This is a genomic window from Candidatus Uabimicrobium amorphum (genome assembly GCF_009002475.1).
Classification (GTDB): domain Bacteria; phylum Planctomycetota; class Uabimicrobiia; order Uabimicrobiales; family Uabimicrobiaceae; genus Uabimicrobium; species Uabimicrobium amorphum.
In genome coordinates this window covers 5222501-5280171 of record NZ_AP019860.1, presented here as the reverse complement: position 1 = coordinate 5280171, position 57671 = coordinate 5222501, and the positions used below count along the sequence as shown (strand labels likewise).

Here is a 57671-nt window from a genome sequence, read left to right as displayed (position 1 = left end):
TCAAAGTGCAAAATGGAAAGAACTCGCTTCCATAAACTCTGACGACCATAATTTGGCATTTTAAGATTAATTTTAGTCCCGTCTTTCTTATTTAATACTCAGCCCTTTTATTTTTTAGGGACCTCTTATGTCAAAAAAAATAACGGTTTTGCCTTACGAAAAAGGACTGTTGTACAAAAAAGGACGCTTTATCAAACTGCTTGACAGTGGCCACTATACGATCTATCCATGGCAGTCTTCACATATTGATAAAATGGATACGCGCGAGCATACTTGTGTAACGGAAAAAAAAGAGTACTTAACAACAAATCGTTGCAGTGTTGCCCTTGTTTTCGTCATTCGTTATAAAGTGATTGATCCGGTTTGCGCCGCGCATACTGTAGAAAATTACCACCAACAAATCATACAAGATCTCCAATTTGCCACTCAAAAGTACATTCGCGCACAAACACTGGAGAGTATTTTTAACAAGACAAACGAACTTCTAACAAACATAGAAGAAGAGGTGATTGTTGCGGCCAAAGAATACGGTATTTGCGTTCGTACATTGCAAATAGACGAAATAACTTCCCCACGTGTTTCGTCGGAAGCTATTGATATATGGGAATACGAAAAGGGATTGTTATTTTGCCAAGGAAAATTCGAAAAAATCCTTGATAGCGGACGTTATACTCTGCACTCCTGGCAACACAGTACAATTATAAAAGTCGATACCCGCGAAACGACAAAAAATATACAAGTAAAAAATATCTACACAAAAAACGATATTAAAGTCAACATTGCACTACGAATACACTATAAAGTGACGGAGCCACAAAAAATTTGTACGGTGAAAGATTATGATTCACAAATTTTTCAGGACATTAGCGAACTACTAGAACAAGACATCCGCAACCATACTATTGAAGAGGCGCTCCACGAAAATACTATCGCGCAAAAATTACAAAAAGAAGTCATAAAAACAAAACAATACGGCATCGAAATTACGTCTATAAAAATAGAAAGTATTCGTGTTCCCCATAAGGAAGATCAGGTCATTGATATCTGGGAGTACGAAAAAGGCCTGTTATACCGCGAGGGAAAATTTGAAGAAATTATCAACTGTGGTCGCTATGTGATACGTTCTTGGGAGCCTGTACACATTGTGAAGCTAGATCTTCGCGAGTCCAGCCAAACAATCCAAGGGCAAGAAATATTGACCAAAGACAAAATAGGCATTCGCATCACTTTGGTAGCGCAGTATAAAATTATCGACCCCATTGCCGCAGTTCATAATGTTGAAAACTACCAACAGCAATTGTACCAGGACCTACAACTAACTTTACGCGAAAACATCACTGGACGCCTAGTCGAAGAGATATTGGAAGACCGCGACGCACTTTCGCAACAACTACTCGAAGAGGTGGCACCACGAGGTGAAAAATACGGGATTTTGGTACAACGTATTGGTATTAAAGACATTATTCTTCCCGGAGTGGTACGCAATGTTTTCTTGCAAGAAGTAGAAGCCGACCGCCGTGGACGCGCCGATCGGATTGCAGCACGATATGCAATATCGGTAGCACGCAGCAAAGCCAACGCCGCAAAAATTTTACAAGAAAACCCCAACGTCATGCGCCTAAAAGAGTTGGAGACTCTAGCAGAGTTGGCATCAAAGGAAGGTAATTTAATCATTATACCTGGACTCAATAATCTATATTCTTCAGGTACTTCCGGAGCAAGTGATGGTAAAGTATAGTTGGCAAAAAATTCTTCGCGATATACTTCCTCAAAAAAATATCATGGCAGCAAATACAGATGACACCAACCTGGAAATGTTGTCTAGTATTTTCGCGATACGTATTGACATTTTACAGGAAGTATCACGGTCGATACACCGCCACTATACTACGTTTGAAATTTCCAAAAAAAACGGTGGCACACGCAACATTTATGCCCCAAATCCTACGCTAAAAAAAGTGCAATACGAAATATTTCATTATTTGCAAAATTTTGCCATCCACCCCACGGCAACAGCCTTTATCCCTGGTGGCTCGATCATTGTCAACGCGCGTCAACACCTAAACCAAGAGTTATTTTTAACCGTTGACATTAAAGATTTCTTCACCAATACCTCGACAAAACGCGTACGCAATTTTTTTCGTGATCAAGGCTGGGAGAAACAAAGTTTAGATATGCTTGTATCGCTATGTACCTATCAAGGTGGCTTACCACAAGGGGCACCATCAAGCCCACAATTGAGCAATGTGATCAACATGGAACTAGATGAAGAAATTTACCAAGCGGCCTCAGCATCCAGTGCTACCTATACACGTTATGGAGATGACATTACATTTTCTTGGTCGACAAGTTGTATGGATAGTGGTCTAAAAAATAAGGTAACACAGATACTCACAAATTTTGGATATGAGATTTCCCCGCAAAAAGGCTGGCAATTGTTTTGTGCAGAGCAACAGCCAGAAATTGTTGGTGTAGTGATGGGAAGTGATGGAAAACTACGTGTTCCCCAAAGAATTCATGAAAAACTCGACAAGCTTCACCAGAAAAATAACCCAGACTTACAGGGACAAATTCGTGGTTATGAAAATTATATCAAAGGGGTAGAGTCTGCAAGTGTGAGTATTGCCTAAGTATAGATATTCTCTGGTATTTGGTGCCCCCACATCGGCTTCGCCGATTACTCCCCCTGACAGCCCAAGCCCATTGACTTAAGCGTAAGTATATAGTATAAAATAATTTAAAACAGTAAAAGAAGAGATTATGAAAAAAAAGAGTAATAGATAAAAGTAAAGAACTATTAGAGTCAGAGCGTTTCAAAAAAATGCATCGTAAAAACGAAAAAGACTTTACAAGAGAAAGAAAACTACCTTTTTCAAGATTAATGGTATTCATGATACGTAAAAGCATAAAATCAATACAAAATAGGCTAAACGAATTCGTAAAAGACTTGCTTACAAATTTTACAACGGTAACCTCAGGAGCATATACAAAAGCAAGGAAAAAGCTGAATTATACAGCCTTTATAGAGTTAAATAAGCAAGCAGTAGTTGAAACATTGTATGAAGATGAAGACTACAGAAAATACAAAGGTTTTCGTCTATGTGCAATAGACGGATCAAAAGTAAGACTTCCAAATGAAAAAGAGATAGAAGAACATTTTGGCACAATAAGATATAAAAATAAAAACATAAGTGTAGAAGGATCACACGCATTTGCAACAGTGTCAGTACTTTATGATCTACTAAACGAAATCGCAATTGATAGCGAAATAGGACACTGTAAAAAAGATGAAGAGCTATTTGCTTACAAACACTTTCAACATGCAAATGAAAATGATCTCATTCTCTTCGACAGAGGTTATTGTTCATATACCCTGTTAGCACATTTATGTAAAAAAGGTATCAATTTTGTAGTTAGATGTCCTGTTAATTCTTTCTATCAAGCAAACAAAATGTTTAAGCAGAAAATTGAGAGCTGTATTACAACTATTGAACCTCCTGACGATAAAAAGAAATTAGTTAATGACCAGTCTCTACCATCGAAAATTTCTGTACGTTTTGTTCGTGTTATGCTTGATACAGGTGATGTTGAAGTCCTTGTTTCTTCCTTAGTGGATGAACAATTGTACCCCACTGATGATTTTAAAGAGCTTTATTGGTTTAGATGGGGTATAGAAACTTTCTTTGATCGCATTAAAAACCGTCTTGACCTTGAGAATTTCACTGGCAAAACTACTCTATCTGTTCAACAAGATTTCTATGCTACTATTTACATTAGTGGTCTTGAATCTATTCTTATTGAAGATGCTCAAGATATTCTTGATCAGAAAACTTCTAGCAATAAGTATCCTCAGCAGGTCAATAAATCCGTTTCTTTTAATACCATTAAAAACTACGCTCTTGATTTACTTTTTGAAAATGACTCTGATTTACTTTTTGAAAAACTTACTCAACTTTTTCTTTCTTCTCCTACTTGCATTCGAAAAGATCGCCCTCGACCCCGAGTTAAATCTCCTCGAAAACAAGTTAATTACTATAAAAGAAAACGAAAACCTACTTACTAGATTTTCTTAAGTCAATGGGCTTGCCCTGACAGCCCTGTGGGGGCATCGCATACCAAACGACTAATGTAGCTTACGTGCCACAAAGAAAAATATCACAGTCAAGGCAATCGAGATCATCGGGCCAAGAAACCACCAACGCACTAATCTCTTCTCGCCAAATTTGGCCCTTAAATACTGCTTACCTTCTTCACTATAAACAGACTTTTCATATACGACCAGTTGTTTTACTAAAGACAACTCCGTAATTACTTTCTCAATATCAGGACGATTTTCCGATTTTTTGTTCATACACTTTTTGATCAACTCGATAAGTGCTTTTGGCGTTTCTGGACGTTTACTTTCGATAGGTGGTGGTTCTTCGTTGCAATGTTTGGTGCACAACTCGTACATATTTTTTGTTTGAAATGGCGGTGTACCTGTCACAAGTTGATATAGCGCACATCCCAACGAGTATATATCCGATTTTTTTGACACTTGTCCCCCAGAAGCCTGTTCGGGTGCAATGTATGCAGAAACACCTAAAATACCTGTTGTTGTAGATCCGTGGCTATTTGTCATTGTCGCCGAAGACAAAAATTTCGAAATCCCCAATTCAGTGATCACCGCACGTTTGTTTTCTGGTTCTATCAGTATGTTTTTATCTGTTAAATGCAAATGCGGTACGTTTTGTCGATGGGCAAACTGTAAACCAGTAGAAATTTGTAAACCAATATTAATGATTTCATCCATCGTAGGGGTGTTGTCTTCTAAATACTTACGTAAGTTATACTTTAGATCTGCACATTCAAAGGCACAGTACAAATAATGAGTACTCACCCCAAAATCGAGTAGAATCAAAATATTACGATGCAAAATCTGCGCAACGGTTCTTATCTGTAACAAAAAGTCACGCTGCAATGTTTTGCTGAGTTGCGGATCTTCATTTAGTACTTCCCGAGAAATACGCCATAGAAGAACATCGCGCTCTACAATTTTTTGCCGTGCAATGGAAAAGTCTCCCGTGTCGTTTTGCTTGACCTCTTTTAAAATATCATATGATGCTAAACCATCTTGCTTTTTAGCATCGGATCTTGATCCGCTAAAAGTAAGCACGGTTGCGCCAATGCCTATTTTGTCGTCGTTTTTAAGTTTGGACTTTCCTGCAACTTTTTGCCCGTTCAAGTATGTGCCGTTGTGGCTTCCCATATCCAAAAGATAATAAGCACCTCTCTCAAAAGTCACGCAAGAATGCCGACGCGAGGCACGTAAGTCGCGGAGAACGCAACTTACATCCGATGCACGCCCGATCACATTCTCTTGCCTTTTTAGTTTGTAAACAGTGCCAATATTTTCACCAACAATAACAGTTAAATTTGCCATTTTAGTGCCTCTAATAGTTTTGCAATGTTTTGAGGAAAGGAAGATGTTCATGTAAATTGGGAATGTATTTTTCTCCCCAAAATACTAAAAACACAAACAGCGCTCCACATATTAGGACGAAAAGACTAAACAAAATCGGTTGTACATAAGATGCCTTGCGATTAATGAGTATTTTATCTTTCTCTTTTTCCCCTAACACGCGATCAATTGCATTGTGCAAATCCAATTGACTCTGAAATTTCTTTAATTCGGAAAGAACTTCATTGGCCGTTTGGTAACGATCTTTGGCTTTTCCCGCCATACAACGAAATACTATATCGTTGAGCATTACCGGTATGCGATTATTTATTTCATACATCGGTATAGGACTATTTTTTGCAGGATCTTCACCGTATTTAATGCGCTCGATAATTAAGTTGCGCACATCATTCCCCTGGAAAGGACGCGCTCCTGTAAACATTTCGTACATCATAACCCCAATGCCAAAAACATCGGTATATGTTCCCACTTCTGTAGAACGCGCTTGCTCGGGAGCCATATAATGTGCGCTCCCTAAAATATGCCCTACTTGGGTCATATTTTCATCGTCGACGAGTGACTTTGCGATGCCAAAATCTAAAATCATTGGCGAGAGATCTTCCGTAATCACTACATTGTGCGGTTTTAAATCGCGATGGATAATCCCTTTCGAATGAGCAAGAGCCAATGCATCGCAAAATTGCATCATAATGTCTAGGCGCTGTGAGAAAGACAGATTATTTTTTTTAATCTGCTCCACCATCGACAAACCTTCGACATACTGCATTGTATAATAGTGCATACCATTTTGTTCTCCGATATCAAATATCAATACGATATTCGGATGAATAAGAGAAGATGCTAAGCGCGCTTCGCGCTTAAATCTCTTAATCGTATTTGGACGGGCTTTCATCAGATTGGTAAAAAGTATCTTCAAAGCAACAACGCGATCAATAACGTCTTGCTGTACTTTTAGAACACAACCACTTCCCCCTTGTCCAAGGCGTTTGACAACTTTATATTTGCCAATTCGAGATGGTATATCCATTATTTTGTCCTGTTGTAAGTAGTAAATGAAAGGGCCTTGTAAAAATTATAGATCACAACTATACCAATTTCAAGCAAAACCTACATTACCATAATAGCACCTTTGCCCACTACTTTTTCAATTTCCTGAAACAATTCTGCACTGGGACGCAAGAAGTACTTCTCTGCAACTTCGAGATCGGTAGTAAAGTCTTTCCCCTCCACGTGAATAAATGTTTTGCAATCTCCACGATATTTAGAACAAACTTCAAATAACTTACGTACGTCATCTTCCGTTTTATCCTTTATTTTTAGAGTGATGCGTGTAACAAGACTTTCTAGTCCCTGCTCTATCGGAATCACTTGGTCAATAATAATTTCCGGGTCATCTTTTTGCTCGTTCATTTTTCCGCGAACAAATACCGCTTGGTCTTCTTGTAGATACTCGGAATATTTTTGATAGGTGTCTGGAAAACAAATCATACTGCAACTCGCGGTAAGGTCTTCCAAATGCACTTGCGCCATTTTCCGCCCTTGGTTACGCCCACTTTTTATGGTAATTTCTCGCTTTGCAGAAATCATTCCTCCCAGAAGTGAGGCACCAACGTTTTTTTCTTTGTATAGATAATCAATCGTTTTTCCGCACATCATGGTGATGTAATCTGACCACTTTTGTAGAGGATGCCCAGAGAAATAAAAACCCAAAGTTTGTTTTTCAAACTTGAGTTTTTCTATCTCAGTCCACGCATCCACTTCTGGATATAAGTCGTCCGCATCCGCCACTTCATCGACTTCTTCCGCAGCAAAATCACCAAATAAATCCATCTGGTTACTATTTTTTTGTTTTTGAATATTCGCTCCGAGTTTTAAAATTTCGGGAATACCTGCAAACATTTGACTTCGTGAACGATTAAAGCAATCAAAGGAACCGCTTTTCACCAAAGCCTCCAACGTTTGTTTGTTGGCGACCCGTGTGTCAACATTTTCACACAGATCCACAAGCGACTTAAAAGACCCAATGCCATCACGTGTTTCCATCATCGACTCTACAGCTTTGTCCCCCACACCTTTTATCGCCGAAAGACCAAAGCGAATCTTGTCACCCTCTTCTACGCAAAAATACGAGCGACTTTGATTAATATCCGGAGGCAAAACCTCAATATTCATCGATCCACATTCGCTCATGTAACGAACTATTTTCTCGGTATTTTGGTTTTCGCATGTCATCAGAGCGCACATAAATTCTTTGGGATATAGCGCTTTGAGATACGCGGTTTGATACGTAACTAAAGCATACGCGGCACTGTGAGATTTGTTAAACCCGTATCCAGAGAAGTATTCGATCTGCGAATACACTTCTACGGCCAATTCTTCGGAAATGTCTTGCTGCGCCGCACCTTCAATAAATTTTTCGCGATAAGAATCCATGAGCTCTTTGATCTTTTTCCCCATCGCTTTACGCAGTTTATCCGCTTCAGATAATGAAAATAGCGCCATTTCCTTGGCAATCTCCATCGCCTGTTCCTGGTAGAGAATCATCCCAAAAGTCTCAGAGAGTATTTGTTCGAGAATAGGATGCTTGTACACAGGATGCTCTTCACCGTGCTTACAGCGAATATAGGTGTCCACCATCCCACTTTGTAGCGGACCTGGACGATACAGCGCCACAAGAGCGATGATGTCTTCAAAACGGTCGGGACGCAGTCTTTTTACTAAGTTGCGCATTCCGTCAGATTCCAACTGAAATACCCCACCAGTATCACCACGCATCAAAAGCTCATATGTTTCCTTGTTGTCCAAAGGAATTTTAGAAATATCGATTTCTGTACCTGTATTCGTTTGAATAATTTTCAACGCTTTGTCGATGAGAGTCAGAGTACTCAGTCCCAAAAAGTCCATCTTTAGTAGACCAAGGTTTTCCAAATACTTCATCGAATACTGCGTCGCGATTGTACCATCCGAACTTTTGTACAAGGGACAATATTCGGTTAAATCGGCATCGGCAATAATGACTCCTGCGGCGTGTAAACCTGGCTGACGGTTTAGCCCCTCCAAGTTTTTTGCGATGTCCACAAGCTCGGTGATGGTGCGATCTTCCTTGTATACTTTGCGAAAATCTTCTTCTTCTTTCAACGCCTTGGCAATGGTCATTTTGGGAACAGGAGGAACTTTTTTCGCCACCTTGTCGACTACTGGCAGAGGAATATCCATTGCACGCCCCACATCGCGGATTACCGCGCGCGCCGCCATAGTTCCAAAAGTAATAATCTGTGCGACTTGCTTCTTTCCGTATTTATTCGAGACATACTCAATTACCTCACCGCGACGTTCGGTTTCAAAATCGATATCGATATCGGGCATCTCATTACGCCCTTCGTTTAAGAAGCGCTCAAAGATAAGACGATATTTTAATGGATCGAGATCGGTAATCATAAGAGCGTAGGCAATAATACTCCCTGCGGCAGAACCACGTCCCGGGCCTACGGGAATTTCTTTTTGCCGTGCATAATTAATGAAATCCCATACAATAAGAAAGTAGGAAGCGAATCCCATTTTGCAAATAACATCAAATTCGCGTTCAAAGCGCTCTTTTACTTCTCCTTTGATTTCTCCATAACGCTTGCGCAATCCCTCTTCGCACAACTGACGCAAATACTCTTCGTTAGGTATATTCCCGGGAGTATCAAATTTAGGAAGATGAATTTCACCTAACGGAATATCTAAATCCACTTTCTCCGCGATAAGTAATGTATTGTCTGCTGCGCCAGGAAATTCTTCGGCCTCTTTGCGCATTTGTTGCGGAGACTTCATATAAAACTCTTGTGAGCCAAAGCGAAAACGGTCGGCTTTTTTTACCAAGTTCCCTGTTTGAATACACAACAGTACGTCATGCGGTTTCGCATCTTCCGCACGTAAATAGTGAATGTCATTTGTATAAACAAGGGGAAGCTTAAAGTCTTTGGATATTTTCAATAGTTCATCATTGGCCACATATTGCTCTTTGATTTTATTTTTCTGCAACTCCACATAAAAATCATCGCCAAACAAATCTTGATACCATCCTGTTACTTTACGTGCTTTTTTGATATCCTTCGCCAAAATATTACGACAAATTTCCGATGCTAAACACCCAGAGAAAGCAATAATCCCCTCACTGTGTTGCGCTAAAAGTTCGCGGTCAATACGCGGCTTGTAGTAAAAACCATTCAAATAGGCTTCGGAAGCTAACTTCATTAAATTTTTGTAACCCGTGTAATTTTTTGCGAGAAGTGTTAAGTGAAATGCCCGAGCATTTTCGCGGTTTTTATCAAAACGACTATTCGGAGCTACATAGGCTTCGTAGCCAATAATCGGCTTTATCCCTTCTTTTTTACACGCTTGGAAAAATTCAAGGGCACCAAACATATTACCATGGTCGGTAATACCAATTGCTGGCATACCAAATTCGCGAGCCGCTTTGACTAAATTTGGTATTTTAATTGCTCCATCTAAAAGGCTATAATGTGTGTGTGTATGCAAGTGTACAAATTGATCGCTCATCAATGACTCCCATGTAACTGAGGTTTGAGAAGTTATGACATTTGAAAATGTTTTTGCCTTTGCCACCATTAGTTTTATGGTAGCAGTGTCCCCAGGTGCAAGTTGGGTTTATGTTATTCAGTCAACCATGCATTCTGGTCAACACGGTGGATTTGCTGCCATTTTAGGCAATGCTATTGGTATATTACTCCATGCTGTTTTGGCTTTTTTGGGTCTTGCTATCTTCGTGCAGCTCATTCCACAATTGTTTTTTGCATTAAAATTATGTGGTGCAATATATCTTATCTACATTGGCATAAAAAATATTTTTTACGCGCAAATCCTCTCGCTAAAAAACGGGAAAAAAAATATTCCTTCTAGCGAAATTGTTCGTGACGGGATATTGATGAATCTCCTCAATCCCAAAGTTTCTATCTTAATGATTGCCTTACTACCACAATTTATTGACGTGGCCAATGATCGTTTTGGAGCGCTATATCTAGGCTCTCTACATGCACTAATAGCCAGCATTGTGTTAAGTGGTGTTAGTTTACTCACAAAAAGTATTTTCACCAATGAACGCAACCGCTACTATCTAGTATTTTCGTGGCTTAGTGGCATTGTTTTATGTATTTTCGCCGTGCAACTTTTGCTTTTTGACGTGCGGTAAAACGATCAAAATAATATCCGCCATGTAAAGCGCATGGTCCACTTTAACAAACGCTTTATATCTTCGAGTATTAAGTAAAAAGTCGGTATGATTAACAGTGTAATTACTGTTGCAAAAATAAGGCCAAAGACCAGGGAAATGGCCATGGGAATCAAAAATTGTGCCTGAAAGCTCTTTTCGAGTATGAGAGGAACAAGTCCCAATACAGTCGTTATTGTCGTCAATAAAATAGCGCGTAGTCGACGACGAACACCGATAAGCAGCGCTTCGTGAAGAGAATCCGTTTCTTTACGCGTATCGTTAATGATACTGACCAAAACTAAACTATCGTTCACCACAACTCCAGCAAGGGCAACACAGCCAATCATAGACAACAACGTAAAGGGCATTTGCATAATAAAATGACCCAAAATCGCGCCAATAATAGAATAAGGAATGGCAATCATAATCAAAAGCGGCTGTGAATAGGAGCTAAATAAACTAGCAATAATCGCGTAAATAATCAGTAGCGCTGCTGGAAAACCGACATTCAAAGAGGCAAAGGAATCACTGGTTTGCTTTTTCTGTCCCTCAAAGGAAAAAGTAATTCCGGGAAATTTTTCGCTCACATCGGAGAAATCTTTTTCCAAAGCTGCGGTAAGTGATGACAAGTTGACTTCATCCTCGTCCACTTCGGAAGTGATCGTTGCAACGCGTTGTCCTTCATAGCGCGACAGAGAAGCGTAACCTCGTGACGTCGAAATCTCCGCAACTTCTTCTAGGGGAATGCGCTGCCCAGTGGCCGTGGCTATTTTCAATGCCGATAAATCACTCATACTTTTGCGCTGTTCCTCTGGAAGTAGTACGCGAACAATAATTTCTTCTTTATTCTCTTGTAATTTTTGCGCCTCAAAACCAAAAAGGGCGTGGCGTACCTGTAAAGCGACATCCGACGTTGTTAAACCTAAGGTGTAAGCACTGTCTTTTAAACGCAGACGAATTTCTTGCTTACCGCGTTGTAAGTTGTCATTGACTTCAAGAACCCCTTGTTTTTCTTGAATAATATTTTTCATGTATACTAGCGCTTGGCCAATTTTTTCTAATGACTCACCACTCACACGTATTTCAATGTCTGCTCCTTGTGGACCTCCCGCTTGTTCTTGTAAAAGTAATTTTTTGGCCCCTGGTATCTCCCCAATATTACGTCGAATAACCGCAATCACTTGCGAAGAGCTACGCATTTTATCGCGAACGCGAATATCGGAATCCACTAATTCCACGGTAATCTGCCCAACGGTAGCGGGATCGTTAGGTGTCTTGCGGCCACGGTCAGAAAATGCCGTTCCTATTACCGAAAATGCGCTTTTGACTTCGGGAATCTCCAATGTCACTTTCTCAATTCTCTTGATCATCGCTAAAGTGATTTCCTCGGGCGTCCCCGACGCCATTTCTAGATCAACAGTGAGGGTTTCGGCATCTACTTTTTGCAAAAAGACAAATGGTACCAATTCTCCACGAACCATTCCGATAACAACAAGACAAAAAGCAATACTGGCCGCCACGGTGATGTAACGCCAACGTAGACAGAAATCCACGACACCTGCCACAAAATTCGGCAGTGTGATTTCGAGAAAGATGTTCTTGATTTCTTGGAATTTATGCCAGGAGTTGACGATAAAATTGGAACGTCGCGGCTCTTTCTTTTCATGTGCAAGGTGCGCGGGGAGAATCAAAAAAGATTCCAATAACGATACGGCGAGAGCTGCAATCATCACTTTGGGAAGCACACCGAGAAAAGCACCGATTTCTTTACCAAGAAACAACATGGGAGCAAAGGCAATGATAGAAGTTAACACCGCTGCCACGACAGGTAGGGAAACTTCGTTTGCTCCGCGAATCGCCGCAGCATTGCACTCCAAGTCACCTTTGCGGATACTCGCATAGATATTTTCACTGACAATAATCGCATCGTCCACCACAAGTCCTAGTACCAAAATGAGAGCAAATAGAGACATCAGATTAATGGTGACACCGATTAAAGCCATAAACACAAACGTTCCCAAAAAAGATACGGCCAATCCCAGAACCACCCACAGCGCTGTGGAAATATCCAAAAATATCACTAAGGACAAGAGTACGAGAAAAGATCCCCAAAAGGCACTACGCAACATCAAGTCTAAACGTTGGGTAATAAACCGCGACAATTCATTTGCCGTACCTATCTCTACTGCCCCTGAAAGACGCGTAGGATTTTCTTTGATATATCCCTTTATGATGTCCGCTATTTTTAATGCGTCTTGCTCCGGCGTTTTCATCACCGTAATCATACACGCCGTCTTTCCCGCAAAACGTCCCTTTTCAATTTTATCCTCAAAGCCCTCTTCGACGATGGCAATATCTTTTAAGCGAACAACAGCACCTGTACGGCTGTTACTCAGAATGACAATTTGTTCTAATTCACGCGCTTTTTTACTCTCGGCAATTGTACGTACACCAATATTGCTGTTGGTTCCCTTTAACTGTCCTCCAGGGACATCCAAATTAATTGCCGCCACCTTACGTCCTACATCGGCAAAGGTAAGCCCCAGCTCTTCAAGCTTTTCCGGAAGCACTTGAATGCGAATTTCTTGGTTGCGTATACCCGAAATGAATACTTGAGAAATATCGGGAAAGCTTTGTAAATCGTCTTTAATATCGATGGCGGCACGGCGCAAAGATTTTTCATCCACGTCACCATACACCATCACCGAAATAACGGGGATCGTCGCCTTCAGTTCTGTGATAACGGTATCTTCGGTATCTTGAGGTAACTCTGCTTTAATCTGATCAATTTTAGTGCGCAAATCGTTAAGAACTTTGTCCTTATCTGCGTAGGGATATAGAGTTACCGTAGTAATCGAAACACCTTCGAGTATCGACGAAGAAGTATTTTCAATACTATCCACCGATTTTATTTCGCGCTCTATTTTTATCGTGACTGATTTTTCGACCTCTTCCGGTGTCGCTCCCGGAAAAGGTGTCGTAATAATGAGTTTATCCAAATTAAAGTTCGGAAAAAACTCGCGAATCATTGTAAACCAGAAAAACAGCCCACCAAACAGTATCCCCAACATCAGCAGGTTCACCGCAACTTTATTTGAAACAGAAAACTTAGGTAAATTCATGTTGTTATCTTATCTCTGCTTAGAAGTTTCATAACCGCTAAAAATCCCGACATTAGAACCCTCGGAAATTTCTTCCACATTGGTGATGATAATCTCATCTCCGTTTTTTAAACCGTCGTCCACGATCATGTATTCCGAGGTACTTGCCCGGATACTTAAACGCCTTTTTTCCACTTTGGCCTTGTTTTTGTATTTGGTTAATCTGCGCGCCACAAATACAAAATCGTCAATAACCGCGGTACGCGGAACCACAAATACATTTTCGAATATCAGGCCTTCCACGTAGCATACTGCAAAAATTCCCGAGGGAATAATCATTTGTTGGTAGTCAATTTCGGCGAAAACCTGAAATGTTCGCGTCTGAGTATCCACGTCAGGAAGAATGCGAATCACTTTTCCACGCCAAGTGCGACCGCTGTTTAAAGAGATATCTGTTGTTGCCCCCATCTGTATTTGCCCATACCGCGAAGCCGCCACGGAAATAGCTACCGCAACTTTATCGGTATTCACAATGCGTAGTAACGGTGTGCCCGGTGTAACACGTGTCCCGTAGTTGACATGGACATCGGTAATGTAACCGGAAAAAGGCGTATATATTGTTGTTCTACGCAAATCATTTTTTACTTGCTGTAGCTGTGCTTTGGCTAAGGCAACGTCTGCAAGTACGCGTTCACGACTATTCAGTTGTGATTTATACTGCCAGTCTAAACGCAGTACTTCTTTTTCGCTTTGCGAAGTTTGTAAAACCTGACGATCGAGTTCGCTGGGGGAAATTCCACGCTCTTTAATCAATTTGTTGAGTCTTTTTAACTCACGCTTAGAAGTTTGCCACTCTTTTTTAGCGTTGTTGAGCAAACTTTCTGTACCATAGGTTTCGATTTCTAAAGCCTTGACCGCGGCCTGAGCTTTTTGCAAATTTGCTTGCGCGGAAATAAATTGTTGCCGTAAGTCGCGATCGTCGATCTGCAATAACTTTTGCGGCTTACCTTGCACATTGAACACTTGCCCACGACGCAAACGCGGCGAAATCCAGGTGACAACGCCAGACACTTGGGCAGAAATTGTTGTTTCAAGTATTGGTTCTACCGTGCCATAACCTTTTATCTTTTCGCGATAATTTTCGCGCAACATTTCTTGCACCTTCACAGTGGTAAAGGCTTGTATTTTTTCAACTTTCTCGGGTTCTTTTTTCAACAAAGCAAGTAGATTATTTGCCGTTATCCCCGCGATCAGAAACAACGCGCAAAATACAATGGATATTTTTACTTTGCGGAAGGTGGCCTTATTTTTGTTCATTGATTTATCCTGCTTTGCAAAATTACTTTTAAACATCGTTTTGTTTACTATAACGCGTAAAAGGAGAAAATGCCTATTTTTTTAACAAATGTTTTAGAGCTTCTTGCAAATAATTATGCTGGAAAACATACCCAGCATCCAAGATTTTTTTTGGCGTGGCACGTGTACTAGAGAACATAACCTCTTCACTCATTTCACGGGCAACTATCTTAAAAGGAAAGCGCGGCACAGGAAATATTGTTGGACGAAATAAAGCTTTGCCTAGCGTTTTGGTCAATTCTAGATTGGTCACGGGGTTCGGGGCACAAGCGTTCACCGCACCCGTCACGTTATCGTTTTCGATAATGTAATCCACCATTCCGGCAATGTCGTCAATAGAGATCCAACTCATGTACTGTTTACCATTTCCCAAACGTCCACCGAGGCCTAACTTGAAAGGAAGAAGCATTTTTTGCAGTGGTCCACCGGCAGTACCAAGGACAATACCAATGCGTAATTTTACCACGCGTACCCCTTTTTCTTCGGCAAGCGCCGTTGCTTTTTCCCACTCATCGCATACTTCCGCAAGAAATCCACTGCCCTTGGAAGCCGTTTCATCAACGATTTGGTCTCCACAGTTACCATAGTAACCAATGGCCGATGCATTGATTAACAATTTGGGGGGCTGTGACATTTCATTTATTTTTTGCGCAATAAGTTGTGTACTTTGGCGACGACTTTCCATGATGGCATTTTTCTTTTTTTGCGTCCACATCCCAAGAATGTTTTCTCCAGCAAGATGAACGACAACATCTACGTTTTTCAACGCCTCTTCATCTATTTTTTGTTGATCGGGAACCCATAAAAACTGGTCATCCCCTTTAGGTTGTGAGCGTACTAATCGACGGACCCTGTGGTTGTTCGCGGTGAAATGTTGCCGTAAATGTGAGCCAACAAAGCCGTTAGATCCCGTAAGTAAAATTTCCATGCTTTCTCCTCGAATTCTGTCAACAAGGCACATTTTTGTAAAAAACTCTGGCAAATTGACATACAATTGCTGGATAATATGTGAGTTCGCCAAAAAAAATGAAAAAAAAATGTTAGTTTGTATAAGCTTCTACAAAGCGTTACCTAGAAAACGCGATTAGTTGGCACTTTATTTGAAGCATTTTTCAAAAACATTTTTTTGTAAAAATACGCTTTTATGTAAGCGTTACTATAGTATAGCAAACAACTTTGTACAAACACTTTATTTTAGAATTTAATATTTGTGGAAGGTTCATGAAATGATACAAGCAGAAAACCTTTCGATGCTTTATGGACCAGTAACCGCTCTTGATAAAGCCAATTTTGAAATCAAAAAAGGCGAAGTTATCGGGCTACTCGGTCCCAACGGAGCAGGTAAGTCAACAACATTGAAAATTTTAACATCATATATTTATCCAACCATGGGAACGGCCTATGTTTCGGGGAAAGATGTACGTAAAGACCCTGTTGCCGTTCGCAAAATGATTGGGTATTTACCAGAACAATTGCCCCTGTATATGGATATGGAGGTCTGCGAATACCTAAGATTTGTGGGTAACGCACGTGGATTGTATGGTCTTAATTTACAAAAACGCTTGGATTGGGTCGTGGAAAAATGTGGATTAAAAATGATGTACCGCAAGATAATCCGCGAATTATCCAAAGGATATAAGCAAAGAACTGCATTGGCACAAGCTCTGCTTCACGATCCAGAGATTATAATCCTCGATGAGCCCACTAGTGGTCTAGATCCTCATCAAATTTTAGAAATCCGCGCTCTTATCAATGAGCTAGCACAAGAAAAAACCGTTATTTTTTCCACCCACATATTACAAGAGATTGAGGCAATCACTGATCACATCATTGTCATCAATCGCGGAAAAATCGTGGCAAATGGCACCATTCCCGATATACGCAAACAAGCATTGGCGCATCAGCGCTTGCAACTTGCGGTGGAAAAAGACACTAGCAGCGACGACGTAAAAAAAGCACTGGAAGAAATAGATCATATCGAAAAAGTAGAACATCAGGACCGAAACGACGAAATTGTCTATACTATTGAATCATCAAACGAGAAAAATCCTCTCGCAGACATTTCGAAACTTGTTCGTGAGAAATCATGGAACTTCACAGAGCTTAAACGCCATCCATTGACTCTCGAAGAAGTATTCCTGGCGCTGACTGTGAATGCGAAAGGAGAAAAAGCATGAGAAACATATTTACCGTTTTTCGCCGAGAATTATCTACGTACTTCAATTCTCCTATTGGCTACATCTTCGTATTTGTGTTTGTGGCCCTAAATATTTGGTTATACCAAATTTCATTTTTTTCTGCCCCTTCTGCGAACATGCGCATTATGTTCCAAACCCTACCGTTTATTCTAATTGTCTTTGTTCCGCTTGTCACAATGAGACTTTGGGCGGAAGAACGCAAAGAAAACACCATCGAAATGCTACTCACTTTTCCCATGGAACCGACGCATTTGGTTCTAGGAAAGTATTTTGCAAGTTTGGCGTTTTTTGCCATTTCTCTTGCCGGAACAATAACACTTCCCATTATGCTTGGGGCATTAGGATCTCCTGACTGGGGAATTATATTTTCTTCCTATATCGGAGCACTACTTCTCGGAGCTTTGTTCCTCGCTGTGGGTATTTTCATTTCGGGATTGGTAAAAGACCAGATCGTTGCTGCGGTACTCTCCCTGGGAGCATGCTTCTTCCTATACATTTTTGGACTTGACATGATCATCGCAAGTATTGATGCCATGATTAAGTCTAGTACTGGTATGGAAGTGGAAGTTGGTCAGATATTAAAGAGTTTTCTTACCGTAACAGCACACTATGAACCTTTTGTCAAAGGAATCATTCCAACAGCCTCACTCGTATATTTCTTAGTGTGGACAGTGTTGTTTCTGTTTTTAAACGGTATGTACCTAGAAGGTCGTAGTCGCAAAGGACACAAACTTTCTTTTGCGACCTCTTTTATATTATGTTGCTTTATCGGAGTTTTCTCCAATTACTTACTTGAAGGACTGGCGGTTGGTCGTTTAGACGTCACCGAAGACAAAATACACACAGTTTCTCCTGCGACAGAGAAAATTTTAACTTCTCTAGAAGGTAATGTTGTAGTGAAGTTGTACATAAGTCCAAAAGAAGAACTCCCCATCCAATTAAAAAATCTACAACAACAAGTTGCCGATAAATTAGAAGAGATGCGCATCGTCAGCGGTGGCAAGATGAAATTTTCTGTTGTGCATATGCATACACAACGCCTTGTACAAGATGAAGATGACGAGTCAGAGAAAAAACGTCAGCGCGATGAAGAGTCATTGGAAAGATCCTTGATGAAAAAAGGTGTACAGCCTTTCCAGATTGCGTTGGGAGAAGCGACAAAGCAAAGTACCCAGCTTATTTACTCTTCTATGGGTATTGCCTACATGGACAAAAAGGAAGAATACATTCCACGCGTTGTTCCACAAACTCTTGAAGAGTTGGAATACCAAGTCATGACGATCGTTTATCGCCAAACAAGTGAAAAGGCTACCGTAGCATTGGTCGCCCCAAGGTCCGGTATAGATCCATCGATGATTCCCATTATGCGTCAGATGGGGCAACCTATTCCGCCAAGTGAGTTTGATGTTATCCAACGACTTCTCGACTATGATGGTTACGAAGTAAAGAGAGTGGATCTTACAAAGAGAAGTCCACTTCCAGAAGAATTTGACACAATGGTAGTACTCGCTCCACGTAAACTAAACGAACGTCAAAAATGGGAAATCTCCCGTGCACTTCACAATGGTAAAAATGTACTTCTCGCTGTACAAAACTACGAGTACGACTACCGCTTAAAGGATAGAGAACTAGAAATTACACGTCAGCCATACGATCCACAAGTAAATGAGTGGTTAGGTCAGTATGGAATCAAAGTAGACGAAGAAGTTCTTATGGACTCTAACAACTTTGTATTGACTGTACAACAACAAGCCACACAAGAAAATCCATTTGCAGGAATGTTTGGTTTACAAGTAGACATGCCAACTCATATTATTGTCACGCGTGATTTTATGCAACAGAGCAGTCCTATTACAAACCGTATTGACCAAATTGTTTACCTATGGGGTTCTGCTTTAGAAGTCGAAGACGAAACCATCAAGGAAAATAAGCTAAAATCATCGGTTTTGATGACGACTAGTGATCGAGCATGGAAAGTTCCCAAAACCACCGTCCTAACTCGTGAAAATCGCAATGCTCCCGATCAAGGACTTACCTCATACCCTCTGATGGCTCTTATCGAAGGACAATTTCCTGACGCCAAACAAGAGATGCCAGAGTGGCCCAAAGAACCACAGCGCAACCCCAATCAATTTACACCTCCAGCTCCAGATACACCCGTACGCGATGCAAAACCTGCGGAAGGAAAATTGCTTGTGGTCGGTTGTGCCAAAATGTTTAGTCAGACTTTCTTACAACACAGTCTCGATTTATTCCGCAATGGGGTAGATGTACTAACCACAGGTGGAGAACTGTCAAGTATTCGCAGTAAGAAAATATCCGCACGCGCCATTAGTAAAATTTCCGACAGCGATAAAACGTTCTGGAAAGTGCTAAATTATTTCATAATACCACTTCTCATCGTTATTATTGGTATTTTGCGCTTGCAAGTACGTCGTATTACTCGCGATCAATACACAATGAGTGTTATGTAGTTCCAAATATGCTAGTGGGACTTTTAATGTCCACTAGCATCAAAGCAACTAGCTCATTTTACGACACACATTTGTACAGTTTCAACTGAGTAAAGGGATAAACAATGAATAATAAACTCGTGATGCTATCAACAATCACTGTTGTACTTGCGGTAGGTATTCTAGTTAAAAAAAATATGCAAAGTACACCTAGTGTTATAGAACAAGCTGATGCCAAAAAAGTTTTGGGCGATGACTTTCTAATCTCCGATGTTACCAACATCGTTTTATATGACGGTAGTAAAAGTGACGAAAAGGTCGCAATCAGTCACAAAGATGGTAAGTGGCTTGTTACATCGCAGTATAACGCACCAGCAAACGAAAAAAAGATTTACGAATTCATGGAAATATTCAAGCGTGCCTTTGGCGAACTTCGCTCCAGTAACAAAGATTTCCATGAAAAATACCAAGTCACCGACAAAGGCGCCTTTCATTTAGTCGTAGAACGTGGAGAAAAGAAACAACACTTTCTATTCGGCAAAGGTATTGACCAAGAAAGTTGTTTTTTACGCTTTAGTGATAGCGACAATGTCTATCGTGTAGGTGGAGAATTGCGTTCCAAACTAGACCTTGCAAGAGATAACAACGATATTCGTCAAGACACATGGATAGAGAAAGTTATACTGAAGGTAGATAAAAACAAGGCCACAAGACTGGCCCTAACCTATCCAGACAAACAGTTTGTTCTTAGTAAAGAAGAAGTCAAGACCCAGAAGGACCAAAGAGAAGAACAAGACGAGCAAGAAAAACCAAAGAAGTCAAAGAAAAAAGTATATGCTTGGAAATTGACATCGGGTGGATTCGGTCGCGATTTCAAAGACTCTTACCGAACCAATATGTTTGACGACATTCTTGCGGAGTGCAAAATTTCTGACTGTGTTGATCCGACAAAAAAGAAAGACTACGGTTTAGATCAACCCACTTTTCGTTTGGAAGTATCTTTGGGTGAAACAACAAAGCATGTTATTCTTGGAAGCCACCCCAATCCAGATGGAGAGGGTTATTGTTATTTAGAGAGCAATCCCAATCTAGTTTACAAATTGGAAAAATGGCGTTTCGAAGAAATTTTCAAAAAGGGTAGTGACATATTCGAACTACCAAGCTTAACGATTCAAAAAGATGATATCACACAGATCGACGTCACCACCGCCCAAACAAAAGTGTCCTTAACTAAGGATGGTAATAACTGGAAGGCAGATACACAAGGTAAAGAGCTAGATCAAGACGTTGTGAAAAATCTTGTGCAAACAGTGAGTAAAATAACACCTGAAGACTATACCGACACCACAGACAAAACTGCTCTAGGTTTGGAAGCTCCGAAGAATCAACTACAAGTCACTTTAAAAGACGGAAATAAACACTCTATTTTCTCTGGTGGTAAAGTATCCGCTGTAACGAGTGGCGTGTACATCGGAATAGATGCCAATCAGCCATTTACTGCAATTAGTAAAGACGATCACAATAAACTTTTTCCCAAACGTATCTTTGAAGAAAAAGTAGAGGACAAACCTGCGGAAGAAGCTCCTGCGGACAAACCTGCGGAAGAAGCTCCTGCGGACAAACCTGCGGAAGAAGCTCCTGCGGACAAGCCTGCAGAAGAAACTCCTGCGGACAAACCTGCGGAAGAAACTCCTGCGGACAAGCCTGCAGAAGAAGCTCCTGCGGACAAACCTGCGGAAGACAACAAATAATATCACAAATTTGTCCTACACCAAGTTGTCATCTCCACTTTTGTGGAGATGACGAGCCCTCATTCCCTACACCCTCAAAAAAGTATCTTTTATGAACACACAAAAAATACGGGAAGAAATACGCAAACTCATTCCGATTGTTACTCCTCTTGCTTTAGCACAAATTACTCAAGCCTCCATCAGCGTAGTTGACGCGATTATGGCAGGAAATGTTAGTGCCTTAGACTTAGCAGCTGTTTCCGTTGGTGGTAGTATGTGGTTTATTACGACTCTTTTTATCACCGGAGTTTTAATGTCGGTTACCCCCAGCATTGCTCATTTGCGTGGAGCAAACAATTCCAAAGATATACCACTTGTGGTTCAACAAGGCTTATACTTGGCGATTTTTCTGGGTATTTTTGGCGTTGTTGTACTACAAAATGCCGAACCATTATTACAGTGGGTTAAGGTGGATCCCGTTATTATTCCTCTTGCCGTAAAATATTTGTACGCAATCTCATGGGGGGCACCTCTACTTGCCATTTTTTTTGTTATGCGTAGTTACTGTGAAGGACTCGGCTATACGCGTCCGGTCTTTGTGGCTTCTAGTATAACTCTCGTTGTCAACATTATTGCAAACTACGTCTTGATATATGGAAAGTGGGGATTTCCGCGTTTAGGAGGCGTTGGGTGTGGCTGGGCTTCTACCATCGCAATATTCATCACCGTGATTTTTATGTATCATTACATACACAAGGATGAACATCTCGCCTCTTTTTCGCTATTTGCCAAGTTATACTTACCCAATTTTGCAGAGTTGACGAAGCTTGTGCGTTTGGGTTTTCCTATTGGTGCGGCAATACTCGCCGAAGCGAGTTCTTTTTCCATCGTCGCGATCTTTGTGGCTTCTATTGGCCCGAAAGAGGTAGCCGCACACCAAATATCCATGAACGTCGCGTCCATATTGTTCATGCTACCACTTAGCGTAGGATTAGGAGCTACAATTCGCATTGGACACAATCTAGGAGAAGGTAGTTTCGAAAAAGCGAAAACCACTTGTTTTGCAGGAGTATTGTTAGCGTTTTGTATTGCGTTGGTGAACGCCTGTATTATTTATTTTTTGGCATTTGTCATCGCCAATATGTATACAAATGATCCATTGGTCATCAAATACGCTGTAGATCTCATGTTTTACGCTGCATTATTTCAAGTTTCCGATGCGATTCAGGTGAGTGTCGCATGCTCGTTACGCGGATACAAAGATACGCGAATTCCCATGGTTATGACTTTTTTTTCCTATTGGGGCGTTGCCATCCCCTTAGGTTATTTTCTAGGTTTGTCGATGGAAAATCCTTTAGGAGCAAATGGTTTTTGGATTGGACTTGTGAGTGGATTAAGTGTCGCAGCCATACTTCTCAGTATGCGCTTATACTTTGTGATGCAAAATATTCGTAGACAAAATGATGCGAATTTGGTACAAGCGCATAATACAATTGATAATGACTAAGAACTGTGAAATGTGGGAGTGCGTTATGAAAAAGAAAATTTTACCCATAGTTATGTCGCTAATTTTTTTGGGGCTCGCTGTGGTTGTCGTAAAATATGTGGTGTTAAAAAAGTCTGCTACCGCTAAATGGCACAAAAAAATCACCTCATCGAAGGCAAAAAACAACGCATTTCTCAATCAATATTTGGCGCAGTCTTTTGTCAAACAGCAAGACATACCACAAGAGTTTATAGAGTGTTTTTCTTCTATCTCCCTGGATGTTCGCCAAAATGCCATTATCGTCTTACGAAATTTAGGTAAAGATTTCAACGACCAAAGCACCATAGATGAAATACTATACATTACCTTGGAAGATAGCAGTCAACAAGTACGCCGCGAAACCGCGCTTGCTCTTATGAACAGAGAGAACTTACGTATTGACAAAATAAAGCGCGCATACAATTTGGAAAAAGATCCAGAAATACAGTGTTATCTGGGTGGAATGATTGCACTCTCTTTTGAGACAAACGATATTCACGTTTTAAATGAACATTTGCAAAACAGTAAACCTGAATACATGCGTGTCGTACTCAATAGTTATATAACATACCACCAAAAACGATGGGATTCCATCAGTAGCGATATGTTGGCTGCCTTCGTGGCCGAAGTAGCCCCGACCTTAGAGACTTCGAGTTTAAAGGAAGAAATAGGTCAATTTTTACAAAAAATAACCAAGGTCAACTTACCTGCAGATAAGTACGCATGGTTTTCCTGGGTAACATCGGTACATGAACATGACATCGCCAACTTAGGACAAGAGCAATTACGCGATTTATTTTTTAGCTCGGAAGTGAAAAACGCCAAAAAGTTTCCCATCGCTCAAAAACTAAAAATATATCCCAAAAATATACCTCTTTTTTTAGGAAAAGTACTGCAAAATAATGGACAACTCCACTACATTTTTTCTCAAATCAAAGAGCGCTACTATCACCATTTCGTCACGTTTATTCATCTTCACCATACCAACTCGCGCTACTTGGTAGATTTTCTTTTGGCAAAAAATACAACTTTTAGTAATGACTTCCTCATGGAAAATATGGATTCTCTAGCAGAAGAAGAGCGCAATGTACTACTGAAACAAATACAGGAAAATCCCGATAAATCGAGTTATGAAGTCACCATTTTTGGCGACGGCAAACAAATACAAATTCTCAAAAGTACCAACAATTTATCGAATACAGAGGTGGTAAAGCCTGCGCCCCAAGTTGAAGTAACCCCCAACAAACAAAACGACATTGTACGCAACAAACAAAACGACATTGTACGCAACAAACAAAACGACAAAACAGCAAAAAAGACTGTTGTCGCGACACAACTTCCACCACAACAACTCGTGACATTGACCTCGCAAACCCAAAAAGGAACAGTTAAAGTTCCCATGGTTTATCACTTAAAAGCTCATGCATCTACCGATGTTGCCCAAGTCAAAATTACAGTAGTCATTCCCAAAACAGTGACATATCTGCGTAGCGAACCATTCCCAGAAGTCAACGGACAAAGTTTAACATGGCGATACGATGTTATTCCTCAAGGAGAAAATAAAAATATTCGCGTATGGCTCATGCCAACCGCCGGCGGAAAACAATCGTTTTTTTCTTTTGTCAAAGCCACTCCAGCAAATCGTAGTAGCGTCATCATTGGCGAGCCCCAGCTACAAGCAACCATCAGTGGCCCAAAACATCAAAATATTGCCTCACCTTTTAGCTATCAACTACGTGTAAAAAACACCGGAAACGGTGAAGCACATGAAGTGGTTGCCTCTTTCGCATTGCCTGATGGCTTTTCACACGAAAGTGCAGAACAAAATTTAGTTTTTCCCATAGGTGTTATCAAAGCCGGTGAAGAAAAAATAATTAATACCAAAGTTATCGCCACAATGCCTGGCGAACAATGTTGCGAAATCAACATAAATAGCGCAAACCACCCACTAGTGACCAAAAAGTTTTGCTGCAAAATTGCTAAAAAAGATTTCCGTATTGCCATAGAAAATGAGTCACGCTGTTCTATTGAAGGGCAAGCTCTCATCAACGTAACCGTCTCCAACACAGGAAACAAAGATTTAGAAGACATAAAACTCCACGCGAATTTTTTACCACAGAACAAAATCATCTCGCATGATATTTCCCAAGCGACAGTAAAAGAAAACTCTATTGTCGGAGTACAAGACATTATTCCGGTGGGAGAACAAGCGACGTTTAGCATTCTCATTGCCTCCTCAAAAATTGGCGAACAATGTTTTAGCGTAGAAGCAGTGCACCAACAAAAGAAGCATCAAGCCAAAGGTTGTATTACTTGGCAACAAGCACCGAAACTAAAGATCATTCACCGTGGTCCACAACAGGTAACACGGAACGAGAAATTTACTTGTGAAATTATCGTTCAAAATATCGGAGAGGTAGACGCAAAAGATATCGTTGTGGCCATCATTGCCCCACAACTACAATGTGATCAAATGTTATTTACGATAGATAATCTAAAAGTAAAAGACGAGAAACGTTTTGAGATTGATACAAAAGCCTTGCAAATAGGCGATGTAAAAAGCGTTGCTCATGTGGAATGCAAAGGTATGAATGCCAATGAAGATTGTGTAGTATTTTTTGTCGTCGAGTAGCCATTGAGTAGAGATCACCGCAGTGATCTCTACTTTAAAACATAAAGGTTACCATCGGTACTCGCACAAAATAAAGTCCCGTCTTTTATCACTGGTTCACAAAGATTTCCCTCCGTTTGTAATTTCCACAACAATTTTGGTTCTTTGTCTCCTTGCTTTTTCAATGCGTATATACATTTCAATGCCGCCACATAAATGTTATTATCAGTAATGATCGGCGAAGTCATTACATATTCGCGTTTTTTTGACAAAGACTCTTTTACCAATCGATACGTCCACAACGGAGCGTCCTTGTTATTTAGATCAAATGCTTGTAATAAACCATGTGTGGAAACACTCATGTACTGTATTGAATCATCTATCGCCAAACGCGCATTCAATCTTATACGCTTACCTCTAAGTAAAAACCATTCCCTCACAGGATACAGTTTCGCCAACTCTCTCTCATTAAGATGTAACTTCTTTCTCTTTACCGACTGAAGTGTCGTATCAATAACAAAAACGCTGCCTTCAAAACTCGCAATGTATATTTTATCGCCCTGTAATGCCGGCGAAGACCACCAGATTTTAGGTAGTGAAAAACTCTCTACCTCTTTTCCCGATAGCATATCTAAACCGTGTAGAGTTGTTTGACTATCTCCTTCGCCAAAATATACAATATTGCGTTTTACACATACCGTCGCCAAGGTTTTTATTTTCGAGTACTTTTTCAACCACAAAAGTTTACAACTATCAATATCCAGTGCATGAAAATATTTATCACAAGAAAAAAAGACAATGCCATTTACCGCAACAGGAAAACGAACAATGTAAGGAGGACCGTCAACAGGCTCTCCTTTCACAGTATAAACCCATTTAGTCTTACCGCTTTGAGCATCTAAACAGTGCAGTGAATTATCAACACTAACAAAGAGAAGACCTTCGTACCAAGTCACAGTGTAATTGTAGTCATTTTTGCGCAGCAAGGGAACTTCCCAAATTACTTTACCTTGTTCAAATTGAACAGCACGAAACGATGTCTTATTCCCATAGTAAACAACGTCATCCACTACAGTGGGCGTACAACGGTATACTCCTTTATATTTTGTTATACTCAAAGGTTTAGAATCAACATCTTTGCTATCATACTTTCCGCTGCGTCTAAAGTCACCGCGAAAAATTTCATATCTTTTTTGCGGCTGTTTGTGGTGAATCCGCCATTTTTTCTCTTGTATCTCGTCACAACAATCGAGTATTTTAACCGAAAATTCATTTACACCAAAATCCACAGTTGACTTTAGCGATAAAATATTGTCCTGTAAATCCGCACGACTACCCATAGGAAATTTGTTACCTACAGGTAAAAATAAATCATCGTTTTCGACCCTTAACTCCAATTGAAAAGAACCATGAGCACTAGGAGATTTTTTTGTATAAATATTTTTTTTATGTCATTTGTGACTCTGCAAGAAAAACTTATGCTATAGTGATTAGGTGAATAATTCTCATAAGGAGAAGATATCACTTGTAAGATAGTTGGAGATTTTAAAAAGAAAATCGTGGCAACTGCCACAACGCAAAGAGTAATAGCGAAACCAACGTTTTTTAGTATCTTCGCTATATGTGATCTCTTGGCGTTAATAGGTTTGCCTTGTTGGAAAAGCACTAAATCATTCACAAGTTCTTTTGTACTCTGATAACGATTTTTCTTTTTCTTTTCTAAGCATTTCAAACAAATAAACTCTAAGTCTCGTGGAACACGTTGCTTAATTTTACTCGGTTTTTCTGGACTCTCATTGAGTATTTGAAATAGAATATTTAACGAACTTCCCGTAAAAAGTTTCTTTTCCGTAAGAAGTTCATAAAGAATTGCTCCCAAAGCATAAATATCACTACGGTGGTCCACTTCATCAATATTTCCCTGCGCTTGTTCTGGCGGCATGTAATGTACACTTCCGATGATCGACCCAGTTTTCGACAACTGACTTTTGGAATCGGCTACTTTTGCTAAACCAAAGTCCATGATTTTTGGTTCACCACTACTATCGATCATTATATTTGCCAGTTTTAGATCGCGATGTACAATTCCCAGTTCATGAATGTAAGCAATGGCTTTAATGACCTTGATCATGAGGTTCGTAATTGCTCTCACCGTCATTTTATTGCTTTTGACAAACTCCGACAACGCGACGCCGTCGATAAGTTCCATTACGATACATGGACTTTTGGGATCGTCTATTCTATCGTAAACATTTACGACATTGGGGTGGTTCATCGTTGCCATCAATCGCGTTTCACGCTGCAATCTTTTGACGTCTTTTTTACTGATAGTTCCCAGCAAAAACTTTAAAGCCACTTCACGTTGTAATTTTTTATCGTAGGCGTGATATACCGCCCCCATTCCTCCTTCACCAAGTTTTTTAATTATCTGATAACGTCCGTTGTATATAGATGTATTTTGCATAATAGATCCCTGGTTCGCTGGCAATTGTGATGAATATTCTGCTAATTTTTTTCAAAAACAGGCTTGTTACGCTTTACGTCCCCACATATTTGCCATAAGTAAACAACTCCATTTTCCACAAACGTAAAGTCCAGGCCGATGACTAAGCTCATGACCGTGAATAGACGATCCCAGATACAGAGATGGCACATTATCTTCTTCGGCGGCACTGATACGCAATACGGTTAAGTCGCGCTTTTCCACAGATTTACCAATCGAAACGCGACGAACGAGTTTGGGGTATTTTTTCTGTAAATATTCGATCGTTGCCACCACATATTGGTATTCCTCTTCCGAGGTGTACGTGAAACCTAGGAGAACAACAATAATCAGTATGTATTTATTCATTTTTTCATCACTTAAAATGTAAACTTTCGCAACAACCAATCGGAGAACCCGGAGGCATTTTTAATTCCGTCGTGGCTTTTACGGTCATAGATTTCATACGTTGTATACTGTAGTACACTACTGACAGAGGTATGTTGAGATTTTCCACCTCATCCTCAAGAAAAATAGACAATTCTTTTAACTTATATCCAGCAATTGCCTGTACTTGAGGATGTACATTGTCATTTTTTGCTAGGCGAATGAGAGCCGTCAAGGTCGTATCGTTGATTATTTCATGAATACGCGCTTCATAACGGTCTTTTGGCAAGGGTCTATACCATGTTTTCAGCAAAATGCTATCGATCACCATCTCCAAAGATGGTAGCGACGGGTTGCGCGCGTGAAACTCCACCAAGCGCGATGCGCGCTGTGGATTCAATAATAAACTTAAAGTAAAATTAGCGGCGACTTGTGCCGCAGAAAGTGGATCAAACGTAACGCCTGTACGTCGCGGTAACAACTCTCTTGTTTGTGGTAATTCTTCCGGACGTGGAGGAATCAGTTTTACAATTTTTTCCGAAATCGCTAAGTGATCGACATGCAGTGTTTTTAGTAGCATATCCAATGCGCGTTTCTGTTGAAAGCTGCTAATAAACTTTGTCACCAACTGCCCATCACCGCGCGCGGCATAGGTATAATTCAAACCTCCGATCAGTTTGGCCGCTGCTTCGGTTTGATAACGATGAAAGAAATAAATCGGTACCAACACGTCGTGCAATTTTGCCCAAGGTGTTCCTGGAGGAATGCTATTTTCCCCAAATCTTTTGAGCGCCAGACGACGAACTTCCAGCACATGTTCCAATTCATTGACCGCTGACCTACCATTGTCCCATAAATGCGCATATGGGTGAGCACTTCCTGCGGGGCGTGCATCACTGTCAGAGATAAACGAAAACTCTTGCGCTTGCTTCAGAATCTTTTGCAACGCGCGTTGTTCGTCTTTGACGAAAGTTTGGTAACCAAATTGAATGGCGACCTTGTCCCATTCACCTATACCAACAGCATAGGCGTCGCTTAAATCGAAACTGCTGTCCTCGTTGATTTTGACCTTGGGGTGTGGATAGTCCATTACCGAAGCACGCTCGTTGACACTTGCCGCAAAGTTGTGGCGCAAACCTAAAGTATGTCCCACTTCATGAGCAGCAAGTTGTCGTAATCTTGCCAATGCAAGTTTCAACATCGGATTGTCTTTTTCAACTTTACCTACATAAGGCGAAAGTAGCCCTTCGCTAATTAAATAATCCTGTCGTATCCGCAACGAACCGAGAACAACATGAGCTTTAATAATTTCACCGGTACGCGGATCAACAACTGCTGGCCCGTATGACCAGCCACGCGTAGAACGATGAATCCACTGAATAACATTGTAACGAATGTCTTGAGGATCGACATTTTTCGGCAGAATCTTTACTTGAAAAGCGTCTTTATAACCTGCCGCGGTAAACGCTTCATTCCACCAACTTGCTCCCTCGATAATCGCCGATTTAATGGGTTCGGGGATACCATTATCTACATAGTAGGTGATGGCTTTCACTGGCTCGCTTATTTTCTTTTGTGGAAACTTCTTTTGCAAGCGATGTCGACGGATAAGTCGCGTACTCATATCCTGGTGTGGTTTGGCGCTATAATTGGCAAAATTCACGGTAAAAAAACCTCCGCGTGGATCGCTATGGCGAACGCGATACTTATTGTCAGGCAACTGCACAAAAGAGTGATGTTGCCTTACTGTAATCGCAGTAGGCGTAGGAGTTACAGAGCGTACCCAGTTGCCCGGTGCTTTGCCCGCAAACGTCAACAACGCCTCTATTTCGGTATTTTGCGGAAAACTCTTACACCGCGGAACATATAACGCACTGCGATTTTTGTCCAACATATATTTACCTTGATTCGAACGCTGTAATGCTTCGATAACATTGTGAACATCGCGAAGAAAAAACTGGCTTGCGTTCACCAAAACCCGCGAATCTTCACGTGCAACAATATGAAAACCTGCAAGTACTGATTTAGCAAACGCTTCCTCTACGGAACGGCGCTCTTGAATGTTTTCGGTAATAGCGCGATATTTCAAATTGGGTTCGATGAGCAACACTTTCCCACCTACTTTGGAAAAGTATACCACGCGATTATCCCCTAGTTGTCCACGATCCAAACCAATGTCATTGGAACCAACTCCGGTGGTTAAATAATTCACATACAGAAATTGTTGTTGAAAATTCTCAATTTCCAAAAACAATTGCCCGCGGTCTTCCTCCCAATAAAAAGTAAAAAACCCCTGGTGTTTTTTCATATTTTTTGTGTAGGAGGTAATCGTTTGCGCAACGAGACTACACATACATACCAGCAGCACGCACAATAAATTTTTCATCTGTTTTCCCCAAAGTATAAAATAGAATAGCGCCATATACCATAGTATAGACAATTAGTACACGGTAAAAATTCATAAAATAGTTGTCAAGAAAATTACCGTTATTTTGTACGTTGGCGTGTTATAATTTGAGCGACAACACTTTGTAAAATCTATGGGAGAAAAGCTTTGAAGTACGAGCAGTTATCGGCAACTGAAAAATTTATTCTGCAAATCGCCACTTTATGTGGTGGCGAACCGTACGAAATAGAAAATATCGTACACAGATTTGGTAACTTTAACGGAGAAACACTTACCTCGCGGGAAATTTCAGAAATTGTACACAATCGTCTGCGCTACTTTTACCGCAGTTATCAATTTAACCGCGTCGATTACTGGAGTGATGTGATCAATGATTTATTGCAGCAACCATATTTTGAGCATCTTTTACAAGTCACTTACGAACAAATAAATGAAAATTTTACGCGTTTTTCCCTGGGGGGACCCGAGCTTTTGGAAATTGCTATTCTCAAAAAAGATGAAAATCTCTACATCTCCACGGCGCAAAAAATACAACAAAGCATGCCAAATTTTCTAACCCAAAGTCAAATAACGCTTACATCTTGTCGCAACTTACCCATGGCATGGCAGCAAAAACTCCCCACAAAAATATTATGCTATTATCTTCACGATGTTCTATCGAAGTATATTGTAGAATTGAAAGCACTTCCCGATGATCTACAACAAATGGTGCAACAAAACTTGTATTCTTGCTCAGAAAGTCATGTGGTGCGTAAACAATGGGCAAATATGTGTTTCTTACAAGGAAAAATCTCACAAGCCTTAGAAATTTCACAATGTGATTTCGCAGATGGTTTGCCGTACGCTTCCATGCTACGTGGTATGGATCGATTCTTACGCAAGGACGCAGATGCGGCGTGGAAAATATTCGATAAAGGTATCAAGCAATACCACCGTATCAGTAAAAAGGATTGTTTTGAAGATTTCTATGCGTTTTTTGCGTTGTTGTGTTTATTGTTTAGCAACGAAAAAAATCGCCAAGGTCGTTTGCAAAAACTCTCGCAACAAGCCGAGGTCTGGGACACAGAATACACAAGCTTTTTTGTTATTTTATCGGCAATAGAAGATGCTATGGACAACGATTTTAGCAATGCCCAACGTCTCTGCGAAGAGTTTGTACAGCCGCAACAACAACCTATATTGCGTTTCTTTGCGATGATTGTCACTCAGTGGATCAAAAAATCTGCCCCCGTAGAGTGCCATCATATGCAAATCATTGCCTTTCACGAATATGCCATGCAAAATAGCTATACATGGGTGGCCGCCAACCTTTTCTTCGTTTTATATGGCGATGCCCGAGAGCAAATCTACGGTGATTGTGGTCAATATCTACTCGTCGATGCTGTACAGCTCGAAGAAAGATGGAAACGTTCTTTACAAATGATCACCGAATACTTGCAGGGCGAAACGCAAAAAGATACCAGGATTGCATGGTTTATAGAAATAAAAAAAAATCGCAATTGGCGTATAGAGGCACGAGAACAAACGTTACGCGCCAATGGTACATGGAACAAGGGGCGCAAGGCAAAATTCACATCGACTTCGGATGTGCCCACACAACAAGATCGAGAAATTTACGAAGAAGAACGCCGTGCAAGCTACGCATATTCGCGAAGCGCGCAATGGAAACCCGTGGTGGCAAAAATGGTCGGCCACCCTTACGTATTTTGGGGGAAAGAGCCGCACACCCAAGTAGAGGTTGTCGCCGAAACGCCACATATTGTTCTGGAGAAAACGTCGACGAACTACAAATTTCTATTTCCGTATAATTTAGCGCAAGACAATATCATATGCCTGTGTGAAGAAAACAAAATACGCGTAATCACACTCAGTGAACGTCAGGGTGAAATACTGCGTATGATGGGACAACAACTCATTTTACCAAATACCGCGAAGGAACAAATACAAAACGTCACCAAACTCATTGCCAAAGAAATGGATATTCTCTCACCAAACACTGACATGGGAAATATCGAATTTGTCGAAGTTCCTACAAAAGTTTATGCGCGATTCGATAAAATACTGAATAAAGATTTTCGCGCCGACTTAATCGTTAAACCATTTGGCGAGGAACAAGTATTTCCTCCTGGTGAAGGCACACAGACATTTTTTGACGCCGCAACGAAAAGGTATCTATCGCGCAACGTCAAAAGTGAAAAGCATGACGCACAAAAAATTGTAGAAAGTGTCTCTTTACCTGCCGACAATTATTCGTGGGAGCTAGACACCGCGGAGTGTTTACAATTACTACTCAAATGGAAAGATACAATCCCCATCGAATGGATCCATGGTAAAAAACCGAACATCAGCAGCTTGGGAAGTGTAAGTTTAAAAGTCGTGCAGAAAAAAGATTGGTTTGAATTGGACAGTCAAATTCACATTGATGACAAGCGCGTATGGGATATCAAAAAGTTCCTAAAATTTCTCGACAATAACAACTACATCCAACTTAGTGACGACCACTTTGCCATCGTCACTAACGAACTCCGTCAAAAATTAGAAGAACTATCGTTGTGTATGGATAAAAAGCGTATACACAAAGCTCTAGCACCTCATGTGGGCAACATACTCTCCGGTTTTGATGAAGTGGAATATAACATTGAATGGCAAAAACACGTGCAAAAAATCAACAAAATACGTAGCCAACAAGTAAATATCCCCCAAGATTTCAATGCCACACTACGCCCCTACCAAAAACAAGGATTTATCTGGCTTTCGCAACTCTTAGAATGGGGCGTTGGAGCGTGTCTTGCCGATGACATGGGTCTTGGAAAAACCATCCAAACCTTAGCTTTGCTTTTGAAAAATAAAAACAAAGGAGCTTCTCTGGTTGTGGCACCGACATCGGTGTGCATAAATTGGGCCATCGAATGCAATAAGTTTACCCCCTCCTTAACCCCTTACGTCTTTAATAGCCAATCGCCAAATGCTTTACTTAAACGTCTAAAAAACGGAGATTTACTCATCACCAGTTACGGTATTTTGCAAAATCGCGCAGATGTGTTTAGCAAAAAGAAGTGGAATATTGTTATTTTAGACGAGGCGCAATCGATAAAGAATATCTATGCAAAAAGAACTCAGGCGGCACTGAAACTACAAAGTAAATTCCGTATGATTACCACAGGAACACCAGTAGAAAACAGCTTGCACGAACTATGGACCTTGTTCCACTTCATCAATCCAGGGCTTTTAGGCTCCCTACAGACATTTAAAAATAAATTCATTGTTCCCATAGAACTCCACAAATGTGAAAATGCCACACAACGTTTAAAGAACATGGTTGCGCCCTTCATTTTGCGGAGGACAAAAAACCAAGTACTCAAAGACTTGCCAGAAAAAATCGAAAAAGTAATGTATATTGACATGAGTCACGAGGAAAACAATTTTTACGAAGCCCTGCGCCAAAAATCAATAGAACGGTTCACCAAGAGCAAAAGTCAACGAGAAGAAGGACAAAAACACATTGAGATTTTAGCGGAAATTATGCGTCTGCGCCGCGCGTGCTGTCATCCACAACTAGTGCACCCCAATAGCCAAATCGTTAGCTCCAAATTACAAGTGTTTGGCGAAATCCTCGATGAAATTATGCAAGGCAAGGATAAAGTTTTGGTTTTTAGTCAATTCGTCGATTACTTAAAAATGGCAGAAAAAATCGTAAAAGATAAAAACATTCTCTACCAATATCTCGATGGTAGTACCACACAAAAACAGCGACAAAAACGCATTGATCTTTTTCAAAATGGCGAATCACAAGTCTTTTTAATCAGCCTGAAAGCAGGAGGTGTAGGGCTGAATCTGACCGAGGCGAATTTTGTTATTCACTTAGACCCATGGTGGAATCCCGCGGCAGAAGACCAAGCCACAGACCGCGCACATCGCATCGGACAAAAAAAAGTCGTTACCGTATACCGCTTGGTGACAAACCACACCATTGAACAAAAAATTATTGGTCTTCATGAAAACAAGCGCGACCTCGCTTCAAAAATTCTTGACGGTACTAACAAACCAAGTAAACTAGATGCCAAAATGTTGTTGCAGTTACTGACAGAGTAAATGATAAACAAGGAATTACAAGATTGTCAAAGCCAATACCACCGATCACACTACTGTTTCGCAACACCGCGATGTGGAAATACTTCCGCGATTACATTGCACCTCAATTACGAGCACGCGAATCCATTTATATCTGGCATACCGCGTGTTCAACAGGAGAAGAAGTATACTCAATGGCAACATTGTTATACGAAGAAGACCTATCCCCTAAATCTCAACTATACGCAACTGATGTTGCCCACGAGCGTATTGATACAGCACAAAACAATGTTTTTTCACAAAACATTTGGCAAGAGTCACAGCAAAATTATGTACAAAGTGGCGGAAAGAAAACTCTCGAAGTTTTTTGCCATCAAACGCCTAGCGGTTTTTCTTTCCGCGAAAACTTACGAAAAATGATTGCATTTCGGCATCACGATTTCACCAATGACTCATCGCCGGGAGAATTTCAAGTCATTTTTTGCCGCAATGCCATTTGTTACTATGGATTAACCAAACGTCGTGATATATTTACTCTTCTACACCAAAGTTTACAAAAAAATGGTTACTTGGTATTGGGGAGTAAAGAAAACCTCATAGGTAGTCCTTTTATAGATTGCTACACACAACTAAATGATATGCCCATTTACCAGAAAATTTCTTCTTAGGTGAATCATATGACAAATAACGTTCTCGTCACTGCAAAGAAAATCAACCACATATATGGCAAGCGTCAGGCACTCCACGAAATTGATTTCGATATCTTCTCGGGAGAAATACTGGCTCTTGTGGGAGCAAATGGTGCGGGAAAAAGTACCTTGCTCAAAATTCTTGCGGGGTTTTTACGTCCTACTGCGGGAAAGATGGAGGTTTTTGGTTATGAGCCTTACATAAAACGCGAAAAAGTAATGCGCAAGGTACGCTTTGCCTTTGCGCCACCGCCTCTTTATGATAATCTTACCGCCTGGGAAAACATGGAATTTTTAGTGCGTTTGGGTTTACCCAAAAAAGAATATCCGCAACAACAGGAAATTGAACGTGTTCTCAGTCTCGTCGGCCTCAAAGAGAGAGTTCACGACCGCGTCGCAGGATTCTCTTTTGGTATGCGCCAACGCCTCATCTTAGCACAAGCCTTATTACCAATGCCCGAACTTTTGGTGCTAGATGAACCGACAGATGGACTTGACCCACTCGCCATTCGTGAACTAAGGGTTTTACTATGCAAACTCCGCGACGAACACCAAGTCACGATACTACTTTCCAGTCACTTGTTGTCCGAAATTGAGAAAATTGCCGACCGCGTTCTTTTTATCCACGAAGGTAAGAAGATCTTCTATGGCAATATCAAAGACCTTATCAAAACCAAATCTACACTCCAGGTGAAAATACACGGTGACATCACCATGATTCCGCAAATTTTTCCTCATGCAAAAATCGAAAGTAACCATACTTTTCAATTGCAAGCCAATACAATGGAACTCGAAGAAATGCGCGATACATTACAGCATCACGACATAAAATTATGTGAATTTTACCACCACAAAGTATCTTTGGAAGATGCTTTTCTCGAAGAGTTACAGAATAAAGAGAAACAAAATGATTTATAAATTTGAATACCACAAATTACAGCGTTCGCACCGTCCGTCTTATTCTATACTGTCCATTGTTTTGTATTTATTCTTTATTTTGTTTGGCTTTTATACATATGCACAAACAGAAACGGGTGGACAAGTTACTTTTCGCTACACCTTTGAAAACCGCAGCTATTTCAATGGACTCACCTTCGCCTTATATGCCTTTTATTTTGCGGTAATGATGGTTTTACCTATCTTTGCAGCAACAGAAGGCGGAGCGCAAATTGCCGGAGAAACGAGTAAACGCACACTATACCTCATGCTCGCCCGCCCATTGTCACGTTCACGCATATTCTTCAGTAAATTACTCGTTTCTTTTTTGTACTTGTTTATTCTCGTAGGATTTCTGTTGTCATTTGCTCTTACGATCGGGCTAATTCTTGTTGGTTGGGGAACACTCAATTTATATCCAGGTGTTTTACAAATGACACATGTACACCAAAGTCTGACACAAAACCAAGCTCTCATAGCATTTACGTATGCGTGGATACTCGCCACAATATCTCTTAGCGCTCCTTTGGCGATGAGTTTTTACCTCTCCACATGGATACGAAATCCCCTAAATGCCGTATCGACTTCTATCGCCATTTATCTCATTTTATACGTGATGAGCGAAATTCACTTTTTTGCCAAATTGCGCCCGTATTTTTTTACTTCATATATGGGTTTTTGGCGCGAAGTATTTCGCGAAAACATTTTGTGGGATCGCGTCTTTGAAGATGCGTCGTGCATCCTGATGTTTACCTTTGCGTTTCTTGCCTTAGCGCACCGTCAGTTTCGTTTACGGGAGGAAATATGAAAGCGGAAATCATCTTGTGGCTACTCGCCATCACCATGGGGATTTATTCCTACACCAGTCGCGAAGTCATCAACAAAAATTATCAATTTTCTAAAACACACAAGCAAGACTTACGTATTATTACATGGAATGTAGGAGGGAGTACGGGAAAAACGGGCAACGCTCTACGTTACCGATCTGTACCGCGCGTTGTAAATGCCATGAAAAATTTACAAGCGGACATTGTGGTACTGCAGGAACTAGATAGCATTTACCAAGCGCGCAACATTTCTCACCAATTAAATGGTTGGCGATTTATCATTACCAAGGGAAGCAACCGCCATAGCGCCATTTTTTATAAGGGTGGCTATATCATACGGTCAAAATCTATTGCCGCTGATCCACGACATTTTTTGATATGTGACTATCACTTCAAAACAAATGTCATGTCAATTGTTGCCCTACATGCGAGCGCCTACTCTGCCAAAAAAAGAAATACCGTCATTGGACTATCCGTAGATTTATTACACAGCAAACCCACAAAATATAAAATTTTGGCGGGTGACTTAAATATTGACATCGATTTAGATAAACGCCGCGATTTGTTTTCCGATAGCGAACAACTCGATGTAGAAAGCTACAACTACATCGCCAAATCTCTAAAGGACACCACCATCATGAAAGGAAGTACCGCAGAGCCAGATCGGCGTCTAGATTACATCTTTGCTTCGGGATTTACCATAAAACGCGGTGGACCAATATTAAACGTAAAGACAACAGATATGGATCATCATCCTGTTGTTGTTGATTTAGATTTTAAGTAAAGGACAAAACCATGGTAAAATACATAGTGACTCTTCACAAAACAACTTATGATCATATACAATCGAACTTAGCAAATCTCATCGCCAAACCGGGAGCCTATTTAAAAGAAAAACTACAAGGCAAAGACACACACGCAATCACTGCCAATGAATTTATTGAATTGCTTATGCAAACCAAAATACCACAAATTTTCGCTGAAAGCTCTGTCAGAGGTGATGGCAAGGATTGGACGCTAAGCGAGTTAAAAATACTTGGAGATATTAGCATTTGCATGCCGGTAGAAATTTACGATGACGGAAAGCATGTACGTCCTAAAATATACGACACACCATTTGCAGGTCACTTACTTTTTACTCCCGGAGCACTAGTGCGTTGTGGATACCGCAATACGCCCGCCGACTGGGACGAGGTCGTTGACAAAAACCAAATTGATAGCACCGCGTACGCCAAACTTTATGAACGCAGACTACTTCCCGTACTACAATACGCCAATGACACTGCCAAAAGCAACGGTAAAAAAGCGTTTATCACCATTCCCGGGCTTGGTTGCGGTCAATTTGCCGGAATCTTTCACGGTACATTGGGAGCACAATTAAAACAGGCTTTGGAAAGGATACTACGCGAGCACGGACAACGATTCACAAGCATAAAAGCGGTGTACTACGACCCATATCGCGAGTGCAGCAATGAACGTCATGAAATCAACGGCATCTCATACTTTGTCCGTCCTCTAACCCAAGGAAACGAAAACAAACCGCAATTATGTCCACCAGTTCACTACGAGGAACAAGGCGACGACTTTAGCGATTGCGTGTTATTTAGTACCGTCGCCTGGGACCACGTTTCATGGCCAGGGAATGATTTTTATGTAGGGGCGAGATCAACAGACGATGGTGTAAAAGCCGCAGCGACAAACGCCATAACAGTAATGACCGAAATTCAAGGCGCGTATGATATCCAACAAACACAATACAACCCCCCACAACCATACAGCAACTGGGACGATGTCGTCACACAAAATAAATTGCAAATCACCGTAACGCAAAATCTAGTTGTATTTGAATAAGTATGCGACAGCATAAAATAGCACAAATGGCTGGAAGTAAGACGTGTTATGCCTCTCCCGTGGGAGAGGCATGAGAATTAAGGCTTTTAGCAAAGCTAAAACCTTAAATTCGATGGTGAGGGCACCAATCTGAAAACGAATCTCTTTTCTTAACAAAAACTAAATCCGCGATGGTGAGGGCACCAATCTGAAAACGAATCTCTTTTCTTAGCAAAACCTAAATCAACAATGGTACGATTAATCTTCCCGCCGTTCCCTCACAACCATAGGAATACCACCTTTAGGAAAAAAAGTTACTCCACGGCGTACCGCTGATACTGGTTTATCGCTACACAACTCCAGTTGATAGTTCTGCAATAAATGTGCGATGACTATTTTCATTTCGTATAGCGCGAAGTGCATGCCCAAACAACGCCGTGCACCACCGCCAAAGGGAACAAACTCATATGCATCGTATTTGCGTTCGAGAAAGCGTTGTGGATAGAAAACTTCAGGATTGGGATATACATCGGGATTGCGGTGTGTGAGGTAGATGCTCAAAATGGCGGCAGTCCCTTCCGGCAACTCATGTCCAGCAACAGATACCGGGCGTTGTAACAGGCGGCCTACAGCGGGTACAATCGGATACAAACGCAACGTTTCACGACACACTGCATCTAGAAATGGCAATTTTGCAATATCTTCTATGGAAGTATGACCGCGCAATTCATCACACAATTGTGGCAAAACCTCCGGTGTATGGTGAATCCAATACAAACACCATGTCATCGACGCGGCTGTGGTTTCATGCCCAGCGAGCAGCAATGTCACTAGTTGATCGCGCAATTCCAAATCAGACAACGCATTGCCATCCTCATCGCGAATTGCAAGTAAACGCGATAGGATATCGTTTTGTTGCGAACTCTGTTTGCGCAAATTGATTTCTTCGTAGATCAGTTCGTCTACTAATTTGACGGTACGTAAATATTTTGCCCATGGTGCGAGAAAGCGTTTACGCAACTTGGGGATATATAAAAAAATAGCGTTTTTGCCGTTAAATATAGAGAGATACTCCAATAAAATGCGTTTGTATCTCTCAAAACGTTCGCCTTCGTGCAAATCAAAAACAGCGTGTAAAATAACTTCCATTGAGATGGTCTGCATCACATGCTGCATGGTAACTTCGGTACCTTTTCCCCATTTTCTGGTGTTTTTAACAGAAATGTCGCGAATAATTTCTCCATAATTGCGCATCGCATTTCCTGTAAAAGGTGGTGTCATAAAGCGGCGCATCGCTAAATGTTCATCGTCATCGAGAAGTAGTAACGACTTGCCACCCAATACAGGGCGCAGAGGCTCACTGATCGGTCCAGCAAATACATCCTTGTAGTTGGCGGTGAATAAATCACGGGCCGCCTCGGGTGTGTTGAAAAATACAAATTGTGTTTTAGAATTTATACGCATCGAGAATGGCGCACCGTATTTTTGAATACACTTGCCTAAAAGGCCATAAGAATTTTTGATAAGAGAAACCGCTTGCCACCACCATGGACTAGATGGGCCTGGAAAAAGTTTTTCACGCTTCATATTGCACCTGGACAAAAAGAATATACTTAATAGCCAAATTTACTATTAAGTATAACAGCTCTAAGATTTTTTACCTTAGAAAAATGTCGGTAGCAAATACATAAAGTGATCAAAAAATCCATACGCTCCACGCCAACTAACGAACTGGCTGAGAAGTAATATAATAGGGACAAGAATAAAGGACGCTACTTTGGCAACGCGTAGTAGCCAACGATTGATCGAATACCAATTTTTCTCTTCACCACTATTCGCGATGGCATACACTTTCGCCCACAGTAGCTTTGCCCATAGCACCAATACAAAAAACAAAAACGCCACTCCCGCAACATCCTTTACTTGCAAACGCGGAATTTTCGCGGCATAGGGAAATATAGTGAGAAAAATGGTGAAAAGTAAGACTAAACCGTAGGACAAAGGGGCTTTGCGTATATGCTTTTTGACAAAGGAAATGTCGAAAAAGCTCTTAATATTGCCGTGCATCGCGAAGTGTGCCGTTGACAAAGGTAGATGAATCGCTACCCAACCAAAGCTAAATACACCAAGTACTGTCATCAAAACGCAAAACGACATCTCATAGGTCAGACGTTCAAAGGAGAAAATCCACCCAAAGTACCAACCAATCGCGAGAAAAAAACTAGGGACCACCAACCACAAATACGCTCCCAAAAATGCCTTGGCTCCCAGCATCCACATATTCCCAAGATTTGCCAATTGTGATTTACACGATGTGTAGTACGCGGAAAATAAGTTGCGCATCCAATGCGACTGGGGATTTTGATTGCGCAAATGCTCTATTGCCGCAGAGATTTTGATCAAACAAATTCGCGATGCTCCACTACTGAGTGCTGCGCAGCCAACAATGGTATAGAAAACTGCGGCAACGAATAAAACAATTCCCACTAGAGGAGCAGTTTGCACCACAATAATACTTGGTAAAAATAACAACGCAATCATTGGTACATTACACAGTGCTTTTTGACCAGGTAGTGCTGTCATTATTTTGCCATCGTTATGAATCACATTGCGCATCGCAACAACCATATAACCAAGAGCGAGCATCGAAGTGACGATATTACGGCACAAAAAACCACCGATAGCTAGCACCATGATTAGAGAAAAAATGGACAAAATTTTTTCAACAATATTTGCCAAACTGATGGTTTTTTGCGGCGAAGTTTCGACCGTTAAAGCGGACGCTGCACTACTCATGAAATCACCCCTTCCATTACCTTACCGTGCACATATGGAGTTGCGACTCCCAGGAGTGCTCCCATAGTAGCGGTAGCGTCTATTTGCGGTAGAGACTGGTCAATACGTACCCCGCGAGGAATACCTGGCCCGGCAAAAAACGCAAATATTTCATGGCTACCTGGATCTTCGGTATCGTGGTGCTGATAAGGAATACGTCGCGAACCATGCATGTTGCGTCCATGGTCAGGAACCACGACAAGTGCTGTTTCATCACGCAATTCGTTGTTAGATTGTATCGTCTCCCAAATACGTCGCAATGCGGTATCCATACGTCGTACACCACGACGGTACAATTGTCCTGGTCCCCAGTGTACGTAGTCGGAGTCTTGCAGATGCACCTGCAAATAACGCGGCTTTAGTTCCCGCAGTGCGCGCACCGCCAACTCCGCGACAAGCTCGTCGCCAAGAGGCGGTCTCTCGCCGTGTTCTTTGTCAAGGCGATCGATGAGTTCTGTTGTTTTCGGATCAGAAGGAATTTCCGCGCGGTATAATTGTTGCAATAATTCTTTTTGTTTCTGTAAAAGTTTATTGCGATTACTTCCTGTAGCTTTTTGTAGGTTACGCTCCAAACGTCTAACCATAAGTGCCCATTCAGAAAGCAAAATTGGTGCGTGTGCCAACCCATAATCTTTGTGCTCAGAAAAGCCAAAAAACTCTGTAGACATGTTGTCGGAATTGTTAATCATAATACAATCTGTAGAAGTTGTTTTTAGTCCTTTGTGCACATATTCCGCAAAAGTAGGATATAAAGGTGTGTATTCCACATCAAATGGTTGTCCCTTGTAGTTGTCAAAACGTCCCGTCATGGTATACAATGATCCCTGGGCGTGCCCGGTAATGGATTCGCGATCAATCCATACATTGGAAAAAAGCGTACCTTCCTTCAATAAACCATGATAAAAGAACGGCGACTCCGTTTTAGGACTAATCGTTTCCTGGCGCCGTACTCCGCCACCATAGCGTACAAATACGACGCGTTTACAATAAGAAGTCTGTGGAATGGCAAGTTGTGTTTTCGGTATTTCAAATTTAGGTATTCCGGCAATTTCTTTCTTTTCGAGAACAATAGGGTCCGAGTCCGCCCCAAAAGCCTTGCGTCCCACAACAGGGATCGACAATGCGCACAAACTCAAAGCGGCATTTTTCATAAACTCTCTGCGATTCATACATAACTCCTTTTTGCGTAATTTGGTTAACTTGGCTATAAGTACTACATAGGTTTTTACAAAAAGGTTCTCTTTTTTTATTTTTTCTGGAACAGTCGGAAGCGATATATAAAATTGTCATTTGAACACCAACAACTATATGACACACTTTCATATTTACAATATTATAAATTACATAACTACGACGTTACGAGTTCTTTGTTCGTCGCTTAGTTAAACCAAAACATATAGGTAAAAAAATCACGGCCAAATACTTCCGTTAGGTCTCGCCAGCGTCTTTCATCACTTATGGAACCTTTCTCCACGTAGCGCACTACTCCCGAACCGTGTATCCACATAATCAAATCAAATTTTTGTGGTTGGGTAAATACCTTGCGTACGTTAATGCCATAGTCACGATTTATCCAGAAGGGCACTAATTTTTTTCCTTTGAGAATACTTTCTAGTTCGTTGAGGACCTCTAACCAGCCATCAATCATCTTCTGTTCCACTGGCATAAAACTTTGTTGCTGTGGATTGGGAACCCATTCAAAATGATCTGTATCCTTTTCACGGAGAATGCACTCCCATGACTTTCGCCCTTGGGCAATGAAGGTCTCCAAATGATACAACGATTTCAGCATACGCTGTGGCTCTTTTAGTTGAAAAGAAAAACCATGTATAAAAGCAATCGCGTCAATTAAATCGCGTGAAAAACCGTAATTGGCTTTATAGTGGCCAATCAATTTATGCTCGGAAACGACATCGGCAAAAAACAAGTGCCCGACCGCTTCAAATAATTCGCGATGGTCATACGCGAGAAATGCCTCGCCTGCGGCCATAAAAATATTACAGTATCCACGTAACCAATGCGCGTCGGCAATGTCAAAGTGAATAACAATGGCCGCTTGTTTTTGCATAGCATCTAGTTCATTCTGCGAAATATTTGGCCTTAGATTCATAAAAAAACGGAATAATGCTTGTGACAGATTGATCTCCAGTTGCATTGTTTCATCTTTTATTTTTTGTAGATTCATGTCTGCCAATTGTAGAGTATTTTTCCAATTCTCCACAATGTTGCGAAAATCTTTGTAGGAAATGGGCTGGGGATTTGGATTGGATTTCAGAGGTAGCATAAAATCTTGTTGAAATTCTCTTGCTAGGTAACGGTTACGCAAACCGTAACGATATAAATCATCAGAGAGATTAGAAAAAGCTCTAAAAAACTGTAGCGCAGCCAAACCTAAACGTGCGCGGTCATTTTCAGGATTTTCACTTAAAATATTTTCTAAGTGAACTTCACCTTGTTTATAGTTGCCTTCCGCTAAAAACTTTTGTACATCTTCTTTGGATTTTGCGTGTACCAAACAGATAACAAATATTGCGATCATTATGTTTTTCAATTTTCTATTCCTTAAAAGAAAATTTACAAGGTGCTACGATGGATAACACCTAACTATTTTCCGTAAATTGCAATGATTGAGGGTAGGTCAAACGATGCGCAAACCCCAAAGAGTTCAACAATTTTTTCTGAAACAAAATAGCACTTGTCCCCAAAGACCATATAGAAATAAGACGCCAGTCACTTGTGGACGACACAAACGTAAACCAACCAATGATAAAAATCCACGCCTTCATCATTGTCAACGGACCAAAAGATGCCACAGTGACAAAGCTGCGCAACTCAGAATTTGGTATTGCATACAACAAAAACGTGCATAGTACAATACTCGCATAGGTGACAAATAACTGTATCGGCATCATGCTAACAGCAAGAAACGACTCCCATAATATATCCGCATCCGTGGAATTCCACCATAACGTCCACGAATACACTGCGACAACTGCCAAAAGAACATGTCCCACAGCGATAGAATGAAGAATCGACTTATAATAGTATTTGCGTTTATAAATTAGCGGATTACGCCCCGCAGCATCGCATATTCCAATGAGAATAAAATTCAAAAAGCATAAGCTATAAATAATCATGATGTGTATCATAGATTTCCTACTTAATATCAGTATATTTCGCGGTGCGTTTTTCCAGTAAACGATAGAAGTATTTCACAGCTTCGATCCTTTCAAACAGTGAAGGACAACTGAAATATAATTCAAACATCGTTTTATCAATGGCCTCATGGAAACGTTGTTGTTTTTCGAGTTTTTTCACTTCGGCCAACAGTGACGAATATTTTTCTTTACTTTCTTTTTTCCATTTTAGTGAGTCTTTTACATACTCATCAAAAGATTGGTAATAAAAATAAAGCTTCGCATTTTTTTGTTCTGCCACCGCCTCTTTATATAGTTCCTCGTATCTGTTTTTTATTTGTTGTGCATATGGAGTACTTTGCATTTTCAGATACAATTCACCTATGCCATTCAACGCTCCTCTGTAACGTTTTTCTTTTATCCAAAAATTGTCATGGAGCATTTTATGCACAATTAAATCATCCAGCGTCTCAAACTTATCGTAACCAAATCGTTTTTTACTGCTTTCGTCCATCTTTTCCCAAAATTCATCGTAAATTTTGCGATATTCTTTCTTTTCCAAAAACTCCCAAAGATATGATTCTTCAAAAACTTTCTTATACTCACCATTGACAAAATGTTGCTGTGAATTTTCAATCGTTTTTTCAACAGTTAGGTCGCGAAAATATTCAAAATAAAACCTTGGTAAGTTGTGGTCTTCCACACATGTCCAACCTTTAAGTAGATGCTGATCAATCTTATTCTCAACAGAAAACACATAATTGCTGTATTTTATCTCTAACTGCTGAAGCAATGTAAGAGTATCTTTCACGTCAAAAGTTTTCATACGCGGCATAGACTCTCTTATATCACCCATCATTCTTTGTATCGATGTATTAAATTTTTTCTGCAACTCATCGACACTAGCTGCGCTACGAAAGGCAATATCTACGTGCGCGACATAATGATTCTCCACCAAAGGAGATAATGAAACATGAACGTAGTCCATCTTCTGAAAATCAATTTCTTCTTGGGGTATATAAATAAAATCTTTGGTGAACAGCAACGACAATAAATTTTTCCCGAACATTTTTTGCATTTTATCATACAAATCCTCATTGCATTGTTGCTTCTTGCCCTCCAGCATTTCAATGGTTTCTTTCACCTGCTCCGTAGGGCAAATCGCAACAACACCCGATTTGGTAATAATGGCCCCTTTTAGTGGCGCGTAATCACCTTCGCTGTAATAAACGTTCCAATCGTCACTTCGCCTTTCTTGTCGGCAATTTTGCAACATTACATGGCTAAACCAACGTGAATCTTCGCTAGTGATGCTTCCATAGAGAACTATCAAAAAACGCGATGCATCTAAGTCTTTCAGATTCTCGGAAAATGCAAAACCATAATCAAAGTCATTGACAAGTTCCCGCGACATCAAAAAGTTATTTCCTAACAACAAGCGCAAACACGAGTTTAGAACGAGATCATCTTTTTTTACATAAATAGCACACTGAGCCCAAATAGGCGGAGCGAGTAAGAAATGACGTGGGGATACTTCTCCCGTAACAAGTTCATTTTGCTCATTGTATATTATTTTATCCGTGAGATTTGCTTCGTGATCGTATATCGCAACGATAGATTGCTGATCGGCATATGAAATTTTATAGTATGTATAGAGGCGTTTATTTACAAAGTGTTTTATCTTGCCTATTTTTTTGTTGTCAGCAAATTTGACTTTGTAATATGTTCCATAATCCTCCGCATCTTCCTGATCAAATTCATCTCCAAAGTTCACCGCAAATTTTGGTTGAAGTTGTATTTCCAATTTCACGTAGTATTTATAATCATTTGCGTGTAGAAAACCTGCACACAACACACCTAAAAAAAACATCGTAAATCTCATAAGATTTTCCTTAACTGTTTTACAATTTTTTCCATAAATTTCGTGGATTAGGAAGTTTTTGAAGAAATGCTTCGCTGACGCACGGATCGATTCCAATGATAGCATGCATATTGCGAATGACAGGCAGAAGAGGTATCTTGCAACCATAGTGTATTAAGTTGTAGTTAGGCGCTCCTTGTCGTGCTGTTTGTGCTAAAACCTCAATATGATGTGCGCGACGTGCAGAAAGATATCCGTCATATCTAGCCAAAGCACTACGCATGCGCGCCATGTGGAATAACCACGAACCAATAGGAGCCAACCAACTTGGCTGGATATCAAAATGGAAAAATGCCAAAGGTTGGCGCTGTTGTTGCTTGTAGAAGAAATCTTGTAGATGCTGTGCGGCAAAATGGTGAATAACACCCGTGGACATAAAAACAGTGGCCGGTTCCTCCAATGCAAAAGCGTTGCCCACAATAAATTCGCAACTCAAGTTCTCTATGTCACGAATGGCTTTCGCATGGTGAATTAATGAATCGTTGTAGTCTACCCCAACAAGTTGAACATCACTATCCAAAACGTTATTCGCCGCCAACCAACGAATATTATAGCCCAAACCACAACCAACATCGACAATGCGGTAGGGTGGCGCTATTTTTTGTTCACGTAAGGTATCGATAAAAGTACGCAAAACAACAGATATTCGCTCCCCATGCAAAAATTCTTCCCATAGCCTTTGCATTTCACAATGAGCATTGAATAAAATTTTGTCAACAGCTTCATGATTGAGCACACCATCATTATGTGGAATTTTTTTGATGATATTTCGCGGCCAGAATCCGCTCACCTTTGCAAAAGCATCTTCGCGTTTTACCGGTTTTCGTTTTAAAGATCCAGGATCATAGTCAATAATAACATCAGATACTTCCAACACATGTTTATCCTTAAAAGTAGAAATATTACGCAGCATACTGTCGGCAAAATAACTATGTGGTTCGTGAGAAAATGATAGGTCTTAAGATGTGGGCATCAACTTCCCACACCTAAGTGGACAAACAACTACTCTATAATCTTGGTGATGTGTTGTGATAAGTTGGTGATAGAAGCTAGTAGACCTGACATCTTGCTCACCGAACCAAAACCATCTATCGACTTATCTATCTCAGAAAGTTGGTCTACTTTTTCGGTTAATTTTTCCGCTTCTTCCAGCTTTTCTTGTAACTCTTCCAAATCTTCGCGCATTTCATCCAGAGTATCGTCAATTTTTTTGACTTTGTCTTCTGTATCGTCGTGATCCATTTTATCAAAGGGTATACTTTTTCTTTTTTTCTCTACTGCCTCAATCTGTTCTTGTAGCTTTTCCGCTTTTATCTCAATTTCACCAAGACTGCTTCGATATGCGTCTGCTTTCTTCGAAAGACTTTTACGTGCCTTGCTTAGCTCGTCCTCTAATCTTTTCATTTTTCGATCGGACACACCTTTTTCTTTGGCCGCCTTTATCTTTTTTGCAATAGAATTGATCTGAATTAAAACAGCGTACACTTCTGTTGCATTTTTAAAAACATCGCTACCGGCATTTTTCATATTTCCTCCGAGAGATGCCGTTGACGATACCAAGGAGGCATATGCAGCAATATTTGTTCCCCCGCTGGAAAAAATAGCTGCCAGAGACGATGCGATAGCAACAACATTAGAGCTAATGCGAAAAGCCACCTTAAACCGATGCCTCTTATACATACTTTTATTTTTTTGTAAATTTTTCCATTCTTTCTCTAAGGCTCTTTTCACTGCTCTTTGGGCTAAACTGCGATTTTGTTCCCACTTGTCATTTGCTTCATCTTCCAGCTCCGAGACCTCTTTATAACTCAAACGACTAAGAAAGTTTACCTCATCGATTTCTTCATTAAACGCTAACATTTCGCGCTCGATACGATAACGCTCGCTGCGCAATTGCTTTTCACCCGCTTTTTGTAGTTTTTGTAAATCTTTTTTATCCATGCGTCGTGGCAAAGCCATAGAAACGGTAAGTTCGCCATCGGGCTCATGTAAGTATTTAGATTTGCGATCGCAAGTAATCAAATCAAATTTAAAATCATACTTTTGTGCATAGCTATTACTAACACAAATTAGTAAACAAAGTATTGCCAATAAACGTAGGTTTTTCGCCATTGTGCTTTCCTTTATAAGGTATGTTCTAGTTTCGTTTGTGATCTTTAGTCACCATTTTTCCATTATAGCAAGCATTCTTTGTTTTTTCTATAGCAGTAACCAAAGGTTAAAAGCTTATCGCAGAATGATAAAAAACAATTGTGTGTACTATCAGCAAATGCTAATATTCATGGACAAATAAAATAACGAACATCAATTGAAGTTTCTATTATTATGGAGTAACTATGTTAGTTAAATTAATTACTCGCTGGGCACAATTTTTCAATGACAAAACCCAAGCATTGTTTTTAGATATCACGCTACTTATCGCGCGTTTCTCTTTAGGTGGCTTCATGTTGTATGGACATGGCTGGGGAAAATTGATGAACTATGGAGAAAAGGCGAGTACCTTTCCTGATCCTTTAGGGGTGGGTAATTCTCTTAGCATGGCTTTGGCGATCTTTTCAGAAGTATTCTGTTCACTGGCAATTATGTTTGGAGTAGCCACGCGCTTAGCTGTTTTACAGCTAATCTTTACTATGGTTATTGCTGCTTTTGTCGTCCATAGTGGTGACCCATTTGCTGCCAAAGAAAAAGCATTGTTGTATCTTTTTGCATACCTTCCCATATTATTGCTCGGTCCAGGAAGATTATCGATTGATGGTGTCTTGGTAAAAAAGCTATCTAAGTAAACGAATATCAGAATTAGTCGCTGACTAATTCTGATATAGTCACAACGACGTTCAAAAGCTATTCAATCTTTTCGAACAAGTATTCAGATAATATATTGGATATTTTTTGGCACCCTGAATTATTAAAGTGACAGTCATCATAAAAGACACTTTTATTTTTCGGCAAGCTTTTCGCCAAATCCAAACAGTATACTTTTTTTTGATCACATATATCTAACATAACGTTATTATAATCGTCCATCATCTTTGCCAATATTTTAGGCGTGTATGAACCTCGTAGTGTACTTTGCCATAGCATCCCTTGTAAATCTAAAGACATATTTTCATGCCATAGAGTAGGCTGCGTCATAAAAATTAACTTTTTATTTTTTTCGCGACAAATTTGAATGATATCTAATAAATTCTTGCGATATCTTCGCAAAGCTAGATCAAAATCACCGTATATTTCTGTCAAAATTTTCGCATTTTTACGTTTTAAACGCCGATTTTCGATATAATAACCACCTAAATCTTGCGTTGCATAGTTTTGCCGATGTAGCGCCTGAAGTAAATTTACAAGGAAAAGTTTCTTGTAATACAAAACCGCATCACTTTCTTGTTTGGTGCTGCGCTCGTCATAATCGTCACGTAAAAAAGTAGCAAGATCATTAATACCGCACAAGATCACAATCCACTCAAAATTTTTGAGATGTACATAGTTTTTTAAAACTTGTTTGTGAGACACAGTAAACATGGCCGCTTTTCCCGCGTTACCAACATACACATTTTTATCCAATTTTTTACTCAACTCTTTTTGTAAAAGAGCCGTCCATGTTTTAGAGTCGGTAACGGGCAAACATTCTGTGGTACTACCACCAATACATAATATCGAAATATCAACATCACTAAAATTTCGAATCTCGGGACTCCTCAAGTGTAGACTGTTGGTCGTAAATTTTACCACATCATCGACACCGTTAATTTTTTTTGTAACCAACGCTTGCATAGATAAGTTTGGATTGTGTAAGGCAATACTGTGATATCGCAATAGCGGTGAATTTCCAAAAAACACCCTCAGAGAAATCTCTAACAAAATAAGACACACCAAAGTCATATATGTCACAACTAAAAATTTAATCGCATGTTTTTTCAACAAATAAGCAAAGATTCCTGCAGTAACAATATAAACGATCATTAGAAGCAACAACGCTTCATCTAACCTCTGCAAAGTATATCCCCAAGGAATGGAAATAAAAAACAGCAATACGTGTAGAAAAACCGGCAATAATAAAGCCATCAAATATTTTAGTTGTCGCGACATACAAAGAAATCCTAAAACAGTGACATCAAATTCCAAAAAACTCTTTTTCTATGTAAATATGCGGATAATTTTTTTCAAAAGAACGAAAATCGGCCTCATCTATATCTAAATAACTCAGATGCAATGTCTGTAGGTTCTTTAACTTCTTAATTGCATCGGGAATAGTGGTGAACCCATTACCAGAAATGTCTAACTCCACAAGACAATCAAGCATTGCAAAATCATTAGGTAAAATCTTCACCTTATTATGATACATCATCAACCGCGAAAGGCTCCGTAAATTACCGATTTCACACGGTAAAATATCAATATCATTACCAGAGATATTCAATTTGGTAAGATTTTGTAAATTTCCCAGCTCTGCAGGAAGAGAACGAATTTCGTTGTATGAAATATCTAAATAAGATAGATTTATCAAACTTCCAATTGATCTGGGGATTTCTTGTATCTTGTTTTCTCCCATACACAATGATAAAAGATTACACAGTTTTCCTAGTTCCGCTGGGATTTCGGTTAAAGCGTTTTCAAGTAGGTTTAATTCTTGTAAATTTCTTAAATTTCCCAGTTCTGCAGGGAGTATCTGTATTGCATTTGCAAAAAGATCTAAAACCAATAGTTCTTCTAGCTTGCCTATTTCTTTTGGAATATCAACTATTCTATTTTCACCCAGTCTTAAAATTTCCAGTTTATTCAAATGAACTATTTCACTTGGGATAACTTCAATAAGATTTCCCATTAGATTTAATTCCGTTATCGCATCCATCTCAAAAATCCACTGTGGAATATTTCGTAAATTTTTTCGCGATAAATCAACAATCACTTTGTTAGAGAAATTACAATTCTCAAAAGAACAATTTTCCAGCTCCCCCAAGACAACATCACATCGGAAACTACAATGATCAAACGAGCTATTTGCAACATTGTAGTTTTTTTGCTTTAGGTAAAAAACGCAACCTTTGTATTGAACATTATCTTCTACAGAAGATAACTTTTGGCTCTTAATAATTTGCTTGTTCATCCATCCATTCCATAAAATACTTACTTCGCAAAATCCACAAAAGTCTCGGAATAATTCATTTTATAAAAGGCATACTTTTTTATTTTGATTATATCAAAACATACAGCTGAAGATTCTAATTTTTTTATTTGGTAATAATTCAGAGGGAACAAGAAATTTCTTGATAAAAATGGTGTTGGACTCAAATCGGAGTCAAAATGGTGCTAGACTCCATGTCATTCAGTTAAAGTTCTGCAGACACCTTGGGTTTATGTGAAGTCAAAATCGGAAAACAAAGTGCACACTAAGCAGGTATACTATTGTGGATTCAAGCAAAACCGAAAACCAACAAAGTCGAAACAGTCGAAGGAGGCTTCTGTGTGACGACTTCCTGAACGCAAGCTCCCCAACGAATCGTTGTTCCAACTGCCACCGCGTAGGGCTCGTCCGGTGTAAACGATAGGTTCTGTAGAGTTTGTTTCACCATATATATATTCGTCATAGCGGTCGTTGCACCACTCGCTTACATTGCCATGCATCTCGTATAATCCCCAACTATTACAGGGCAACGACTTTACCTTCACTGTTCGATAGCCATCATAGTTTACCTGTTCTTCCGTTACACTCTCTCCAAAACTAAACGCTGTTGTTGTTCCTGCACGACATGCGTATTCCCACTGAGCCTCTGTGGGTAAACTCAGTTCTAACTGTGGTATTTCACCGCTCAATTTTTCCATAAATGAAATACAATCATCCCAACTTACAGACTCCACTGGCTGTTGTTTTCCTTTAAAATAACTAGGATTTTTCCCCATGACTGCCCGCCATAATTCTTGTGTACATGTGGTATCCGCCAGCCAAAAACCCCGGTCGAGTGTTACCTCGTGCTCTTCTGTTTCAGACAATCCCATCGTAAATGTTCCGGGCTCTATCCACCGCAATACTTGGCGTATTTTCTTAAACGTAAATGCCATCCACAACCCATACTCGTCTCTACCCCAATCGTTAAACCAGCCGCGAAATGAACAATTATCAAACTCTGTTCCGTTGAAATCCTCACCATCGATCACATCTTCCAAATAAAAACAACACCCTTTGTATATAGTATTTGCCTCTATCTTTTGTAACGACCTTCCTTTTACTATTTGCTTTTCCATCTCTCTTCCTTATCAAGTGCCGATATAACTTTCTTTTGAGTTTATTCGAACGGAAAACAGTGCCAGACTCAACGATTATTATCCTATTGCGGATTCAAGCAAAACCGAAAACCAACAAAGTCGAAACAGTCGAAGGGAGCTTCACCGTAGCGCACTCCAGAACGTAAGTCCTCCAACGAGTCGTCGTACCAACTGCCACCGCGTAAGGCTCTTTCAATATAAACGATAGGTTCTGTGTCGTCAGTTATACTGTCTCCAGTATATTCGTTATAGATGTCCCTGCACCACTCACTTACATTACCATGCATTTCGTATAACCCCCAACTATTACATGGCAACGATTTTACTTTCACTGGTCGATAACCATCATAATTTACCTGTTCTTCCGCTACACTCTCTCCAAAGCTAAACGCTGTTGTTGTTCCTGCACGACATGCGTATTCCCACTGAGCCTCTGTGGGTAAACTCAGCTCTAACTGTGGTATTTCACCGCTCAATTTTTCCATAAATGAAATACAATCATCCCAACTTACAGACTCCACCGGCTGTTGTTTTCCTTTAAAATAACTAGGATTTTTCCCCATGACTGCCCTCCATAATTCTTGTGTACATGTGGTATCCGCCAGCCAAAAACCACGGTCGAGTGTTACCTCGTGCTCTTCTGTTTCAGACAATCCCATCGTAAATGTTCCGGGATCTATCCACCGCAATACTTGGCGTATTTTCTTGAACGTAAATGCCATCCACAACCCATATTCGTCTCTCCCCCAATCGTTAAACCAACCACGGAATGAACAATTATCAAGCTCTGTTCCATTGAAATCCGCGCCATTGATCACATCTTCCAAATAAAAACTACACCCTTTGTATATGGTATTTGCTTCTATCTTTTGTAACGACTTTCCTTTTACTATTTGCTTTTCCATAATCTACCTTTCTTATCAAATACAGATATAACTTTCTTTTGAATTTATTCGAACTATCCGATTCGAACCGAGTAGCCAAACTCAAGCCGAGTTTAAACTACCACGCAAAGAGTAAAAATACACCCAATTCTGAATATCTTAATTTTTATAGGATACAGAAGAGGAGTCTTAACAAAGTGTTTTTTTATCTGGGGATTTAGATTGTCTCAGAAATACCAAATGGGTATCAGCCCAAAAATGAGTGTCAGACTCGATTCGGTGCCAGACTCGAAAACGGTGTCAGACTCGAAAACGGTGCCAGACTCAAAAAAGATGGGTGTCGTGTCAGACTCAAAACAGTGTCTCACTCTTAATAACAAGAGCTTTCATATTATTGATTCCATAAAATATTTTCCTCCATCTCATTTATTTCAACAAGTATGCTTTTCTTGTTTTGATTATATCAAAACAAGATATTCCTAATTTTTTATTTGACAAAATAATTTAATCCATATACTATGCAATACATAGTATATATTAAATAGTATTTTACACATACCATAAGGTTTTTTATGAAATCAAAATCACAATTTTTAAAAGGATGTATTCGTACATCTGTATTGCAATTACTATCAGAAAAGCCGATGTATGGTTACCAAATTGCAACAGAATTGGCCAAAAGAAGCGAAGATATTTTTTCACTAGGTCAAGGAACTCTCTATCCAATGTTATATTCTCTTGAGAAGAAAAATCTAATAAAGACGTCTCATACGGAGTTTCTTGATAATGGTCGTAAACGTTTGTACTACACAATCACTGAATCAGGTTTTGAGATGCTGGAAGAAAATAAATTAACTTGGTTTGAAGTTGTGCGTGCTATGCAACTCGTTTTGGGAACTAATTATGGATAGTATTGAAAATTATTTAGAAAAAGTGATGACCTCTGCAAATCTTTTTCACAAAGATAGTTGTCGTGTAGAATCAGAACTACGAGATCATCTTCACGAAATTTTTGATTCAAAAAACAAAAGAAATCACAGTAAAGAGGAGGTTTGGAAAATGGTTGAACAAGAATTTGGCGATGCGCAGGCACTTGGACAAGAAATAGCAAAGGCAAAGGGAAAATTTTTGACATATTGTAAGAAGAGTTTTTTGAGCTGGAAATCTTGGGTACTAGGTATAGGTATTGTTTTAATTTTTTTCAGTATGGCATCTTTTTTTTACATAAAAAACGCAAGGCTAGCCCCTATTCTTCAAGAAGACTCTATAGTTCTTGCGTGGCGTTGGGTTTCCGATTATTCACCGGGAGATATTGTTATATATAAAAATGAAGGACAATATCGATATGCTTTGGTAAAAAAAATTGATGGTAAAAAATTGTTACTTTCAAGAGGAGAACAGGAAGAAATCTCTTTAGAAAAAAATGCTATTTGGGGCAAAGTGATTGTGCAAACTAGGTAATCATAGATCCTCATTTTGACATGCAGAAAAAAATAGCAAAATATCTCAACGGTTTTGGAACTCAATTTCATTTCCAAATCAGAATCAGACACCGATTTGGTTCAGACTCCGATTTGGGGTCTGATTCCGAATGAGATATTCCTTAATTAAAAGGAAAAGAATGTAACAAACAATAATTTTGAGTCTGACCTTGCTTTGGAGTCAGAGTCAGACTTAGCAATGGGGTGTCAGGCTCAGAAATGGGTGTCAGACTCAGCAATGGGTGTCAGACTCAGGAACACAGAAACGAAGGAAAGAGTGAAGTGGAATGGGCATAAAAAAAACCCTGACAGCCTTTTGAGCTACCAGGGTTCGTGTTGATTGGAATCCGGCGACGACTTACTCTCTCACCGTGAGGCAATACCATCAGCGTGAAAAGCTTAACGGCCGTGTTCGGGAAGGGAACGGGTGTGACCTTTTCACTATGATCGCCGAATATAATTGATTCCGTATATAATCTATTTCTATATAATATTGCAATCTTGACAAATCAAGAGAGGAGGAAGAAAAGAAAGCAAAGAGGAGTATAGAGAGATAAGTCGAACGGGATATTAGTACTGGTTAGCTGAGTACATTGCTGCACTTACACATCCAGCCTATCAACCTGGTAGTCTTCCAGGACCCTTCAGGGAGATCTCGTCTTGAAGAAGGCTTCGCGCTTATATGCTTTCAGCGCTTATCCTTTCCGAACGTAGCTACCCAGCTATGCCGCTGGCGCGACAACTGGAGCACCATAGGTTCGTCCGCCCCAATCCTCTCGTACTAAGGGCAAACCTTCTCAAATCTCCTACACCCACAGCAGATAGGGACCGACCTGTCTCACGACGGTCTAAACCCAGCTCGCGTACCGCTTTAATTGGCGAACAGCCAAACCCTTGGGACCTTCTTCAGCCCCAGGATGCGATGAGCCGACATCGAGGTGCCAAACCGCCTCGTCGATATGAACTCTTGGAGGCGATAAGCCTGTTATCCCCGGAGTACCTTTTATCTGTTGAGCGATGGCCCTTCCACTCGGGACCACCGGATCACTAAGTCCTGCTTTCACACCTGCTCGACTTATAAGTCTCACAGTCAACTACCCTTCTACCTTTACGCTCTACGCACGATTGCCGACCGTGCTGAGAGTAGCTTTGAACTCCTCCGTTACCTTTTAGGAGGAGACCGCCCCAGCCAAACTGCCCACAAAGCACTGTTCTGGTACCGGATCTACGGACACCAGTTAGAATTCTAGTATAACAAGGGTGGTATTTCACTTGCGGCTCCACAAAGACTTGCGTCTCCACTTCAAAGCCTCCCACCTATCCTACACAAGCTATACCAAAACCCAATACCATGCTGCAGTAAAGGTTCACGGGGTCTTTCCGTCTTGCTGCGGGTAAGCGGCATCTTCACCGCTACTACAGTTTCACCGAGTCCTCTGTTGAGACAGTGCCCAAGTCGTTACGCCATTCGTGCAGGTCGGAACTTACCCGACAAGGAACTTCGCTACCTTAGGACCGTCATAGTTACGGCCGCCGTTAACCGGGGCTTTAGTTCAGAGCTTCGCCGAAGCTAACCCCTCCCTTTAACCTTCCGGCACTGAGCAGGCGTCAGTCTCTATACATCGACTTTAAGTCTTGGCAGAGACCTGTGTTTTTAGTAAACAGTCGCCCGGGCCTTTTCACTGCGCCCCCCAACAGCTCCGGATGTACATCCTTCACCATCAAGGGTACCCCTTCTCCCAAAGTTACGGGGTCAATTTGCCGAGTTCCTTAACAGAGGTTATCTCGAGCGCCTTAGGATTCTCTCCTCACCTACCTGTGTCAGTTTTAGTACGGTCACTTATGCAACTCGCTTTACGAGAATTTTCTTGGAAGC

General features: G+C 40.4%; 40 protein-coding genes and 2 rRNA genes (1 of these 42 cut by a window edge). 18 read left to right on the top strand and 24 right to left on the bottom strand.

From position 1 onward, the window contains the following. Window positions 1-127: 127 nt before the first annotated feature. From UABAM_RS19125 to UABAM_RS19115, 3 genes are all read left to right on the top strand, one after another. A complete protein-coding gene (locus UABAM_RS19125; protein WP_151969606.1) occupies window positions 128-1738 on the top strand; it encodes an SPFH domain-containing protein in 1611 nt (536 codons plus the stop codon). Next, complete coding sequence (locus UABAM_RS19120; protein ID WP_151969605.1) at window positions 1725-2630, top strand: reverse transcriptase domain-containing protein; 906 nt, start codon at window positions 1725-1727, stop codon at window positions 2628-2630. Before UABAM_RS19125 ends, UABAM_RS19120 begins: the two co-directional genes overlap by 14 nt. 146 nt (window positions 2631-2776) lie before the next feature. Further along, complete coding sequence (locus UABAM_RS19115; protein ID WP_261344000.1) at window positions 2777-4063, top strand: IS4 family transposase; 1287 nt, start codon at window positions 2777-2779, stop codon at window positions 4061-4063. Window positions 4064-4123: 60 nt separating this feature from the next. Here the strand turns inward: UABAM_RS19115 and UABAM_RS19110 are convergent, their stop codons facing one another. The 3 genes from UABAM_RS19110 to dnaE all read right to left on the bottom strand — a co-directional run bounded on the left by UABAM_RS19110 (window position 4124) and on the right by dnaE (window position 10006). Beyond that, entirely contained in the window at window positions 4124-5422 is a 1299-nt protein-coding gene (locus tag UABAM_RS19110) for a protein kinase domain-containing protein (RefSeq protein ID WP_173013425.1), read from the bottom strand. 10 nt (window positions 5423-5432) lie between these two features. After that, window positions 5433-6488 carry a serine/threonine protein kinase gene (locus tag UABAM_RS19105; RefSeq protein WP_151969603.1) on the bottom strand — a complete coding sequence of 352 codons (1056 nt, stop codon included), beginning with the start codon at window positions 6486-6488 and terminating at the stop codon, window positions 5433-5435. Window positions 6489-6568: 80 nt separating this feature from the next. After that, a complete protein-coding gene (dnaE, locus tag UABAM_RS19100) occupies window positions 6569-10006 on the bottom strand; it encodes a DNA polymerase III subunit alpha (protein WP_173013424.1) in 3438 nt (1145 codons plus the stop codon). 34 nt (window positions 10007-10040) lie between these two features. Between dnaE and UABAM_RS19095 the strand changes: the two genes are divergently transcribed. Next, window positions 10041-10655 (top strand): LysE family translocator, encoded by a 615-nt coding sequence (locus UABAM_RS19095; RefSeq protein ID WP_151969601.1) that lies wholly within the window; start codon window positions 10041-10043, stop codon window positions 10653-10655. Window positions 10656-10660: 5 nt separating this feature from the next. On the opposite strand, the gene UABAM_RS19090 is transcribed toward UABAM_RS19095, so the two are convergent. The 3 genes from UABAM_RS19090 to UABAM_RS19080 all read right to left on the bottom strand — a co-directional run bounded on the left by UABAM_RS19090 (window position 10661) and on the right by UABAM_RS19080 (window position 16061). Then, window positions 10661-13798 carry an efflux RND transporter permease subunit gene (locus tag UABAM_RS19090; RefSeq protein WP_151969600.1) on the bottom strand — a complete coding sequence of 1046 codons (3138 nt, stop codon included), beginning with the start codon at window positions 13796-13798 and terminating at the stop codon, window positions 10661-10663. 9 nt (window positions 13799-13807) lie between these two features. Next, window positions 13808-15094, bottom strand: coding sequence for an efflux RND transporter periplasmic adaptor subunit (locus UABAM_RS19085; protein ID WP_173013423.1), 1287 nt, complete (start codon window positions 15092-15094; stop codon window positions 13808-13810). Window positions 15095-15167: 73 nt separating this feature from the next. Further along, window positions 15168-16061, bottom strand: a complete 894-nt coding sequence (locus UABAM_RS19080) for a TIGR01777 family oxidoreductase (RefSeq protein ID WP_173013422.1) — start codon at window positions 16059-16061, stop codon at window positions 15168-15170. Between the two features lie 298 nt (window positions 16062-16359). Between UABAM_RS19080 and UABAM_RS19075 the strand changes: the two genes are divergently transcribed. From UABAM_RS19075 to UABAM_RS19055, 5 genes are all read left to right on the top strand, one after another. Further along, entirely contained in the window at window positions 16360-17310 is a 951-nt protein-coding gene (locus UABAM_RS19075; protein WP_151969597.1) for an ABC transporter ATP-binding protein, read from the top strand. Continuing rightward, entirely contained in the window at window positions 17307-19805 is a 2499-nt protein-coding gene (locus UABAM_RS19070) for a Gldg family protein (RefSeq protein ID WP_151969596.1), read from the top strand. Before UABAM_RS19075 ends, UABAM_RS19070 begins: the two co-directional genes overlap by 4 nt. A gap of 104 nt (window positions 19806-19909) precedes the next feature. Then, window positions 19910-21535: a DUF4340 domain-containing protein gene (locus tag UABAM_RS19065; protein WP_151969595.1), complete on the top strand. Its 1626-nt coding sequence runs from the start codon at window positions 19910-19912 to the stop codon at window positions 21533-21535. Window positions 21536-21626: 91 nt separating this feature from the next. Further along, on the top strand, window positions 21627-23021 hold the full coding sequence (locus UABAM_RS19060; RefSeq protein WP_151969594.1) for an MATE family efflux transporter: 1395 nt from the start codon (window positions 21627-21629) through the stop codon (window positions 23019-23021). 25 nt (window positions 23022-23046) lie between these two features. After that, a complete protein-coding gene (locus UABAM_RS19055; protein WP_151969593.1) occupies window positions 23047-25671 on the top strand; it encodes a COG1470 family protein in 2625 nt (874 codons plus the stop codon). A 29-nt stretch (window positions 25672-25700) separates the two neighbouring features. On the opposite strand, the gene UABAM_RS19050 is transcribed toward UABAM_RS19055, so the two are convergent. The 4 genes from UABAM_RS19050 to UABAM_RS19035 form a co-directional block, all read right to left on the bottom strand. Continuing rightward, on the bottom strand, window positions 25701-26990 hold the full coding sequence (locus UABAM_RS19050) for an outer membrane protein assembly factor BamB family protein (protein WP_151969592.1): 1290 nt from the start codon (window positions 26988-26990) through the stop codon (window positions 25701-25703). A 47-nt stretch (window positions 26991-27037) separates the two neighbouring features. Then, window positions 27038-28114: a serine/threonine-protein kinase gene (locus UABAM_RS19045; RefSeq protein WP_151969591.1), complete on the bottom strand. Its 1077-nt coding sequence runs from the start codon at window positions 28112-28114 to the stop codon at window positions 27038-27040. A 66-nt stretch (window positions 28115-28180) separates the two neighbouring features. Beyond that, on the bottom strand, window positions 28181-28501 hold the full coding sequence (locus tag UABAM_RS19040; RefSeq protein ID WP_151969590.1) for a M14 family zinc carboxypeptidase: 321 nt from the start codon (window positions 28499-28501) through the stop codon (window positions 28181-28183). Window positions 28502-28508: 7 nt separating this feature from the next. Continuing rightward, window positions 28509-30905: a zinc-dependent metalloprotease gene (locus UABAM_RS19035; RefSeq protein WP_173013421.1), complete on the bottom strand. Its 2397-nt coding sequence runs from the start codon at window positions 30903-30905 to the stop codon at window positions 28509-28511. Window positions 30906-31073: 168 nt separating this feature from the next. Here UABAM_RS19035 and UABAM_RS19030 point away from each other — a divergent pair, with 168 nt between their 5' ends. Genes UABAM_RS19030 through UABAM_RS19005 form a run of 6 tightly spaced genes read left to right on the top strand, consistent with a single transcriptional unit; the run spans window position 31074 to window position 39300 of the window. Then, a complete protein-coding gene (locus tag UABAM_RS19030; RefSeq protein ID WP_151969588.1) occupies window positions 31074-35018 on the top strand; it encodes a DEAD/DEAH box helicase in 3945 nt (1314 codons plus the stop codon). 23 nt (window positions 35019-35041) lie between these two features. After that, a complete protein-coding gene (locus UABAM_RS19025) occupies window positions 35042-35665 on the top strand; it encodes a CheR family methyltransferase (protein ID WP_151969587.1) in 624 nt (207 codons plus the stop codon). A 9-nt stretch (window positions 35666-35674) separates the two neighbouring features. Further along, window positions 35675-36604 (top strand): ABC transporter ATP-binding protein, encoded by a 930-nt coding sequence (locus UABAM_RS19020; RefSeq protein ID WP_151969586.1) that lies wholly within the window; start codon window positions 35675-35677, stop codon window positions 36602-36604. Beyond that, complete coding sequence (locus tag UABAM_RS19015; RefSeq protein ID WP_173013420.1) at window positions 36594-37430, top strand: ABC transporter permease; 837 nt, start codon at window positions 36594-36596, stop codon at window positions 37428-37430. Before UABAM_RS19020 ends, UABAM_RS19015 begins: the two co-directional genes overlap by 11 nt. Then, window positions 37427-38233, top strand: a complete 807-nt coding sequence (locus UABAM_RS19010; protein ID WP_151969584.1) for an endonuclease/exonuclease/phosphatase family protein — start codon at window positions 37427-37429, stop codon at window positions 38231-38233. Before UABAM_RS19015 ends, UABAM_RS19010 begins: the two co-directional genes overlap by 4 nt. Before the next feature lie 11 nt (window positions 38234-38244). Then, window positions 38245-39300, top strand: a complete 1056-nt coding sequence (locus UABAM_RS19005) for a hypothetical protein (RefSeq protein ID WP_151969583.1) — start codon at window positions 38245-38247, stop codon at window positions 39298-39300. Between the two features lie 237 nt (window positions 39301-39537). Here the strand turns inward: UABAM_RS19005 and UABAM_RS19000 are convergent, their stop codons facing one another. The 8 genes from UABAM_RS19000 to UABAM_RS18965 all read right to left on the bottom strand — a co-directional run bounded on the left by UABAM_RS19000 (window position 39538) and on the right by UABAM_RS18965 (window position 49284). After that, on the bottom strand, window positions 39538-40866 hold the full coding sequence (locus UABAM_RS19000; RefSeq protein WP_151969582.1) for a cytochrome P450: 1329 nt from the start codon (window positions 40864-40866) through the stop codon (window positions 39538-39540). 75 nt (window positions 40867-40941) lie between these two features. After that, window positions 40942-42075 (bottom strand): hypothetical protein, encoded by a 1134-nt coding sequence (locus UABAM_RS18995; RefSeq protein ID WP_151969581.1) that lies wholly within the window; start codon window positions 42073-42075, stop codon window positions 40942-40944. Continuing rightward, window positions 42072-43283, bottom strand: coding sequence for an alkaline phosphatase family protein (locus UABAM_RS18990; RefSeq protein WP_151969580.1), 1212 nt, complete (start codon window positions 43281-43283; stop codon window positions 42072-42074). The genes UABAM_RS18995 and UABAM_RS18990 overlap by 4 nt, the downstream gene beginning before the upstream one ends. Before the next feature lie 209 nt (window positions 43284-43492). Next, complete coding sequence (locus UABAM_RS18985) at window positions 43493-44665, bottom strand: tetratricopeptide repeat protein (RefSeq protein ID WP_151969579.1); 1173 nt, start codon at window positions 44663-44665, stop codon at window positions 43493-43495. Between the two features lie 49 nt (window positions 44666-44714). Continuing rightward, complete coding sequence (locus UABAM_RS18980; protein ID WP_151969578.1) at window positions 44715-45263, bottom strand: hypothetical protein; 549 nt, start codon at window positions 45261-45263, stop codon at window positions 44715-44717. Window positions 45264-45270: 7 nt separating this feature from the next. Beyond that, the gene (locus tag UABAM_RS18975; RefSeq protein ID WP_151969577.1) at window positions 45271-47133 is read right to left on the bottom strand and encodes a hypothetical protein; all 1863 of its coding nucleotides are present in this window, start codon (window positions 47131-47133) and stop codon (window positions 45271-45273) included. Window positions 47134-47152: 19 nt separating this feature from the next. Then, window positions 47153-48049 (bottom strand): class I SAM-dependent methyltransferase, encoded by an 897-nt coding sequence (locus UABAM_RS18970; protein WP_173013419.1) that lies wholly within the window; start codon window positions 48047-48049, stop codon window positions 47153-47155. A 125-nt stretch (window positions 48050-48174) separates the two neighbouring features. Further along, window positions 48175-49284 carry a hypothetical protein gene (locus UABAM_RS18965; protein WP_151969575.1) on the bottom strand — a complete coding sequence of 370 codons (1110 nt, stop codon included), beginning with the start codon at window positions 49282-49284 and terminating at the stop codon, window positions 48175-48177. Window positions 49285-49508: 224 nt separating this feature from the next. Here UABAM_RS18965 and UABAM_RS18960 point away from each other — a divergent pair, with 224 nt between their 5' ends. Continuing rightward, window positions 49509-49955, top strand: coding sequence for a DoxX family protein (locus tag UABAM_RS18960; protein ID WP_151969574.1), 447 nt, complete (start codon window positions 49509-49511; stop codon window positions 49953-49955). 58 nt (window positions 49956-50013) lie between these two features. Here the strand turns inward: UABAM_RS18960 and UABAM_RS18955 are convergent, their stop codons facing one another. The 4 genes from UABAM_RS18955 to UABAM_RS18940 all read right to left on the bottom strand — a co-directional run bounded on the left by UABAM_RS18955 (window position 50014) and on the right by UABAM_RS18940 (window position 54335). After that, window positions 50014-51255 carry an SGNH/GDSL hydrolase family protein gene (locus UABAM_RS18955; RefSeq protein ID WP_151969573.1) on the bottom strand — a complete coding sequence of 414 codons (1242 nt, stop codon included), beginning with the start codon at window positions 51253-51255 and terminating at the stop codon, window positions 50014-50016. A 25-nt stretch (window positions 51256-51280) separates the two neighbouring features. Then, window positions 51281-52273 (bottom strand): leucine-rich repeat domain-containing protein, encoded by a 993-nt coding sequence (locus UABAM_RS18950; protein WP_151969572.1) that lies wholly within the window; start codon window positions 52271-52273, stop codon window positions 51281-51283. Between the two features lie 296 nt (window positions 52274-52569). Then, window positions 52570-53409, bottom strand: a complete 840-nt coding sequence (locus UABAM_RS18945; RefSeq protein WP_229759277.1) for a formylglycine-generating enzyme family protein — start codon at window positions 53407-53409, stop codon at window positions 52570-52572. Between the two features lie 83 nt (window positions 53410-53492). Further along, a complete protein-coding gene (locus UABAM_RS18940) occupies window positions 53493-54335 on the bottom strand; it encodes a formylglycine-generating enzyme family protein (RefSeq protein WP_229759276.1) in 843 nt (280 codons plus the stop codon). Window positions 54336-54886: 551 nt separating this feature from the next. On the opposite strand from UABAM_RS18940, the gene UABAM_RS18935 reads away from it, so the two are divergent. Then, window positions 54887-55225 (top strand): PadR family transcriptional regulator, encoded by a 339-nt coding sequence (locus UABAM_RS18935; RefSeq protein ID WP_151969571.1) that lies wholly within the window; start codon window positions 54887-54889, stop codon window positions 55223-55225. After that, on the top strand, window positions 55218-55775 hold the full coding sequence (locus tag UABAM_RS18930) for a S24/S26 family peptidase (protein WP_151969570.1): 558 nt from the start codon (window positions 55218-55220) through the stop codon (window positions 55773-55775). The genes UABAM_RS18935 and UABAM_RS18930 overlap by 8 nt, the downstream gene beginning before the upstream one ends. A gap of 365 nt (window positions 55776-56140) precedes the next feature. On the opposite strand, the gene rrf is transcribed toward UABAM_RS18930, so the two are convergent. After that, window positions 56141-56250 (bottom strand): 5S ribosomal RNA (rrf, locus tag UABAM_RS18925). Window positions 56251-56344: 94 nt separating this feature from the next. Then, a 23S ribosomal RNA gene (locus UABAM_RS18920) occupies window positions 56345-57671 on the bottom strand; it runs 1707 nt beyond the window's last position.

Bases quoted from the DNA above. Each gene is read 5' to 3' on its own strand.
- UABAM_RS19000 (WP_151969582.1), bottom strand. From the start codon at position 40,866: ATGAAGCGTGAAAAACTTTTTCCAGGCCCATCTAGTCCATGGTGGTGG.
- UABAM_RS19050 (WP_151969592.1), bottom strand. From the start codon at position 26,990: ATGGGTAGTCGTGCGGATTTACAGGACAATATTTTATCGCTAAAGTCA.
- UABAM_RS19005 (WP_151969583.1), top strand. From the start codon at position 38,245: ATGGTAAAATACATAGTGACTCTTCACAAAACAACTTATGATCATATA.
- UABAM_RS19090 (WP_151969600.1), bottom strand. From the start codon at position 13,798: ATGAATTTACCTAAGTTTTCTGTTTCAAATAAAGTTGCGGTGAACCTG.
- UABAM_RS19065 (WP_151969595.1), top strand. From the start codon at position 19,910: ATGAATAATAAACTCGTGATGCTATCAACAATCACTGTTGTACTTGCG.
- UABAM_RS18940 (WP_229759276.1), bottom strand. From the start codon at position 54,335: ATGGAAAAGCAAATAGTAAAAGGAAAGTCGTTACAAAAGATAGAAGCA.
- UABAM_RS18935 (WP_151969571.1), top strand. From the start codon at position 54,887: ATGAAATCAAAATCACAATTTTTAAAAGGATGTATTCGTACATCTGTA.
- UABAM_RS18975 (WP_151969577.1), bottom strand. From the start codon at position 47,133: ATGAGATTTACGATGTTTTTTTTAGGTGTGTTGTGTGCAGGTTTTCTA.
- UABAM_RS19055 (WP_151969593.1), top strand. From the start codon at position 23,047: ATGAAAAAGAAAATTTTACCCATAGTTATGTCGCTAATTTTTTTGGGG.
- UABAM_RS18980 (WP_151969578.1), bottom strand. From the start codon at position 45,263: ATGATACACATCATGATTATTTATAGCTTATGCTTTTTGAATTTTATT.
- UABAM_RS19125 (WP_151969606.1), top strand. From the start codon at position 128: ATGTCAAAAAAAATAACGGTTTTGCCTTACGAAAAAGGACTGTTGTAC.
- UABAM_RS18960 (WP_151969574.1), top strand. From the start codon at position 49,509: ATGTTAGTTAAATTAATTACTCGCTGGGCACAATTTTTCAATGACAAA.
- UABAM_RS19015 (WP_173013420.1), top strand. From the start codon at position 36,594: ATGATTTATAAATTTGAATACCACAAATTACAGCGTTCGCACCGTCCG.
- UABAM_RS18990 (WP_151969580.1), bottom strand. From the start codon at position 43,283: ATGAATCGCAGAGAGTTTATGAAAAATGCCGCTTTGAGTTTGTGCGCA.
- UABAM_RS18950 (WP_151969572.1), bottom strand. From the start codon at position 52,273: ATGAACAAGCAAATTATTAAGAGCCAAAAGTTATCTTCTGTAGAAGAT.
- UABAM_RS19010 (WP_151969584.1), top strand. From the start codon at position 37,427: ATGAAAGCGGAAATCATCTTGTGGCTACTCGCCATCACCATGGGGATT.
- UABAM_RS19040 (WP_151969590.1), bottom strand. From the start codon at position 28,501: ATGAATAAATACATACTGATTATTGTTGTTCTCCTAGGTTTCACGTAC.
- UABAM_RS18965 (WP_151969575.1), bottom strand. From the start codon at position 49,284: ATGGCGAAAAACCTACGTTTATTGGCAATACTTTGTTTACTAATTTGT.
- UABAM_RS18995 (WP_151969581.1), bottom strand. From the start codon at position 42,075: ATGAGTAGTGCAGCGTCCGCTTTAACGGTCGAAACTTCGCCGCAAAAA.
- UABAM_RS18955 (WP_151969573.1), bottom strand. From the start codon at position 51,255: ATGTCGCGACAACTAAAATATTTGATGGCTTTATTATTGCCGGTTTTT.
- UABAM_RS18945 (WP_229759277.1), bottom strand. From the start codon at position 53,409: ATGGAAAAGCAAATAGTAAAAGGAAGGTCGTTACAAAAGATAGAGGCA.
- UABAM_RS18930 (WP_151969570.1), top strand. From the start codon at position 55,218: ATGGATAGTATTGAAAATTATTTAGAAAAAGTGATGACCTCTGCAAAT.
- UABAM_RS19020 (WP_151969586.1), top strand. From the start codon at position 35,675: ATGACAAATAACGTTCTCGTCACTGCAAAGAAAATCAACCACATATAT.
- dnaE (WP_173013424.1), bottom strand. From the start codon at position 10,006: ATGAGCGATCAATTTGTACACTTGCATACACACACACATTATAGCCTT.
- UABAM_RS19085 (WP_173013423.1), bottom strand. From the start codon at position 15,094: ATGAACAAAAATAAGGCCACCTTCCGCAAAGTAAAAATATCCATTGTA.
- UABAM_RS19070 (WP_151969596.1), top strand. From the start codon at position 17,307: ATGAGAAACATATTTACCGTTTTTCGCCGAGAATTATCTACGTACTTC.
- UABAM_RS19045 (WP_151969591.1), bottom strand. From the start codon at position 28,114: ATGCAAAATACATCTATATACAACGGACGTTATCAGATAATTAAAAAA.
- UABAM_RS19035 (WP_173013421.1), bottom strand. From the start codon at position 30,905: ATGAAAAATTTATTGTGCGTGCTGCTGGTATGTATGTGTAGTCTCGTT.
- UABAM_RS19095 (WP_151969601.1), top strand. From the start codon at position 10,041: ATGACATTTGAAAATGTTTTTGCCTTTGCCACCATTAGTTTTATGGTA.
- UABAM_RS19075 (WP_151969597.1), top strand. From the start codon at position 16,360: ATGATACAAGCAGAAAACCTTTCGATGCTTTATGGACCAGTAACCGCT.
- UABAM_RS19060 (WP_151969594.1), top strand. From the start codon at position 21,627: ATGAACACACAAAAAATACGGGAAGAAATACGCAAACTCATTCCGATT.
- UABAM_RS19080 (WP_173013422.1), bottom strand. From the start codon at position 16,061: ATGGAAATTTTACTTACGGGATCTAACGGCTTTGTTGGCTCACATTTA.
- UABAM_RS19120 (WP_151969605.1), top strand. From the start codon at position 1,725: ATGGTAAAGTATAGTTGGCAAAAAATTCTTCGCGATATACTTCCTCAA.
- UABAM_RS19110 (WP_173013425.1), bottom strand. From the start codon at position 5,422: ATGGCAAATTTAACTGTTATTGTTGGTGAAAATATTGGCACTGTTTAC.
- UABAM_RS19105 (WP_151969603.1), bottom strand. From the start codon at position 6,488: ATGGATATACCATCTCGAATTGGCAAATATAAAGTTGTCAAACGCCTT.